This is a genomic window from Pseudolactococcus piscium (assembly GCF_002441695.1).
In the GTDB taxonomy this organism is placed as follows: Bacteria; Bacillota; Bacilli; order Lactobacillales; family Streptococcaceae; genus Pseudolactococcus; species Pseudolactococcus piscium.
Genome location: NZ_JXJW01000003.1, coordinates 57,672 through 115,342, shown reverse-complemented (window position 1 = coordinate 115,342; position 57,671 = coordinate 57,672). Strand labels below are relative to the sequence as shown.

Below are 57,671 nucleotides of genomic sequence, written 5' to 3'. Positions count from 1 at the left end.
CTCCGATAGATTAGATAGGGCGAGATTGGCAGCAATTTTTATCAGCTTGCCACCTACCTGATAGCTGTCATCCAACGCTTCAGTAGTGAAAACAATATCAAAATAAGCAAACATATCAGTCTCTAGCTGGCTGACTTGTACGATTTTGATTGACCTGATAAAGGGAAATTGTGTTTGAAGCTTACGCGCCAAAAACGCCATAGACACGCGTCCCCGACTGGTTACCAGAAGTGCATTCATCGGAAATACACGATTTGAACTTTCTAGCGTTGCCACAAAATGTAGGGTTACCAAAGCAATTTCTTGATTGGCAAACCTTTTCTCAAAGACAGTGACTAAGGTTTCACCGACAATCTGAAATAGGCTGGACTGCTCATCTTGAATACGAGATATCAGCTCATTTTTTTCATCAGAAAAAAGTTGCGGCACTGTAAAACTACTCCTTAGGTGGGTATTAAGTATGGCAAAAATTTTATCATCCAGACTAAAATTCAAACCACTTTTACTACCAACATCTGCTATCAGTTGTCGGACCTTATATGAAAAACTAGTATCATATTTTTCATTGAACAGAAAATTCCCACCTTTATCGAAATGCAACACATCAGCCATATTAGCTAAATAAATAATCTCAGGTAGATTAAGCCTTGCCTCATCCAAGTTTTGTACAATCCGTGTTACCAAGTCTAGGGCATCCTTTGACGGATGAAAATGATAATGATTCTCGATTAACCGTCCCTGGCTGATCCTTTCCAGTGTCACGATGAAAAATAGGCGTAGCACGCCTTGTGTTCGATCAGAAATTTGTGTCAATTTTGAGCGTTGAAAGGCTTGTGTGGTACGTTCAAAATTGGCTTGATCAAAGAGCTGGGCTATTTTATTATTGGCATAAATGTGTACATTAAACTTAAAAATATCACTTGTAGATAAGTTACTGACTAGACTCGACACCAGTAAGGTTCGCTTACTATATTCACTTGCAATAACAGCTAGTCCGCCTTCACGAACAAGACCTGCGCCAGTAAAGGCAAGATTATCTTCAATGACCCGAATATCGTTTGTAGCCGTTGGCTGGCTGATTGCAAACTTATCCATGAATGTCGTGAGTTTGCCTTGTTCAAAAATTAACAGAATTAATTCCATAAAATGGCGTTCTGTCTGACTAAATGCGTCAACAACTTGTCGATTGATTAAATGTGATAGATCACCTACCAACTGATAAAAATTATCTTTTTTTATCAAGTTTACTTGATATCTTGGTAAAAATTGTTGTAAATTCTGTAAATCGCGGTAAAGTGTCCGCCGACTCACACCAACCACATCAAGAAGTTCAGTAATACTAACTTTTCCTTTCTTGACGATTGCATTAATAATTTCTTGTTCACGTTTTGTGACTAACATACTAACTCCTTGAATGGTTAAGCAATCGCGCAATAAAACGATTGAGCGGTAAGGCTTTGTTCTCCTCCCTTGCTCGATAAAAACCCGCATTAGCGGGTTCCTATCAAATCACTCATCTTAGCGGGAATCGTGATTTTTCTCAGAAAGCTCACCAAACCCTTATCACTTCTTCATTCTCGCCACCATTTTATCATACTCATGTGTGGTGATCAAACTATCTACACTCAGATATTGGGCATTGGGTGCATAGTGTTTGGCCTTATCTAAATTACCCTGGGTGACAACAACAACGATATTGGCTGCATTATAGGCTGATAATGCCAAGAATTCAACATCTGAAACAGGAATTTTCACACCATTATTCTTGAAGATGGCGTTAATCGTTTCCTTACCCATGGTCGCACTACCAATGGCTGTCGCATCGTGTGCAAAGACAACTTCATCAATCAAATTCAAGTCAATTTCATTTGTGACGTCATCTTGGGCAGCTACAACTTGATCAGCTGTCTGACTACCAGTTAGACTAGTAATGATTGCTTCATATTTAGGTGAATTTAAGAAGTTGGATACGGCAACTCGTGTTGAACTTGGTGCCATTTGTGCTGCACGTGGCGCAAGTTCTTCTTGTGTCACAACGAGTGTATCAGCCGCATCCGTTAGATTAGCGATCGCGCGATTTGTCACATCAATCGTAAGACCTGCTTTTTTGACCTTATCGCGCAAGATAGAAGCACCCATCGCTGATGAGCCCATACCCGCATCACAGGCAAAGATGATGTGTTTAATATGAGTTGCAACAATCGCTGTATCAGTTGCAACTTGAGTTTGTCCTTTGGCAACCGCTTTATTTGAAGCAAGTTCTGCTTGAGCTGCCTCAAGTGTTGAGTCATCAACCATTGATTTATCATTTTTAAGTATTAACGCTGAGACAAAGAAAGAGACAACTGCGGCTGAAATAACACCTGCAAGAACGGCCGCAAAGCTACCAATCCCTTTTGGTGTCATCGATAGAATCGCAATGATTGACCCCGGAGAAGCTGGTGCTTTAAGGCCACTGCCTAACATGTTATTTACGAAAGTACCAGTCACACCACCAGCCATAACTGCACCAAATAAAGCTGGTTTCATCATGACATAAGGGAAGTAAATTTCGTGAATCCCACCGATAAAGTGGATGATAATCGCACCAGGTGCAGTTGCTTTTGCAGATCCTTTACCAAAGAACCAGAAAGCGAGTAGCACACCAAGACCAGGACCAGGATTCGCTTCTAGTAAGAAGAGTAGAGATTTACCTGTTTTCAAGACTTGTTCAGTCCCAAGCGGTGTTAAGATCCCATGGTTAATGGCATTATTCAGGAAGAGAATTTTTGCAGGTTCAATAAATAGGTTAGCCAGTGGGATTAAATGATTTGAAATGAGAAAATCAACCCCATGTGCCATTACTTTTGTCAAGGCTTCAATGATTGGTCCAACAACTTTATTGGCAATCAGTGCCATGGCAAACCCGATCAAACCAGCTGAAAAGTTGTTAACCAGCATTTCAAGTCCTGCCTTGACTTTAGGCTGTGCCCAAGCATCAAATTTCTTGATTACCCAAGCACCAAGTGGTCCTAAAATCATAGCTGCTAAAATCATTGGGACATCTGTCCCTCTACTTGCGACGGCATCTTTAAAGCCACTTACAAAGTTAGTACTTGATGGATCCATACCTGAAACAGTATTTAAAAATGGAATTGATCCTTGAGTCGCAACGATTGCACCCATTGTTGCAATCGCACCAACGACACCACCACGATGGTCATAGACATTTTTACCACCCGTATACCCGATCATAATCGGAATCAGATAGGCAAGCATTGGCCCAACTAGCAAGGCAAATTGTGGATTAGGTAACCACCCATCTCCAATAAATAAAGTTGTGATAACCCCCCATGCAATTAAGATAGGAATATTAGGCATCACCATGCTTGACAAAGCAGATCCGATACGTTGTACCGCTACTTTTAAGCTAAATTTAGCTTTTTCTTCGTTCATATTATTCTCCTTGTGAACATTTTTTTCAGGATAGCTTGTCCATCATGCTTATGAATAAAAAATACAGGGTGTTGATTTAAGATATCCTTACTTCACATCTCAATTGTAACCGTTTGCAAAACGAAGGTAAATAAAAACCTTGACACACTATTTTGTGTCAAGACTTTTTCCCTTGTAAAATTTGGACATGAATGGTTGCCACTTGTGGTGGATTTTGGGCAATCCTTGCCTTTTCTGAAGCAGAAACTTGCCATTCTAGTGGGCTCATGGATAAGAAAGCGTTGCGTAACTGCGGTGGCAGTTCAAACGTATATTTGACTTCTTTTTGTGTATAATCCGGAAAGTTTTCAGCAAATTTACGGATGACCTCCTGATTATCATAGTCAACTGCCATGCCAAATGCCGTCCGTAACTCTTGCAAGTAAAATTGGTCTGGAATCACTTTAATCACTTGTCCATCATCTGTCAAAACACGCTTGAATTCTCGATAATTTGACGGGGTAAAGATATTTAAGACAGTCCCCATGGCCTGATCTGAAAAAGGTAAATTGGTCAAATCAGCCAAACTAAAGAAAGCCTCTAGTTCTGTATACTCACTGGCCATATTGATCCCATCACGCGCGATATCAAAGCCAAACTTACTGCCTTCAACCTTTAATAGATTTAAAAAGCTACCTTCACCACTACCGACATCTAACAGATTACCTGAAGTTAATCTATTTTGAATTTCAGCTAAGACAGGCGCATACATCCCCGCTTGTATCAGTTGCCTACGTGGTTCAAACATGGCTCTGGTGTAATGGGTCGTATCTGGTTTAATCGTTAAGAAGTTAATACTTCCCTTTTTATTCAGGTTATAGGTATGACCATGTTGGCAGATGAGCGCATAGCCATCAAGCTTAACTGATGACTGGCAAATCGGACAGCGCAGTGAGGGACTATTTTTCGCCAAGTATCGCGCAGCTTTATCAATTTTTTTCAGCATCATTTTTCCAGTCTTGTGATTTTTTAACAGGAAACGTCAGGTGACATACTCAAAATAAAACTTGCTTACTTATCTTGTCTGCCGTTTACACTATCCTTTATTATAGCATAGGATATGGTATAATAAAAAGATAACTTAATCAAACCAAACTGGAGAAAATATGTTAATCAGAGAATTTTGTGCAGAGAATTTCACCGATATTCCTCGTGTGACAGCAGCTGGTGTTGAGCGCATCGAGCTATGTGATAACCTTGCCCAAGGTGGGACAACACCTAGCTATGGTGTAATCAAAGAAACAGCCGACTACCTTAGCGAACGTAAAACGACATTTGCGACCATGATTCGCCCACGTGGTGGTGATTTTGTTTACCATTCTATTGAAGTTCGTATCATGGAAACAGACATTTTAAAGGCGCTAGAAGCTGGTACCAATGAATTAGTCTTTGGTGCTTTAACTCCTGAAAATGAATTAGATATCGACGTCCTAGAAACCCTGATGATTGCCAGTCAAGGCCTACCAGTCACTTTCCACATGGCCTTTGATGCCATCCCTTATGACCAACAAAAAACTGCGCTTGATACCTTAGTTGACCTCGGTTTTGACAAAATCCTGATGCATGGTGACAGCCTAGATAAGCCTGTTAACACCGACCGCATCGCTGAATTAGTCAAGCACGCATCAGGTCGCATTCAAATCCTCGCAGGCGGTGGCGTTTCAGCTGAAACTGCCCAATCTGTAGCTGATTTGACTGGTAGCCAGTATGTCCATGGCACAAAAATCATTACATGTTAATCAAAAAAGCTTAGATTTCATCTGAAATCTAAGCTTTTTTTGATTACTAACTGACTAAGTCAATTTCACCAAATGTTTTTCTGAAATCGCTTTGACTTTTTCAACACGGCGAATATATTTTTCTTCTGCAAGGAAATCGGTTGTCATCCATGTGTTGACGATATCTAAGGCGATAGCAGAACCGATGATTTTACCACCTAAACAAAGGACATTACTGTCCGTATGTTGGCGCGCTAATTTCGCGCAAAATGGATCCTGGCAAACAACCGCATCGATGCCGTAGATACGGTTAGCAATCAAGGCTGATCCATACCCTACACCATCAACAAAGATACCCCGAACATTTTCTTGACTCACTTTAAGAGCTGCCGGATAAACAAAATCTGATAAATCTACTGCCGTTGTGTCGTAAGGTCCCATATCTTCAACCTCATGACCCATTTCTGTCAATAATGCTTTTATTTCTAATTTTAATGCAACGCCAGCATGGTCACTCGCCATAATAATTTTCATTTTTTGTTTTCCTACTCCTTTTTTAAGTGTGACTAGTCTTCAATTCGATAGACATCTCGGTCATTTAATTCTTGGATATTACGGTAATTACTACGCAATTTATCTTGTAATAGTTCTTTTTCGGCTGGTGAGATTTTGATTGGTTCTTCCAAAATCACCCAAGTCACTGTTTGGTTAAGTGGTGGTGTCGTCATTGACCCCTTATATGTCCAAAATGTATGATTCTTTGGCAATAATTTATTAATGTCAAACGCAACCAATTTACTTGGATTATTTAATAAGGTTTCAACGCTATTATCAGTACAAGCTTCATCAACATCTACAAAAACTGCTAAAACAAGTTGGTTGATGTCGACACTTTCAAAGGCAAAATGAATCTCAGCTGCATGTCGCTCGCCATTGATCAAATGCTCTGCACCATCATGAAAATGAAAGCGGTTGAGCATATACTCATGACCACGCCATTGTAAATCACCTTCTGCATAGATTTGAATCCCAAATGGGGCATCTTTCACGATAACTTCCTGGTCTTGAGGGAGAGAAATCATTAACGACGTATCAACTTCAGGAACCAATTGTTCTCTTTGGATATCAATCGGTGATTGAGGGATCAAGGTATTATTAGCAAGCGCCCATTTATCTTGGTGCCTGTAATCCAGATGTTTCATCATAGTGACTCCTTTACGAATGCGCGGGCTTACCGCAATGAATTTAAGAAAACAGTTAGGTGACTAGCACTCCTGTGACAGATCTTGCAGTGACGCTTCGTCTCTGCTTTTTCTATCATACCACATTTTTTTATGATTTTTTAGAGAAAAGCATTGCAACATTTTTCTTATGGTCATACAAAGTCTAATGAGTCTGTAACTGAGATTACATCGCTTCTCTCAATCCCATGATAGCCATATGCCATGCGAGTCATCTCGTTTTTAACTTTAATTTTGGATAGATAACCCCTAGAAATAAACCGCTCAAAATGAAAATACCGGCTAATCTGACATCATGAAAGGTGACTAAACTAATCACGACTTGTAACCCACTGATCAGGAGTATCAATCGTCGAATCACTGAGGCAGCCGCTACTATTTTGGCATCAGCCTTTATCGGGTAAAGTCTTGCTAGCATTTGATAGTCCTGAGATTGGCTAATCGGGAGGAGCTGAAACACGAGTAAGTAATTGAATAGTAAGGCTAAAAGCAAGCTAAACAGATCATTATCGATTGCGACCAAGGACAGGATACCTAGACCTGTCAAGCGCAACATCAACATAAAATAATCACCACTTCTCAAAAACGTACGGATGAATAAATAATCGTAGGCCTGTTTTGATTTGGGGATGAGCCGATCCAAATATTTGCGGCGTTTTGCAGTTTGCTTTAATCCCTTAACATCCGTGAACTGGCTAAAAATTTTCAGTATCTTATTTTGTCTATTTCGCTCATAATTAATTAATGGCTGCCATTGGATCAACTGGTGCGCGATGAATGACTGAGATTGCCTCAAAAGCAAGCCATATTTGATACCTATCAAGCCTGCCATCCAGACAAGCACCACCGGTAAAGGTAGGGCGACTAGTGGAGATAGGATGATGACTGTTACAAAAATGACCAGTGTTGGTAGCACCATTGATCGTTTAACCGCGGTTTTTAAATAGACTTGTACTGACTGTTCCTTTGCAAGCAAAAATTGTTGGTCTGCAGTTTCCACAAATGTCGCCAACTGTCCAACAAATAAGATCAATAGGGACACACAAATCGAAATAAGATAACCCGGTAACCAGTGTTCAGGCATTTTTTGCAGAAATGCTGCGTACTGATAGGCCAAAAAGCCAATCAAGAACATGAGGACGAGCACGAAATGGTCATTGAGGACATATCTTAAGTATTTTAGATTTTGCGTGCGCCATTTGGCTCGACGCATGGCAAATAGCGTCTCGATATCTTTAGCCATGTGCTTGCCAACTTTCAGCTGTCAAGGCAACATAGATTTCATCAAGACTCGCATCAGGTAACTTAAATTTTTCTCTTAAAGCCTTCAAATCACCATCCGCAATCACTTGTCCTTCATGTAAGACGATAAATTTATCACAGAATTTTTCTGCTGTTGATAGAATATGGGTTGACATCAAGATTGCTGCACCAGATTTTTTCATGTCTAGCATTAGGGCGATTAAATCATTAATGGCCAATGGATCGAGACCTAAAAATGGTTCATCGATAATATAAAGTGAAGGTTCTGTCAAAAAAGCACAGATGATCATCACTTTTTGTTTCATTCCCTTGGAAAAATTTGCCGGAAACCAATCCAACTTATCCGATAATCTAAAGGTCTTTAATAATTTGTCAGCACGTGCCATCGCAACATCTATCGCCACATCATAAGCTAATGCCGTCACTTCTATATGTTCACGAAGTGTCAATTCTTCATAGAGAGCCGGTTGCTCTGGAATGAAGCCTATTTTTTGACGATAAGCTTCTGCTTGTTTGGTAATTGTTAAGTCATCTAGTGAAATCTGCCCTTGGTAGGGGGTTAATAGGCCAATAATTTCTTGAATCGTTGTCGACTTACCAGCCCCATTTAAACCAATCAGGCCAACAAGTTCGCCATCATTAACTGTAAAACTAACATCTTTCAAGACGGTGTTGCCAAAGTAACCACCCGTCACATTCTCTATTTTTAATGTCATCTCATCTCTTTTCCAATCGCATATCCTGTAGCTAATAGCCTAATTATACCATTTTTTCATGCGCCAACTAAATTTGGAGGTTACCTTACCTGTTGAATATCTGTGACTAACCTAATACTGCACGACAACTATCTTGCATTATCAATCCAAAATCGTTTCACCCAGACTTGATGTTCAGGATCAAAGACGCGATTCTCTAGTCGACCATTGTTGCTAATAATCACTTGTTCAGAGCCGATGTTTGTTTCATCGCAGGTAACTAAGACACGCGATATGCCAATTCTTTTTGCCTCAATTAACGTCTTTTCGAGTAGCAACTTACCATACCCTCTCCCTCTCTCAGATGGACAGATTGAGTAGCCGATATGACCGTCAAAACTTAACAAGGCATCATTTAATCCCGTTCTCAAATGAGACATGCCCAGTATTTTATGGTCACCTGTTCTAACCAAGATAAATTGGTAGCCAGAGACATACTTCTTGTTAGGCAAGGTTGCTTGATCTTCGTACAGGGATAAGTTAGTTAGCCACTCTGTAATCGTTGCTGCAGTGTGTAGCATTCTTGCCCCATTAATGAGTTGATCCGACTCACCAAATTCAGATTTATAGGCCAATATTGCTTTTTCAAATGCTAGACTTGGTCTTAATAAGTTAATTTCTGTCATCTTATCCCTTTTCTATTCTTTCTTCAGTATAGTCGTTTATCTGTATCGTCTGACAACCTACTTCTCAGTCATAAAATGTTATACTAGTATTATAGCAATAATTAAGAAGGGGAGTGGTAACATCATGACAGATTGCATTTTTTGCAAAATTATCGCCGGAGAGATTCCTGCTTATAAAATTTATGAAGACGATGATATCTTAGCATTTTTAGACATCACACAAACAACCAAGGGACATACCTTAGTGATTCCAAAAAACCACGTACGAAACGTACTTGACATGACAGAGGACCAAGCAAAGACTTTATTTGCTAAACTCCCTAGCATTGCAGCTAACATCACACGTAAATTAGGGGCAAGTGGTTTGAATATGCTACAAAATAATGAAGCGATTGCCGGTCAAACGGTCTTTCATGCCCATGTCCACTTGATTCCGCGCTATAGCTCGGACGATGGCTTTAAAGCAAGTTTTACAGAACACACGTTAGACCTGAAAGCTATCCAGGATAGTTTAATTTAAACCCAACCTCTTGTTAACACGCGAAAAATTAAGGAGATACTATGGGACTTATCAATTATTTCAAAGATCTGCATGCCATCGGTAAAGAATTCGTCTCTGAAAGCCAGGACGTCAAAAAACACCTAGACGACGTTAAAATCGAATTAGCCTATGCTGAATTAGTTGCACTTGATATCCAAAAAGACATCAAAACCTACCAGTTTCAAGTCCAACTGAGAATAGAGGCAATTCAAACGCTTTCGGATAAGATAAACAAAGAGATCTCAACCTGATTGAGGTCTTTTTTGATGTTTAATAAAGGGTCAGATATAAAAAGAGAGACAGGTTGGTGCGCATCAAGCTTCATCATCCAAAATTTTATAGATTATGGGTCACATCAAAATTTTATTTGTCTAAACTATTAGTTAATTATTAATGTTATAATAGATTGCTATATAAAACTGATACTAACACCTAAACTTGAGGAGACGACACATGTTAAAAACCTTAAAACGAGAAGTAATTACACCTAAACCAGCTCATAGAAAATGGCAATTACTAGGTATGATGTCTATCATACTTGTATCATTCGCCCTCTCATCAGAGCACGCTGGTGCCAAGACTAAATCTAAACCTAGTAAGCCTGCAACTGTCGTTCAAATTGTCGCTAAGGAAGAGATACTACCAAAGCTGATAACCTATACAACAGAGAAGTCACCCGGCCCAACTGAGAACTATTATTGGGAAAATGGTCCTGCTCAATTATCTGACTTTGAGACATTAAAGACAGGAGAAAGCAAGTTTTCAGCTGATGCTAAGGGCCGATCTAGTAGCGCACGCGCCATTTTAACTTATGAGCAGTATCAAGCTTCAAAAGGTGCGCGTCAAGGAAAACCTTTGGATCCTCCAAATTGGCCGGCTGTAAACCCAAAAGTTGCGATTAGATTTTCATTAACTGGTAAAACCTATCATGGTTACCAGTTCAATCGCAGTCATTCCATCGCCGATAGCTTGCTTGGCAAAGCAGCTTACACCTCAAACTATAATTTTACGACTGGTACAAGAACTCAAAATGTTGGCGCAAATCAAGATGGTGGCATGAGATATGCTGAAGCACTTGTAGAGAAGTATTGGCGTTCTCATAAAAAAACAAAGGCAACTGTCAGCTATCAAACGACGCCAATATATCAAGAAAGCGAAACGGTACCTCGTGGATCTGTCGTTGATATCAAGTCATCTGATGGTAAACTGGATACTGAGATTGTTGTGATTAATAGCGCTGAAGGATTAAGTATCGACTATCAAGCTACTAGTTCAGTTGCAGCAGTAACAGCCCCTGAAGCTCCTAGCCAGGCAAATGCCCAACCTGATCCTACGCCACAACCTACGCCTGCACCTGCGCCCGAACCAGTTGCACCAGCTGCTGTTCCTGATACAGCTTATACAGTGAATGGGAAATGGTCTCTCGCTGCTCCTGGTATGGTCTTTATATCAAATACGAATAAATACTACAGTCAAGTAACTATTCCAGCTAACTATCGGTATGTTAGCCAATCAGAAGCTGATGCTTCTGGCGCCTCTCGTGCACCTCACGGTAATCAATATGCAAGGCCTTAATGGCTTGTAGCTATGCTATCCACTTAATTTTATTTTTTACACTTACTTTTTAAAATGTAACTGCTTTTAAAGCGCTAGGCCATATTGAATATATGGTGCCGATTCAAAAGTCAAAAGATAGGCAGTGTGACAAGTCTCATCATTTAATACAGAAAACCCGACTGAGTTTAATTTCAAATTCATCCGGGTTTTTTTATTGTCAAACTATCTGTCATTATTTTATGACGTATAACTAGTAGACGACATAAACGATCGTGACTGATATATGTCGCGCTATCACCTAATATCATCGTAAGCACCTTCAAAAATCCTATTTTTTTCTAAATCCAGATCATATCCTGTACTCTATCACGCAATTGAAAATCCATACTTAAAGAACTCTCAAGACATTTCAAAGGCAAAAGAAGCGATCGTCCTCATTATCCAATCTGTTCTAAAAGTTTACAAGTTTACAATTGAAAAAGAAATAAAAATAATCAGAGTGTTAAGAAGTTATTTACATGGATTCGCTTTTTTATATATAGCAGATTTATTTAATATCAAGACAGTAGATGTGGCCGAAAGTTTTGATTTAGGCCTTGATGCACTCTTATCAGGACTTGGACTTGATTGACTTAAGTCATTAGGATAACCTTCATTACCGGACACTCATATCATCAGATCTCACTCTAGCCGAAATTTACAGTGATTATATAAAAAAAATATAGCTTGATTTAAATTCAATCACGCTATATTTTTATACGTTTTCTTCTCAACATCAGTCAAAATAAATCACTATCATTTTTCAATAGTAGAGCAAAAATAGCCCCTGTTTTTATACCGTATTCTCCCGCTAAATCAAGGTAATAAGCAGATAATCTCCTATCATCAGGTCGCTTCAAACGAATTTAGTATACTGGTCATCATATCGCTATTTTTCTCAAAAAATGATGGTAATGCCATACTGACAACAACTACATAATCCGTTTCTGTTTCTAAGAAATAGTATCTAGAACTAACTTTGACACCTTCAGAAACAAGTGGTACGATGTATGTTTCGCCTTGATAACGTGTCGTTTGAAAAGGGTTCTTTTCAATTTCCTCTGTTTTAACAGTGATGTCATCTGAAGACATAAACTCACTGCTAACTAAGTTTTTAAAAACAGAAAAATTTTCCAGATTTATTTTCTTTACGCCAAAAACCATCAGGTTCTCTGATTCATCCTCGCTCCCAACACACAAAGAAACCCCCTCCTCAAGTGTCATATCCTGCCATGCCTTTAACGTATTTATTTTATACTTATTCCCATCAATTTCAAAATTTTTTTCAACCAATTCGACCTTTTTGGGAGCAGAGGACTCTGGAGTTTTTACAGGGTCTTTCTTTTTGGATGATTGCACCTTCTCGGTCTTTTGAGGACTTTTCGATTTTTCTACCTTGTCCTTAGGATTTGCTGTACAACCGGATAACACTAAAAGCAAACCAAACACCATTACTATTTTTTTCATAAATACTCCTAAAAAAATCTTCTACATCATACGAAGATTTATAATTAAACTTAACGACAATTTAATTATACCACAAAAACAAACAGCTGTTATGATATGAGGTGTTTTTATAGTCTGATTCCCAATCCAAATTCTAGCTTTTTATCCGATTCTTTTCAATACATCGTCATCATCGGATTATTAGCGACCATTTTCTCTAATCTGTCATTGCAACGACTTGCTTAAATCATAAGCACACGATACGTTACTTACAGAAAATATCTGCTAAATTTGATATAATAAAGTCATCGGAGGGTCCACATGAAAAAAATTTTAAGCGTATCTGTCGCAGTTTTAAGCATTGCACTTCTCAGTGCCTGCTCAAATGCAAATCAGAACAAAAAGAAAAGTGTTTCTAGTTCATCATCAAAAATAGCGCGTAAATCTATCCCATCTAATTCTGAGAACCTAAGTTCCTCTAAAGTGGAAACTGGTAAGTCAGAAGAAACTAGTAAAACAGAAGAGATTAGCAAAACAGAGGAACAAAAAACGGCTTCACCTTTATCCGGTTATAGCGATGAACAAGTCGAGTATGCACGTGTAACCGAGACAATTATTGATTATTATAAATACAATTATCAACCAGTTACGATTAGCGTGACTAAACACGGTGCAAATCATCAGGTATTTCCTTATGAAGGTTCTGTAGTCGTGCCACAGGACACTGTTACTTTGACATTTAGTTCTAATAATACAATGGCTGGAACAACAAATATTACTTACAGTTCTAATCATGATGGGACTATCAACTTTTATAGAGACCCTAATCATTATCAAGATGAAAGATATCTCACAGATCCTACTTGGGTTAAAGAGGAATCTAAAAAATTACTCGATAGTGTCAAAACACTCCCAATCCCTATTTCGTTTGATAGTCAAGCTGCACAAATTATCTCTAAAATTCAAATTAAATAAAGTAGCGGACTAAATTTGCGATAAGTTATGACTTTGGACATCTCTATTTTTGTAATGAATCATTTGATGCCTTCTATTATTAAGTCCCATCACAAATATGATTTTTATATCTTCGAATCTTACACTAAGGTTAACCATAGTTTGTCATCAATCGTGTTGCAGAGAAACTTTCTATTACGTTGTTTTTTTAAAGGGCACAATATTGTGTCCTTTTTTGTGTCCTATCCTTTTATTCTTAGGTCTCACAGGAGCCAAAAACGATATGAAGATATTGTAAAAAGCCCTAAATATTGAGATTTTAGCAACTTATAAGACGTTATAGATAGGATTAGTGGAGTCGAGAAACATAACCAACTGTATTTCAATATATACTAATTGACAAAAAGAGCATTTAATAAAGTTCTTTACATTCAATAAGTAGACTACATTTCTTGTATTTTTTAAAAACGCCCGCCACGATCATAAAATCATGAAGGGATTTACTACATTATCAAAATTTCAACACTTGACCAACTTGAATAAAGTCAGGATTAGTAATTCCATTCGCTGATACAAGACGTTCTACCGTCGTGCCAAATTGTGCTGCAATCCCGCTTAAGTTTTCGCCGTATTGTACAACGTGAGTTTGACCAGTATTCACAACTGGTGCACTAGTAGATGCATCTAATGTCTCAACATCATATACGCTGATCCAGCTCATGATACCGTCAAGCAGCACCTTATCGCCTGACTTCTCGATGATTTTGTAAGAAGTCCCCTTAACCCAATCAGGAATAGTCTCGCCAGTCGCATAGACACTAGAGCTAAAGTTGACTTTGACCGTCATGCCCACTTCTTTAGCGTTGCCCTTTACTTGGTCAGCTTCTTTACCTGCTTCAATTGCTGGCGTTTCTGTTTTGGGCTTTTCGGGATTACCTCCGATATAGCCATTATCCGTCACACCTGATAAGTCGATATTACCATCTAGACCTCCAGCCAAATAGGTTGACGTGAATTGGAACACTTGAATATTGTCCCACGATGGAAAATAGGTGTAGTTCGGAATAGGCGTGACATTGTAATCTGGATATTGGGCCATCCACAAGCCAAACTGGTTTGATATTCTAGTTAGGTCGAAGTTATCTACAAGATAGCTCTTATAGCCATACAAAAGAGGTGTGTAGCCACGGTCTTTTATGTACTGTAGAGACCATAATGTGACATCTGTGTTTTGGTAGCCTGACTCAGCATCTAAAGCTACAATAGAGCCTTTAGGCGTCTGAACTTGAGCAAGCATCGTATCGAGTACATACTTGGCTGTACTGTAGTCTGCTACATTTTGCCACCAGATGTATGTGTGTGCACGTTTTCCTTGTGCAATTGATGACTGCACCTGTGATGCATACGTTGATTGCCAGTAGATACCTGAGCCATTATAGCCACCAATCTGCGAGATGGAAAACTTATCATGTGCATAGCCAAATTGGCCTTGTCCACCTTGGTAAACTGCCCAGTCTACACCTTGGTCACCCACCGCTGCAAACGCTGGTGATATGCTAGCAAAAAGCCCTAGCGCGACCGCTAAGACTGCTACTGATTTTTTTAATTTCCTCATTTTTCTTTATCCTCCATATCAACACCTTTTGATTTTAGGTATTGTATTAGCTCTTGAATCATCGGATTTACTTGGCAAATCAACTGAATCATTCTGGCAAAAAAGAAAAATAGCGAGGTATTAATCACAAATACTATTTCATTTTTGTATGTCGTTGATCCTGACTTATCCAGAAATTCAAACACGGCCCAAAAAATACCGATTGTGACACTATCAATTACGACCCTTTTCTTTAGCGGTGGGTTCATTTTCTCGCCTTCCTTAAGCCACGTCAAGCCCAAAATAATTAAAATCAGGCAAGAAATGCCAATTAGTTTATATTCCATATTTCTCCTTTTTAAACGCATGTTTGTATTGAGTATTAGCATACCCATTTGTAGTATTAATTAGTCATTCTTTGCTGTCAGCAATACCACATATTATTCTCCTATTCATCATAAGATCGCATCAAAATGATATAAAAAACAAAACCCGATCGCTCAGAAGCTGCCTTTTCTTTATGTCATAATAATATAACACGTTTTCATTGTCAGTTTTGCTCCAAAACAAGACCCACGGCTCGCCATGACTTGATTAATTATAACTAACAAAGCCTGAATCGAACAGAAATCATTAAGTGCGTTATCCTAAAACTAAACCATTATTATCAACATTATAAAAGCATATCAGTAAATATTTAAACTTCGAATTTGTAAGCTTTTACAAATAGTTTATATTGTGAATCAGTTAGAGTACCTAATTCAACAGCCGTTCCATTCTTTGTAGCAATGCCAGTAATCGCACCCCAAGCTTTAGGGTCTGAAAAAGCGATCATAACGCCATCTATTGCAGAGTATCCTGTTCCTTTATAATTAAATATAATTGTCATTTTCTTTTCTCCTTTTTGATTATCATTAGTATTGCCTTTTAGCAATTCAAGCCAATAACGTGCTTGAATTCCCCTTGCTGGTTGATTAGGATTAAACGGACGTTCATAATATCGTATGAAAATATCCGCTAATACTTCGGGAGATTGTGTACTCTTAGTAAACTGTGCAAAAGTCATGTTTGGATTGTAAAATTGTTGACTATTTGCGACTTCCCATTCTAATCTCTTGCATTGGCTAATAACATCTTGATAGACTAAACCATTACTTTGTGCCCAATTGATATACTTGGTTGCTGGGGTCCATTGAACAAGACCATAGCCGCCACTCATGTTACCAATCCGGTCGCTTTCCCAACGGTCTGCAATGATCCCGCTTTCGCTCTGCATATTGCCTAACAGAGCTGAAACAGACTGTTTGGTCCAGCCACGAGATGTAAGGTAATTCCAAATTTGTTCTGCTACTTGTTGTTGTGCCAACATAGCACCTCCTCATATATTTTCTTGTAAGACTTGTATTTGATAATTTTCAATCTATATCTGCCTATATATCCGCAAGCCTTATACTGTAATTTTATCAGCTATTTTCATCTATTTATCCGACGTTTATCCGATAACCACATAAAAGTAATATCAAAAAGACAACGCCTGATCGCTCAGAAGCTGCCTTTGTCTTTATTTCAATAATGTTAATATAACACGTTTTTATTGTCAACTATAGAAAAGCTTATCAGTAAATATTTAAAGTTCGAAATTGTAAGCTTTTGTAAATAGTTTATATTGAGAATCAGATAGTGTACCTAATTCAACATGAGTATCATTTTTTCTTGCACCTTGTTTTATCCATTCCCAAACTTGTCCGTCTGAAAAAGCAATCATAGTGCCATCTACTGCTGAGTATCCAGTTCCTTTGTAAACAAATGAAAGTGTCATTTTCTTTTCTCCTTTTTTCTTATCTGTATTTGTATTTGTATTTGTAAGCTCATCAACTAAATAATTAGTTAAGTTGACGAACGTAACTCCTGTTGAACTATTAAACGTACTCAATGCATGTGTCCTAACAACCGTCCCATTATTAGGATATGATGCATCAAGACCTCCATAAGGAGCCCCATAGTTAGCTTCTCCTGTAATTACTGTATCGCCATCAATACCTAATACAATTCCAGTATGTCCAGCACCATAAGTGCCGTAATTACCATTATTAGGTGAGATTGAAAATAAAGAGAATGCTTGCGGCGTACCGCTTTTTGAAAATTTACCGCCATTAGCACCTATAAATTTATCAACCATTTCAAACCCATTACCACTAGGCATCGCTAATTGTACATCGTCTCTTGTATAGTTTTTCAAAAACCATTGACTAAACAATGTACAGTTTGAATGTGCTGCTGGTGAACCTCCCAAAGTACCATACCAAACCCCTGGATCAGAAGGTAGTGAAGTTGATAGATACTTATTCATTAAGTCTTTTGATTTGTTTCTTGTTAATCCTGAAACCATTTGTCCCCTTTCTTAAAATAAAACATACAGTGCGCACTATATAGTTCTTTAATCATAAGACTTGTGTTCGATACTTTTCAATCTATATTTGCCTATCTATCCACAAGCCTTATAATGTCATTTTATCAACTATTTCCGTTTATTTATCCGACGTTTATCCGATAGTCATATCAGACCATATGCAGATGCAAACTGTAGTAAAGAACTATTTAGATAGTCACTATACCTGCTAATAGAATAGCCTGACATTTCAGCTAATTTCCATTGAGGATAAGTTGTTTCATCTAAATATTTTTTTCGCAGTATGCTACTTTGTAGTAATTCACATCTTGCAACACTTTTTTCTATCTGTTCAAGCTGACTGATCACCTCTATATAATCACTTAAATGTGAATCAATTGTCCCTTTGCCTCCTCTTGGTATATCTGAAAAAGTAGGAGATTTGAGGTTGGGAAATTTTATTTTTTTGAGTGCCTTCAATTGTCGATAGTTTTTTAAGAGTTTACGACTTTCAACAATTGCTTCACGTACTTGTTCCTGACTATATAATCGTTCTAATCCTTCCATTCCTCTTCCCTTCTAACATTATGGGCTTTTTTCAACTTAACTAAGCGAGGATAATTTTGAACCAGTATGTCGGCAACCTCCTGACCTCTCATATTAGGTAGTCATTATCATACCTACAAGATAGCTATATCATTAAATTAAGATTTAATATAAGAGAAATTAGTTTTTTTGTATATAAGCACTTGACACAAATGCATAAATATCCTACAATGTAGACATAGTTAAAACACCTAACAAAAGCGAATTAAACATTCTCTCAGAGCGTTATAAGGGCTTTTTATAGGCTATTTATATACTGCTTTACTTACTTATCTTACAAAAACTATTGTATGATATCCGTACACATTTGTCAAGTTTATTTGTACGTTTTTAATACACTTTTTTCTTATATTACGGAGAGGTTTATAAACATGGACTTGTACGAGAAAATTAAAGGTCTCGCATCATCACAAAAAATATCAATCCGGCAATTAGAGGAAAAGCTAGATATCGCTAATGGTACCATAAGACGTTGGAGTAAATCGAATCCCTCAACTAGTGCCGTAACCAAAGTTGCTGACTACTTTCATGTCTCAGTTGACTATCTTCTCGGACGTGAAGCACTTTCTACCACAAGAGAACCAATTGACCTCGCGGATCTAGTAGATGAAAGCAAGATAAACTGGGATGAGTGGGTGTCATTTGATGGTAAACCTCTTACCGATGAAGTTAAGACTGCCATGAAGTTGATACTTGGCAAACGTTTAGAAGACTGATGAGGTAAAAATATATGGATAAACAGGATCTTATATATTTCCTCATCAGTGAAATTAAAAAACAAGGGTTTGATGTCGTTGCTAACAATTTATTTCCACTAGCTGCTGTGGTCAATATCAATAAGAAAGTTCTGATATATAACCCGACGACTATTACGCCATTTAAGCTGGCGCATGAGTTAAGCCATATCATCAATAAAGATTGCCATAGGACTAATGACTATGATGCACTGAGTGTTCACGAGATCCGTGCTAATCGTGAAGCAATACTAATGCTATGGCAAGTGTTTGAACAAAATGGTGGTAATTATAGCTATTTCAGTTTCTTTGCTGATTTAACAGAAAGTCCATTTGAATTGGCTTATACAATTATCAGTAATGAGTATCACGACATGCTTGAGGCAATAACTGAAATTTATGAAGATGATCTATCAGTAGATATAGAAAAAAGCCAGTTGCACAAATATGTACTTGACTATATTAGTAGTTGTAATGAATTGGAATCAATTAACCTCTATAGCTTCCTTGATTCATACCATCTTGATTATGATCTCTATGATCTAGCCAAGAAAGAATTCTCTAAGTTGTTGGGTGTGGCATAAGGATAGGTCACTCAGATTTGCAGACAACCATGAACGTCTATACACATATCACTCAAAAGGCTATCGATGATATTGGTGAAAAATTTTCTAAATACGTGAATTTTTAAAAGGACGCAAAACGTTGTGTCCTTTTTTGTGTCCTTTTCTTCGAAAACTATATAAAGTTACAGATAAGAAGAAAACAAAAAAGCCCTAAACAATGGGCTTTTAGCAACTTATAAGAAGTTATAGATAATATTATATGGAGCCGAGGGGAGTCGAACCCCTGTCCAAATGCCTTGCTATATCAGCGTCTACAATCATAGGGACTGTCTAAATTTAACAAGCTAACGAGACAAATCCTCGAACAAAGTCAGCTTGCGATTCTCTTAATCTCTTCTTTGATGTCAAGACACCATCAAATCGTATCCTACTAAATTAGGCCATCAAGTCGTCATAGGCGAACGAAAGTCAGGCACGCAGGCTGTGGTTTAGGCAGCTAAAGCGTAAGTTTGTGTATTTTTAGCAGTTATATTTTTCTGCGACGGTTTATAGTGACGTCTCACTAATCGCAGCTCATACGCGACAACACCTGTCGAATCCAGAACGACCCCAAATGCTGATGTGATCAAGTTGCCACAGCAAATGTTCAAAAGGTCTAGCAAGCGACCTCTTGAAGCTCCATTATAACATCAAAGATCGACTTCTACAAGTTTTTTGTCACCCTCGGTAAGTGTTAATTGCCCATGGAACTGGTCTGTTAGTCCTGCCATCAAAGTGGTCATCCGGTCTGTGTCACAAAAACATATCAAGCTGACCTTATCGGTAAATACTGGATCCGAGATGGTGAGCCCCTCAGAACTCAAATATCTAGAGACATTATCAAATAAGCTATAGTCCATCTCTAACATCATCTGGGTTTGCTCAACAATCTGCACAAGACCGACCGCATCTATGGCATGATTCACACTGCCAGCATAAGCACGTATTAACCCGCCTGCGCCAAGTTTAATGCCGCCAAAATAACGGGTGACAACTGCAACCACGTTGATGATTTCTCTTTTCTTTAAGATATCAAGCATTGGCATACCTGCTGTACCTGATGGTTCACCATCATCCGATGTGCGCTGTATCTCTTGCTGTTCACCAACCGTAAAGGCCGATACATTATGATTAGCTTTATGATGCTGTTTTTTAACAGATGTGATAAACTCACGCGCTTCTGCTTCACTATAGACACGCTTTAGTTGGCAAATAAAACGCGATTTTTTAATCTCTTCTTCAAAGATAAAATCTGATTTAATCGTTATATTCATCTCAGGGGTTTCTTTCTCTCATTTTTTAACTAGACGATTGCCTTCTCTTTATTGTAACATTTCTGAGAAAATGTCGTATATAGCAGTATGGAAAACTTATTTGGCCGACTACTCACCCAGCAAGAACTGGGTCCTGACATGTCCCTTTTACCACAGGATGTCATCCGGTTAGCTGGTATGGCAATAACAGGAAAAAACGTCATCTGTAAGCGATGTGGTACGACATCATCTTGCCAAGCAGTCCGACTTGAAATTTCGGCCTATTTTTGTCCTGAATGTCTGCAACTAGGTCGCGTTAGATCTGATGAATTTCTCTATCACTTACCGCAACAGCCCTTTAAAGGGATAGACGCCTTACTTTGGACTGGCACACTGACGCCTTATCAGGCAGACATCTCTAAGCAACTCGTACAGGCAGTGGATCAAAAAAAGCAAATTTTGGTCCATGCGGTAACAGGTGCTGGTAAAACAGAGATGATTTATGCAGCGATTAGCAGCAGTATTGCTAGTGGTGGTGCTGTTTGTATCGCAACCCCTAGAACTGACGTCGCTCGCGAACTCTATACGCGTTTGTCTAACGATTTTTCTGTCCCTATCTCACTCCTGCATGCCGATAGTCCCCCATACTTTCGCACACCACTTGTCATTTCGACAACACACCAGCTTCTCCGATTTAGAGAGGCATTTGATTTACTGATCATCGACGAAGTAGATGCCTTTCCTTTCGCTGATAACCCTGCACTTTACTATGCAGCTGAGCATGCACAAAAAGCAGCAGCTACTCTGGTTTATCTGACAGCTACTTCTACTGATACCCTAGACAAACGCGTCAGCTCAGGCCTATTAAAACGGATTACCTTATCCCGTCGCTTTCACGGCCACCCACTCGTAGTTCCCAAACCAATTTTTAGCTATCCGGAAAAAATCATCTACTGGCATATCCAAAAACAGCGGAAAACCGGCTTTCCCTTATTACTATTTGCACCTGTCATTCGGTTTGGGCAATCATTTACGGCCCAGTTAAGCAAGCTTTTCCCCCACGAGAAGATAGGGTTTGTTGCATCCACTACTGAAAATCGCTCTGAGATCATCTCCCAGTTTCGCAAAGGTGAGTTAACGATTCTAGTTTCTACCACCATATTAGAACGCGGGGTCACGTTTCCAAAAGTTGATGTCTTTGTACTCGAAAGTCAGCACAGACTCTTTACAGCCTCTAGTCTGATACAGATTGCTGGACGGGCTGGACGTAGTATTGAGCGGCCGACTGGTCTTGTCTATTTTTTTCATAATGGCCTAACAAAGCAGATGACCCGTGCTATTTCTGATATTCGCAAGATGAATCGACTTGGTGGCTTCTCATGAACAGCTGTCTTTTATGTGCCACACCCATTCGGATTAGGCATTCTTTTTCAGATGTTTTTTTATCTAGGCAGACCCAACAAGTGATTTGTCAATCCTGTTTTATGCAGTTTGAGTCCATCTCTGATAGACATTGTGAGATCTGCTACAAGCCAGACATATCAGGAGTTTGCAAGGATTGCAAGCTCATTAAAAACCCAGTCATGCATCGTGCCATTTTTCATTATAATGACTTTGCTAAAACTTATTTCAAACAATACAAATTCAATGGCGACTTTAGGTTAAGAGCAGCTTTTAACCAGATACTACGCCTTAACCTAAAAGGACAACAAATTATCCCTATACCAGTGTCAGCAGAAAGGTTACAGAGTCGGGGATTTAATCAAGTCACAGGCTTTTTATCCAGCGCCAACCTACCCTATCTAGCCTTACTAAGTAAAAGAGAAACCGAGCATCAGTCACATAAGACAAGAGTAGCTCGTCTATCCACGGATAATCCCTTCAGACTTAACACGTTATCGAAGTTACCAGACAGTGTCTTGATTTTTGATGATATTTACACGACAGGTACGACACTTAAACATGCCATAGCTATCATAAAAAACGCAGGTTGCCCCCGCGTTTCTACCTTTTCATTATTTCGTTAACCTTAAAAAATCAAAGCCCAGATTTTAGGCAAAAAGATGAATAGGCCGACAATCACAGCAAAACAAGAAATAAATAGCACTGCACCAGCTGCCATATCCTTGGCATTTTTTGCTAACATCGAGAAATGATACTCACTAGCTAAATCCACAACATTTTCAATCGCAGAATTGATGATTTCTGCAAAAATAACTAAAAAGATAGCCAGTAGTAAAAATAGCCAGTCTACTTTAGAAATGCGAAAAACAGCACCTAAACTCATCGCGACTAGCGCACTCACTGCATGCTTACGTAGGTTACGTTCCTCACGGAAGGCTGTGATAATACCAGTTAAGGCAAACTCGAGCGATGCATAGACAGTCTGGTTTTTCCATTTTTTTTCGGGTTGTTTATCTCGTAAGGCCATAAGCAGTCAAAATCTCTTCCTGGAGAGCGAACATCACTTTTTCCTCTTCTTCAATCATGTGATCATACCCATTGATATGAAGAAAACCATGTACTGCTAGAAAACCCATTTCTCTTTCATAACTGTGACCATAGTTATCTGCCTGCTCTTGTGCCTTTTCTATCGAAATAAACAGCTCGCCAATAAAACTATCGAACTCTTCTAGCTCTGCTTGTAGTGCTTCAGGCATGTCAAAATCAGCATCAAAGCTAATCGTCTCTGGTTCATACTCTAAACTGACCACATCTGTCGGTGCATCTTTGCCCCGATAGTCTTGGTTTATTTTTTGAATTTCATCGTTCAAGACATAAGTAATCGCCATTTCCTTATGCTCAGGTAAATGGATGAAATTTGCTGCAAAATTCAAGAGCTTTATCGTCTCTTGTTGCATGTCATCAGAAACTTTTCCCGTGTTATCAGTCATTTCAATATACATGATTAGACGTTACCTTTCAATCATTTGTACTTGTTGTGCTTGTGTCAAGGCTATCAAGCTGGTCTCTATTTTTATGGATACCTACCAGGTCATAAGCTTCATAGGCTTGTATAATTTCAGCTACGACTGGATGTCTCACGACATCTTTGGCAGAGAAATAAACAAAGGAAACTTGTTTAATTTTAGCCAGTTTATCCTTAGCATCAATCAAGCCTGACTTGGTTTTTCGTGGTAGGTCAATCTGACTAATATCGCCATTGATCACCATTTTTGAGTTGAAACCAAGCCTTGTTAAGAACATTTTCATCTGCATGGTGGTTGTATTTTGTGCTTCGTCCAAGATGACAAATGCATCATCTAACGTACGACCACGCATATAAGCGAGCGGCGCGATTTCGATTGTTCCTCGTTCAAGCATCCGCTCCACTGTCACTTTACCCAACACTTGGTGTAAGGCATCATAAATAGGTCTTAGATAGGGATCTACTTTTTCTTGTAGATCACCTGGTAAAAAGCCTAGACTTTCGCCAGCCTCGACTGCCGGTCTGGTCACAATAATTCGCTTGACTTGACCACGACGTAAAGCAGTTGTCGCTAGAACAACTGCTAAATAGGTCTTGCCTGTGCCAGCAGGGCCAATACCAAAAGTAATATCATGATGCAAAATGTCGTCAACATAGATTTTTTGACCTAAGGTTTTAACACGAATTGGCTTACCATTACTATCCTTGGTAATCTCTTCTTCGTACAGTGCGATAAATTTATTAATCTCACCATTTTTCGCCATCGTGAAGGCAGTTACGACATCCGGTGTATTAATCGTCTGCCCTCGACTGATGAGTACTAATAATGCTTGTAAAATAAGTCTCGTCAGCTCATTTTTCTCATCTGAATCGGAAACAACTTGAACTAGCTCACTACGAAAATGGATAGTAATGCCTAGCGCATCTTCCAGGTATTTCAGATGCTTTTCCTGTGTACCAAAAAGATTGGTACCATCATCAGGGTGATTTAATTTGATATCAAGCGTATTCAAATAAGGTCATCTTCTTTCTTATCATCTTTTGCTACTGCATCAAGTGCTGCCTTTTCGCGTGCCAATCTCAATTTACGATTGGGATTAAACTTATCAAATAAAGCCGCAATTTTTTCAGGTGGCCATGCATCAGCAGATGCGATAAACTCACCTTCTTCACTTCGATTACCAATAATTTTAAATCCCATTAATCACTCCAATCATCAAAAAACAACTGAATAGCTTACTTATCAAGTATTTACTACTGTTTAGTCTACAAACTCAAATTCAAATTTACCGATGCGAACAATATCACCATCTCTGGCACCACGGCTACGAAGATCTTCATCAATGCCCATACCACGTAACTGTCTAGCAAATTTAAAGACAGAGTCATCATGATCAAGATTTGTCATCATAAAGAGTTTCTCTAATTTTTCACCAGATAGTGTCCATGAGGCATCATCTTCACGTGAAATTTCATAGTCACGTGCACCTTCATCAAAGCCATAGTAAGCTTCTTGATCTTGACCAGCGAAATCTGCATCCTCATAAAGTGGAAATTCAGGTGTTTCACCAAGTAACTCATTCGTTGCTTCTAGTAGATTCTGTAACCCTTGTCTTGATACCCCTGATACTGGGAAGACTTGCGGTTTATCTTCAAACTCATCATAATTCGCAGCTAATTTAGCCTGAAACTCAGCTAAGTTTTCTGCTGCATCTGGCATATCCATTTTGTTAGCCACGATAATCTGTGGTCGCTCCATCAAACGTAGGTTATACCCTTCTAACTCATCGTTAATGGCAACGTAATCATCATAAGGATCGCGACCTTCCATACCACTCATATCAATGACATGAAGGAGCACACGTGTCCGCTCAATGTGGCGTAAGAACTGTGTCCCTAACCCAATACCTTGACTAGCACCCTCGATTAGGCCTGGCATATCAGCAACAACAAAGCTATCGCCATCGCCAACTCTTACCATCCCGATATTAGGGACAAGCGTTGTAAAATGATAAGCGCCAATCTTAGGACGTGCATTAGAAATAACACTTAATAACGTTGATTTCCCAACTGATGGAAACCCTACGAGACCAACGTCTGCTAGTACACGAAGCTCCAACACTAAGGTTCTCTCTTCACCTGGTTCACCATTTTCGGCAACCTCTGGTGCAGGGTTTCTAGGTGTTGCAAAACGGATGTTACCACGGCCACCTCGGCCGCCTTTTGCGACAGTAAAGGTTTGACCCGGTGCTAATAAATCGACTAAAATCTTATCTGTTTCAAATTCTTTAACTGTTGTTCCTTGGGGAACCTTTACAATCAAATCCTCTGATCCACGACCGTGCATCCCTTTATTCATCCCTTTTTCGCCTGGTTTCGCCTTGAAATGGCGATTATAGCGGAAGTCCATAAGCGTACGTAAGCCTTCGTCGACGATGAAAATCACATCACCACCTCGACCACCATCACCACCTGCAGGTCCACCATCTGGTACATATTTTTCACGACGGAAGGACACGGCACCATCGCCACCTTTTCCGGCCTTTACTTCAATTCGCGCTGTATCTAAAAACATTGACATCTTGTCACCTTGATTTTCTTTAAATTTATCTATAGTTACTTCTATTATAACAAAAAACGTGGGCTTTCGCTCACGACTTCGATTATTAGTTAAACAATAATAATGAGGCAGGTCAATGTGCATAGAAAGCACTGATAAATCCTTGATGGCTAAAGGAGTGTATAAGAAAACAGGCTTACGCCTGTAGACTTTTTTATGCTTTATAGACTTTTGCTTCGGCAGTATTTGCCCAAACAAAATGACCTGGTTTAATTTCTTGGAAACTTGGTTTATCTGTCTCATAGTCATGCATTGTATCATCATAAACAATGAGTTGCTTTTCTCTTTCAAGTGCTGGATCAGGGATTGGCACAGCAGACAACAAAGATTTTGTGTAAGGATGGATTGGATGATTAAATAATTCTTCCGTTTCTGCCATCTCAACAATGTCGCCACGATAGATAACTGCTATCCGATCACTAATAAAGTGAACAACAGAGAGATCATGAGCAATAAAGAGATAAGTCAGCCCTTTTTCTTCTTGCAACCGTTGTAACAAATTCAGTACTTGTGCTCTAATCGAGACATCTAAGGCTGAGATAGGTTCGTCAGCAATGACCAGACGTGGCTCCATGACAAGGGCACGAGCAATCCCAATACGTTGACGTTGTCCACCAGAGAACTCATGAGGATAACGTGATAGATGTTCAGGTAAGAGGCCAACTTCTTTAAGCATGGCTTCGACCTTAGCTTTACGCTCAGCCTCATCCTTATACATCTTAAAGTTATGTAGCCCTTCTGAAATCACGTAATCAACCGTTGCGCGTTCATTAAGTGAGGCTGCTGGATCCTGAAAAATCATTTGAATATCTTTAATCAACGCTTCTTTTTCTGAGTTCGCTAATTTTTTATTAATTTTCTTACCATCAAAAATGATATCTCCATTTTCGATCGTGTTTAACCCCATAACTGCACGACCAATTGTCGTTTTACCGGATCCAGATTCACCTACTAAGGCAAAAGTTTCCCCTTTATAGATGTCAAAGTTGGCATTTTTTACGGCAATATTTTTATTTTTACCTTCACCAAATGAAATCGAGAGGTCTTTTATTTCTAGTAATTTCTCAGCCAAGGTTTACCCCTCCTGCTTTATCATAAATTTTGAGCATCTTAGCATGTAGGTCTTGAATGCCTTCAGGCTTACTCAACTTTGGTGCACGATTGTCAAGCAACCACGTTTTGGCCCAATGCGTATCACTGATTGGGAATTTTGGTGGAATTTCAACAAAATCAACAGCCATCGGACTCGGGTTACGAGGGGCAAAAGCATCCCCTTTAATCTCCGAGTATAAAGACGGTGGCGTCCCTGCAATCGAGTAAAGCTTTTCTGTTGTCGCAAGCTGCGGCAAACTTGATAACAAAGCCCAAGTATAGGGGTGACGGCTATCATAGAAAATATCTTCAACCGTTCCATATTCAATAATCTCACCAGAATACATAACCGCTACTTTATCAGCAATTGATGCAACAACACCTAAATCATGCGTGATAAAAATCATGGCAAACCCATATTCTGCTTTTAATTCTTTTAAAAGTGCAATAATTTGTGCTTGAATCGTCACATCTAGCGCAGTTGTTGGTTCATCACAAATCAATACTTTTGGACGAGAAGAGAGCGCGATTGCGATCACGATACGTTGGCGCATGCCCCCAGAATACTGGAATGGATACTCATCATAGCGTTTGGCTGCTTCGGGAATCCCAACTCGATCCATTAGATCGATTGCGATTACTTTTGCTTCTTCTTTTGTCTTACCTTGATGCTTAATGATTGTTTCTGAAATTTGACTGCCGATTGTTTTTATCGGATTAAGTGACGTCATCGGATCTTGGAAGATTGTCGAGATTTCAGCGCCTCGAATTTTTTCCCATTGTGAGTTTGTTGTTAACTTTGTTAATTCAGTGCCTTTATAGAAGACTTGACCAGTAGAAACAGAGCCATTTGACTCTAACATCCCTGTAAAAACTTTAGTAAAAACTGATTTTCCAGAACCAGATTCTCCTACAAGTGCCAAGGTTTCGCCATCATGTAAGTCTACTGATATATTACGAATGGCACGAAGTGTCCGTTTTCGTACTTCAAATTCAACACTGACATCCTTTGCAGAAAGGATTACATTTTCGTTTGACATGAGCTATCCTTTCCTATTAATGCGTACGTGGATCACTAGCATCAGCAAGTGTTTGACCAACGATGAAGAGTGAGACGGTTACCATACCTAATACTAAGACAGGTATCCAAAATAGATACGCATGACTTGTGATATTGTCCGTGTAGTTAGCAATAATACGACCAAGGGAAGGCGTATCCGCAGATAAACCAACACCTAAGAAGCCTAGGAATACTTCATAAGAAATAAACATCGGTAGTTGTTCACTAACAATCGTCACAATAACGGAAATCAGATAAGGTAAGATGTTCTTATTAATCATCGTGCTTGCTTTTGTACCTAAGGTACGTGACGCAATATTGTACTCACGATCACGATACATCATCACCTGCACACGGATTTTATAGGCAACCGAAATCCAGGATGTGATACACATAGCAAGGAGTAAATTCCAGAAACCTGACCCAAAGGCATAAGAGAAGACTAACAAAATCAAGATTAAAGGAATATTACTTATAATATTGTAAACCTCAATCATGACTCTATCAACACTTTTTGATAGTCCCCATATAGCACCTACGATTACGCCGATAAATGTTGTAATCACTGTCGCTAGCAAGGCAATCGAAATCGATGTTTTAGCACCAGCCCATACTGCATTAAATAAAGATTGGCCTGTTGAGTCTGTCCCGAACCAATTTTTGAAATTTGGGTAGTTATAGCGTAGGCTAAAGTCGTCTATCTTACCAGAGTCAATCACTGTATACCCTGAAAATAAGGGTTGGATAAAACTCATGAGTAACAAACCAACGAGTAAAACCAACATCGCGACAGCAAATTTAGATGAGAAAAATTTTCTCATCACACTTCTCCAATAAGAATAAAGGGGTGCTGAAATTTTTTCTGACTCATCGCCATGAGCTGCTACAAATTTAAATAATTCATTTTCTGCCATTTCATTTACCTCCTTTACTTGATAATTGAATTCGTGGATCAATAATTTGCATTAAAATATCCCCAACAAGTACCGCGATAACGGCTAAGCTGGTTAAAATGAAGGTAATCCCGATTACCATCGGGTTATTATGCGCCGAAATGGCATCCGGCAGCATTTTACCCATCCCTGGAATCAAGAAAATTGTTTCTGTCATCGTTGCACCAGCGATTGTTGCGATAATAGCGGTTGGAATCCCATTTGAGATTGGGATCATCGCATTCTTGAAGATATGTTTTCTAGAGATTTCAGTTTCAGACAAACCTTTAGCCCGTGCAAACTTAATATAGTCGGAAGACTGTTGGTCTATCATATATCGTCGTACCCACATCGTTAAACTTGGCACTTGAAGCAAGGCAAGGATAATAGTAGGCAGTACATAAGAAGATAGACTGGCTGCGCCATTGGTTGTAAATGAATCTGGTAATCCTGTCAAAGAACCAACAAAGCGGTCTGTGTAGATAATCGCCAAACTTGGCAAGGCAATCAATGCAGTGATAAAAATCAAGCCAAATCGGTCAATTAGACCACCTGCATGACGACTTAGGAATACTGCTAATGGAATTGAAATCAGATATGCCAGAATGACACCAACGATCCCAATTCTTGCTGAGTTGCCTAACATTGATGGATCTTTATAGATATTTTTAACATTTGTATAGTCGTCTTTAAAAACACGTTTCATCCGGCTACTTTGATTTTTAGGACTTTGGTAAGTTGCTGTATGAATATCCATCGAGGTATTCATGGTATTACCATTTGACAACGTAATTTCACGTGTGACTGTTTCACCTTGACCACTTGTCAAGACTTCAGTAACTGACCGACCACTAAAGGTTGGATAAGAATCCCCAAGGTTTAACGTGATAATCTTTTGGTGAATAAAGGGAAACTTACCATCTACATAGGCTAAATACTTATGTTGTGTACCAGAGCCTATCAAAGCAGGGCCGTTTCCTTTTTCCCATGTCAACTTAACAAAACGCTTCAAATCTGGGTTAGTCTTATCTTGAATTTTCCAAGGATGGTCTATCTGGATCAGATTAGCATAAAACTTGACTACACGGCGCCAAATCGAAATTTCTTGCGTTGCATAAATTGTCTTAGATACTGGTAATTGTTCAATTTTCCAGTTTCCAGAGGCAGACTTAGCCCATTTTTTAGCAGCAGCTACATTTGACTTACTATCAGTGCCATCAAAACTCGCATCGCTTTTGCTAACTTTAGCAATTAAGTCTTTTTGATTCAAGTAGTTGATGTAACCTTGGCGCTGAAAGACAGCATTCTCATACTGGCTTCTTTCATCAGCCTTCCCAGCCACCCTAGCATACTGTTCGTCAGATGTGAAAATTTGGCGACGTGGGATTAGGCTAAAGACAAGCGCATAGATAATGGTTGTCACAACAACTATCGATACTAGTGCCCGTAGCACTCTAAATAAGATATATTTCTTCATATATTTCAAACCATTCTATAATTAAGATATTTACTAAAATTCAAGCTATAGAGCTTTAGCATTCGCTTTAATCAAGTACTTGAAGCGATAGGCTCTATAACGCAAAATTGAGACCAGAAATTCTAGTCTCATTTTTGCTTCATCTCATACTTACTTGTTAATAAGTATAAAACCAAACCACTTTCGGCTATTTACCGTCAACCTAACAGATAGGTATTCCCAAGAGATCGCCTCTTTGACCCACTATTACCCTGACTTTAACGAAAACGACTTCAAAATTGCCTCGTCACATGTTTGTGTGACAGGTGCGTTATTCGCGATATTTATCTTTTATCAGCTGATTTAGATTTTTCTTCAACTTTAGCTTCCCAACCTTTAAATGCTTTTTCGTATGCTTTTGCAGAGACAGGTTTGTCAGTCGTTTTAGCATATTTGTAAGAATAGACAGTTGACCCTACACTATTAGAATCTATTCTTGAGAATGGCACTTCATTTTGAACCATTGGTACTGCACCAAGTGAATATACTGGTACGATGATACCATTATCAATCAACCATGCTTCTGCTTTAGCAAATGCTTGGTAACGTGCAGTCGTGTCAGTACCGATGCCATTAGCAGTATCTAACAGTTTTTGGAAGTCATCCATGCCAACTGCTGCTTTAGCGGCAAGCCCTTTATCTTCACCCTCAACTTTTACAGTTGGTTCTAAACCAAGTTTCGTCGTGATATCACCTTGTTTTGGCGACAAGATATTCAGGTATGTCGCTGGGTCAGCATAGTCTGGTCCCCATCCGCTAATATTAAAGTCATAATCCGCATCTGCAGCGACTTTAAACGAGAAGACTGCTTGGAGATATGGATCCTGAGGTAATTTAATTGAATTTAACTTAACTTGACCATCAAATGCTTTGTCAATTGAGTTAGCTAATGACGCATATGCAGCAATATTAACTGTGCTCGTATCCAGAACAGGCGCGTCAAGTACGATCGGATTTTCTTTAGAAATGTCAACACCTTGCGCTGCAAGTGCAGTCTTCGCTTTAGCAAAAGCTGCCTTAGCCAAGTCTACATTATAAGTTGAATTCTCACCCTGTTTAACTGATACTTTAGACCAAGAATCGCTATTCATCGCTTGTAAATCAGATTGGACTGTATCACCATAAGGTTTACCCGCAATCGTTACAAAGTCATACGGCGTAAGCGTGTTACGAACTGCTTTTGCTGCGCCTTCTTCACCAACACGTTGAGCATTGTATTTTGCTTTATCAAAAGCAAAACCAATCGCCTGACGGAAATCCTTGTTTAAAATAGCCTGTTTAGTCGCGGCTTTCTTAGGATCGGTATCATGGGCTGTATGGTTATAGTTTTGACGGTTTAAGTTGAACATACCAAAGTAAGTAGACGCTTCTTGTTTCGTCCATACAACGTTTGATTTATCAACTGACTTGTAATAAGGCATTGTTGGATAAAGTTGTGCTTTATTATATTTACCATCGCTAAAGCCTTTATACAAGTCTTCAGGTTTTTTGCCATCATAGAATGATAATTTGACATTATCAATATGGACATTTTTCTTATCCCAGTAAGTTTTATTGGCTTTATACTCGATAGCTGATTTATTATCAAATTTTGTAGCGATAAATGCACCATTGTAGAGGATACCATCTGTCGATACTTTACCAAAGTTTTTGCCTTTTTCTTTAAGGAATTCAGCATTAATTGGGTATAGGATACCGTAAGTTGCTTTAGAATTCCAATATGTTTCAGGTTGATTCAAGGTATAAGTCAAAGTCCCTTTTTTGTCATCAGCTTTAATGCCGACTTTTGAAAAGTCTTTATCTTTACCACTAGCATAGTCAGCAAGACCGGTCACAGAATCAGCCACTAGATAAAGTGTTTCTGAGTTTGTATCTGCTGCATGTTTGAGACCAGTCACCCAGTCAGATGGTTTAACAGTTGCGTATTCATTGCCATCAGCATCTACCCAAGGCACATCTTTACGGATATGGTAGGTATATGTTTTACCGTCTTCAGACACCTCCCATGATTTGGCTAGTGCAGGAACGATTTGACGGTATTGGTCATATGAAACTAACCCATCTACAAAATTGGCTGTGTTTTCAGCTGTATAACGTTGCCCAGAAAATGTATAATCCAACGTCTCTGGATCATACTGATAGTAATATGAATAATCCTTGTTGTCTGATTTGCTAGACTCCGTTTTATTACCACATGCGCCTAAAAAACCTAAAGCTGCAACAGATAATAAACCAGCACCAATAATTTTTGTTCTTTTGTTCATATGCTTTCTCCTAATGAAATATTAAATTTTTTAAAAAGAATTTACTTTCTTAGTTTACTTAAATTTTTCTTAAATGTCAAGGAATTCAGACACTTTTTTCAAAAGTAATGTCACAACTTATGACACACGATGTTATAAAAGCGCTAAATAGCTGATATGTTGCGTTTACGAGCATTGAAATTTAAAAGCGACAACCCATTATTTAGCCAAGAACTCCTATATCATTTACAGTTATTCAGATTTTTCAGTCTGACTTGTACTATCCTTAGCATCTGAGCTATCAGTCGATGATTTATCAGACTTCTTATCTTTATCAGCTTGGTCATCTAATTCTTTTTGGTAGGCAGCTTTTGGCTTGGCATAAATACCTGCCTCCATATCGACGACACTTGCCTCCGTTATGCTCTGAGCAACCGTTTTGTAGTAAGGTAGCTTATCTGCCATCTGGCTGAGTGGTACGCGTACTTGATTGCCATCTTTCATATCAATTGCTATAAAATCAGTTGTGGCTTTAGTTGGTACTTTAGTGACCGTTGTCATCTGAGCCTTAGTATCTGATGTCAGTGTTTCATAGGCTTTCACAAACTGTTCAACTTCTTTTTGATTGAAGCCTTCAAGAACCGGCATCGCATTCAATTTTTGCGGGTCAACCGCCTCGCTAGTTAATAGCGTGCCATCTGACAACGCTATTTGATAAGTCGCACCTGTTTTAAGATAGATACTCTCACCGTATTCCGTAATTTTAGCGGTAAAATGATTGGGTAACTGCAAGCTAATGCTAGCTGACTTAACTCTCGGAAAAGCTTTAGTTATCTGTGATGAAATCGTTTGTTTAGCTTTAACAATTTTCCAGACATGATCCCCCGTCTTGATGCTTGTGGCTGCAGCAATTTGTTTGGTTGATTCATGAACGTTACCCGTTGTCTTAAAACTACCGATTTTACTCAGTGGTGAAACAACATAGCCACTACCCAATAAGATTAGGATAAATACTAAAAGAAAGGGCCACATTTTACCTAAGACGTCAAGCATAGGTTTTGATTCATTTGGTTTCAATCCTGCTTTAAATTTCGCTAGTAGAGATTGTTTAGGTGGTTTATCTGGCGTTGTCACAGCTATCGCATCATATTTTTCGACGACGGATACCACCTTAATTGGCTGTTTCTGTCGCCTCTCCTCACGCGCCTGCTTAGCTGCTTCTGCAGCTTTCTTTTTCTCGAATGCTGCATGCTGTTTTTGCCAAGGGGTCAACTCTGCTTGCTTGTCCTTATCTTTATCTGCCATGCAACACATCCTTGACTAACTGGTACAAGCGCCGACTTGCGTCAGGTACACCTTCACGAAGCGCATTTTCTGCCATCTGTCTATATGTGACATCATCCAGCAACAGGCTATCGATTGCATTGACAATACGCTCACCTGTCAGCGTATCATTTTTAATCCGAATCGCCGCACCTGCATTTTCAAGCGCTTCAGCATTCTTTGTTTGGTGATCTGCCGTCACATAAGGACTTGGCACTAAAATAGAGGGTAAGCCAAGTGCTGTTATTTCGGCTAATGTGGTTGCACCAGCACGAGATAAAATAAGATCGGCGTCATTTAATACTTCCACCATATTTTTAATATAAGGTACTATCTTTATATTTTTCTCTTTGTTATACGTCTCAAACATCTCAGAAAACTCAGGATCATTAAAATAGATTTCTCCTGACGCATAGAGAATTTGATAGGATTTTTTAGCCAATTCTGGTAGCGCCTCTATCACTGCAGTATTGATTTTAAGTGCACCACGACTCCCACCAAATATCACGATAGTTTTTTTATTTGTCGCTAACCCATAATCACTGAGTACATTACCAGATTCTGTTAAATCAGCAACTTCTTGCGCTCGAGGATTACCAGTGAAACTCGTTTTTTTAGGCGGAAAAAATTCTCCTGCTTCCTGGAATGCTAATGCCACACGTGTCGCATATCGACTCAAAAATTTATTGGTAATGCCTGGAATAGAATTCTGCTCATGCACAATCGTTGGAATTTTTAGTTTTGCAGCTGCATAGACAACCGGTCCTGCCACATACCCACCAGTCCCAATCACGATATCTGGTTTAAACTCCTTAATCATTTTCTTAGCATCTGAAACTGACTTCATAAACTTATAGACCGTTTTTACGTTTTCAGGTGATAAAGATCTTTTGAATCCTTGGACATCAACCGTTTTAAACGGAATGCCATTTTCTGGTACAATCGTTGATTCCAATCCTTTTTCTGTACCAATATAAAGAACAGAAAGATTTGGCTCAACTGTCTTTAAAAACTTGATGAAACTTAATGCTGGATAGATATGCCCACCAGTTCCACCGCCACTTACAATAATTTTCATAGTCATTTTTCTTCCAATTTACTAAAGGCATCGATAAACAAATCCCCACGTTGCTCAAAGGTCTTATATTGATCCCAGCTTGCATTTGCAGGACTGAGTAAGATTGTGTCACCAGGTATCGCCTGTTCATACGCAAGTTGAGCGGCAGTCGCAACAGTCTCACTTTCAAACACCGGGATATTGAGTTCCTCTGCTAATCGACGTAACTTGGGTGCAGTTTCTCCAAAGACAACCATGCCCTTTAAGCCTGCAATATCTGAACTTAGCGCCTCAAAGCCGTTACCACGATCAAGCCCCCCTGCCAAAAGCCAAAGTTTCTGATTATCAAAACCTGACAAAGCTTTTTGTGTTGCCAAAATATTGGTCGCTTTACTATCATTATAAAATTTGATTGCTGATTTTTGACCTAGGTATTGTAAGCGATGTTTGACGCCTGAAAACGTCGTCAAAATACTAACGATAGCCTCAGTAGAGACATTTGATAGTTTTGCCACACAAATTGCTGCTAGTGCATTCTCTAGATTATGCTCGCCAGGTAAGGATAAATCCGCTACTGACATGATTCGCTCATCTTTAAAGTAAATTTGCCCATCAGCAACGTATGCCCCATTCTTGGTTTCATCTGATGTAGAAAAGGGCACAATTTTCGCTAGTGTCTGTCCCGCTTTATGTCGCAATTTTTCTTGATTAAAGTTTAAGACCAGGTAGTCATCAGCTGTCATATTTTCTTGGATACGCCACTTGGCAGCTTCATAACCGACCTGCGACCCATGATAATCTAAATGTGCTGAGAAGACATTTGTGATGACCGCTATATGAGGTCGAAACGTCTCAATCCCCATTAGCTGAAAACTAGATAATTCCATGATGAGTCGTTCATCTGAGGTTGAGCTTGCAGCAACATCTGATGCTGGAAAGCCAATGTTCCCAGATAATTTAGCAACTTGGCCATCTGCGTTAAGGATTTCTGCAATCATCGTGGTCGTCGTCGTCTTACCATTTGTTCCTGTGATGCCAACGATTGGCGATTCAGAGATGAGATAGGCTAACTCAACCTCAGTGATCACTGGAATCCCTAATGCTAATGCTCGAACGACCATCGGATTATCATAAGGAATACCAGGGTTTTTAACCATCACTTCAAACGCTTCTTCCAAGAGGCCTAATGGGTGTTCACCCGTAATTACTTTGATACCTTCAGCTAACAAGCTTTGTGCTGCTGGATTTTCATCAAAAGGCTTACCATCATTTACTGTGACGATTGCACCTAGTGCTTTTAGCACGCGCGCAGCAGACTCACCAGATTTGGCCAAACCTAAGACTAATACTTTTTTATTTTTAAAATTTGAATTTTTTTTCATCATTACTTCCCTTTAGGTCAACCACACAGACCAGTGTGTAACGCTTGCATTTATATCCTCTAATTTTACCGTTTTTAGCGTTTTTTTTCAACAGGAAGCATTAGCCGATTAACAAATCAAAAAAAATATCTAGCAGGTTATCTTCTAGTTTCCCTAAAGAAGATTCCCTGCTAAATATGAGTTATTTTTTAAAAATCAGATCGCATCGCCATCTTTTTCGCCTGTTCGAATACGAATGACACTTTCAACAGGCAGTACAAATATCTTGCCATCCCCGACTTCACCAGTCTGGGTTGTTTCTTGAATGACGTCAATCAATTTTGCAACCCGTTCTTCAACGGTAACAATTTCAATTTTTATCTTTGCAAGTAAGGTTGTATTTAACTTTTGACCACGAACATATTCAACAAACCCTTTTTGATTCCCGTATCCCAACACTTGCGTTACAGTCATCCCTTTTGCTAGATCATGTTTTACCAATGCATCTTTCAAATCTTCTAATTTTTCAGTGCGAATAATCGCTTCTACTTTTTTCATCACTCAACTCTCCTTTACCTGTCCGATTATAACACGATTAGCTATCAAGTCCCATAAATGTTGGGTAGGCGGTTTCATCATGTTCACTATCATCAAGTCCAACTGCTTCTGCACGGTCACTGACACGAATTTCTGTGAATAAGGCAATCACTTTGATAATGATAAACGTGACAACAGCACTAAAGACGATCGTGAACGCGATTGCCTCGATTTGCGCAATCAATAACTTAGCAGAGCCGTAAATGGCACCGGAATAGCCTTTTTCTAAAGCCAGTGCTGGCATGGTGAAGAGACCTGTCATAATCCCACCAAATATACCACCAATGCCATGTGCACCAAATGCATCTAAAGCATCATCGTAACCAAATTTATGCTTAACAACTGAAATAAAGTAGTATGAAATTGGTGAAACAAGTGCACCAATTAAGATAGACGACCACAGTGATACAAAACCAGCACCTGGTGTTATCGCCACAAGTCCAATGACCATACCAGTTGAAGCGCCGACAACTGTTGGTTTACCAATCATTATCTTCTCAACAAGGAGCCAAGATAACATGGCAGCTGCGGCTGCGGTATTTGTCGTCATGAGTGCATGAACGGCAAGGCCATTTGCTGCAAGAGCTGATCCTGCATTGAACCCAAACCAACCAAACCAAAGCAAACCGGCACCTAGGAGTACAAACGGTATGTTATGCGGTCGATATTCAAGACGTGCATAATCACGACGACGTCCTAAGACAATTGCTAACACGAGTGCACTGACGCCTGATGAAATATGGACAACATTACCACCAGCAAAATCAATTGAGTGAATTTTAGCAAGGAAACCTCCACCCCAAACCATATGCGCTAATGGATAATAAACTAAAACTAACCAGAAAGCCATGAAGATAACGAGTGGTGTAAAGCGCATACGACCAACAACTGAACCTGTTAATAAGGCAACAGTTATAATCGAGAACATCATCTGGAAGCCACCAAATAAACCATCTGGTATTTCAAGACCATGTAGACTGTTTTTAGACATGCTCACACCATTAAAGAAGGCATGACCAAAGTTACCAATCCAACTGCCATCTCCAGAAAATGATAGCGTATAGCCAATAGCTACCCAAAGAATAGAGGCAACACCTAGTGGGATAACGGCCATAAGCATTGTATTAAGGACGTTCTTGCGTCGCTCCAAGCCACCGTAGAAAAATGCTAACGCTGGTGTCATGAGAAAGACCAGAGCCGCACACATAATGATAAAAGCAATACTTCCTGAGTTCATAAAATCTCCTAAAATAATGTCAGAGTGAGCTTACGCTCAAATGCGGATGTTAGAAGTTCTAACATAAGTTATATTCCATATTCTAACATAGAAATTAGCACTTGTAAATAGTGAATATTCTAAAAATTCAAACTAATTTTTTACTGTATAAAAAAAGTCATCCGAAGACAACGTTTTTAGGTGCTATTAAGCACATTTGAAGATTGCTCACCCCTAGCTTTAACAAATCGAAAACCTGTTATTTTGCTTAGTTTAAGGCGATTACAACTTCGTTAATTTAGCTTTAGGAATTTTCATGGTAAATATTGAGCCTTTACCAATCTCAGAGTCAACAGCAATCGAGCCCTTGTATATTTTTACAATATTTTCAATAATCGAAAGCCCTAGCCCAGTACCCCCAATTTCTCGATTTCTAGCCTTATCCGCTCGGAAAAATCGCTCAAATATAAAGGCTTGATCTGCTTCACCTATGCCTAGACCATGATCCGACACTTCCGAAACAATCATATCTTCCTCTGCAAAGAGAGAAACTTTGATGTAGGTCTCTTTTTCACCTGAATATTTAACTGCATTATCCATCAAAATCGTCAACGCTTGTATATAATGGTTTTTATAAATTTGGGCCCAAACTTCAGAAGAGATACGCGTTTCAAATTCGATCGTGAAGTTCTGATGAACCATCCTGAAATTATTAACGAGGTCAGATACACATGACACAACTTGCGTCTGTTCCATCTCATTACCGCTATCTTGCTTCAAACGTGCTATATCGAGCATATCTTGGATCATACTAGACATTTTCTGTATTTCTTGCCGTGACGCCTCTAGTGACTCATTTAGCTGCTTAGGATCATCCTTCCCCCAACGGAGTAAAAGATTGATGTGCCCATCAAGTACCGCAAGTGGCGTCCGCAATTCATGACTCACATCAGATACAAATCGCTCTTGTCCTTCCAAATAGTCCTGTTTTTTCTGCATCATACCATTAAATACATCTGCCAGCTCTTCAATCTCATCTCCGGAATTAATCTTAATTTCTTCAAATTCTCCTGATGGTAACTTGGTGATTCGCTTCATGGCTAAATGTAGTTTGGATAGCGGTTTTAAGAGATGACTTGATACAAAATAACCAATGAAATTGGCCCATAGCATGGCAACAACCTCAAGAGCAATGAGTATAAATAAGAGTTTATTTCGAATCACATAATAAAAGTTCAATTCATTAAATGATTGCAAGTAACCAACTACTTTACCTGTGTTTTTAGATCTGATCCGTCGCGTGATAATAAATCCTGTTTTATTGCCCATCTTGACAATAACAGGTTTAGTAGACCTTGTACTATAAAGTGAGATATTAGCAGATTTGGCAGCGAAAATGATTTGCTCATCCTTATCGTAAACCTGAAAATATCGCCAGTCTACACGAGGAATGCCTATCTCCCTAGCTGATTTTATTTCATGACCAGCTTTATCGTAGAAAGTTTCAAGCACGCCCTCCTCTCGATAACCTAAATACTTATAAATGTTTTGAGGTGTCAAATTATCATTAGCTTTTTCCAAATGTTCAGAAACAGAGTTAACAACTTTGACTAGATCTTCTTTTTCACCTTCCAAGAAATACATAATCGACGTCTGATATGAAATGGTTGCAAAAATTGTAAAAACCAAAAAACAAAAAAGCATATTAGCAAAAGACCATTTGACTTTGATACTGCGTTTTTTAACTTGCTTTTCCTGAGATGGTCGGATTCCCATCAAATTCTCCTAAATTGTGACAGCACCTGTTTACGATGACTTCAGCAAGATAATAGCTAAGTCAGTCTATTAAACAAAATGCAACGTTAATGTTTAATAACGACCATCCAGATAGATGATCGCTATTAATGATCGTTATGAATCAGTTTTACCATATCCTAGCATACCGCACTATAAATCTACGGGCTAATCGCATCAGATGACTGACTTATATGTTAGCAACCTACATCTTTGCAGGTGCAACTTGACTTATGATGGGATCAATCAGTTATTTTCACGTAACATGTAGCCTAAACCACGAACTGTTTGAATATAAGAATCTTTACCATCTTGGTCCAATTTGTTACGTAGGTAACGAATATAAACATCAACAACGTTTGTCTCTGTTCCTTCATCATATCCCCATACATTTTGAACAAGTTGTTCACGCGTCACAACATCGTTGACATTTTTCATCAGTGTCGTCAATAAATCATACTCACGTTTTGTCAAGTCGATCACTTCTCCACCACGTTCTACTTGACGATTCTTTTTATTGATCGTCAAATCACGGAAAGTTGTCCCATCAGTTTTTTTACGCTTTTGAATTTCACGATCTTGACGACGGAAATTAGCACGTAAACGCGCCAGTAATTCTTCAATGGCAAACGGTTTTGTAATATAGTCATCTGCACCAATGTCAAGACCAGCTACTTTATCCATGGTACTATCACGCGCAGTCATCATCGTAATCGGTGTTTGTTTCTCATTACGTAAACGACGGGCAACTTCAAATCCGTCTAACTCAGGTAACATCAAATCTAAGAGGATCATATCCCAATCTTGAGCCATTGCTGCTTCAAGACCACTACGACCATCATGACGTACAACAACACTGTACCCCTCATGTTCTAGTTCAAGTGACACAAATCGTGCTAATTGTTTTTCATCTTCAATAATAAGAATTTTCTTTACCATTTTTAATATCTCTTTCTATTGAGTTTAAGCTATACATCACGTATAACACAACTCTTAAGTATGCCACTGAGCTAATCAGTAGTCAGAATTTTTACGATTTATTTTTAAAAACACAACTCTACCAGACACTATCGGATACTGCCTCTTACGTTAGGATAGGGACAAACGATGACACTTACTCTTTTTATTTCTCATCATACCAAGAGTAGTGGAAGATACCAGGTTTATCTTTACGTTCGTAGGTATGCGCACCAAAGTAATCCCGTTGTGCCTGAATTAGATTTGCAGGTAAATTCTCTGAACGGTAACTATCAAAGTAGGCGATAGCACTTGAGAATGTCGGAACCGGCACGCCTGCTTGAACAGCAATGGCTACAACCTCACGAACAGCATGCTGATATTTTGCTGTGATATCGATGAAGTATTCATCCAGCAAAAGATTTGCTAGATCTTCATCGCGACCATAAGCATCTGTAATTTTTTGTAGGAAACGTGCACGGATGATACATCCAGCACGCCAGATAGCAGCAATTTCACCAAAAGGTAAGTCCCAATCGTTATCCTTAGATGCAACACGTAATTGGGCAAACCCTTGGGCATAAGACATGATTTTAGAGAAGTAAAGCGCTTGACGAATTTTTTCAATCAACTCAGCTTTGTCACCTTCAAACTTAAAGTCAGGTGCTTTCAAAACTTTACTTGCCGCGACACGCTCTTCTTTGTATGTCGAAATATAACGGGCAAATACTGACTCTGTAATCAAAGGTAATGGGACACCTGAATCAAGCGCTGATTGGCTTGTCCATTTACCAGTCCCTTTATTTCCAGCAGCATCTAAGATATAATCAACAACTGGGCCTTCTTGACCTTGATCATCTTGATGCGTCAAAATATCTGTTGTAATTTCAATCAGATAGCTATCAAGCTCGCCCTTATTCCACTCCGCAAAAACAGCTTGCATATCAGATGCATTAAGACCAAGTAAGCGTTGCATCAGATCATATGACTCTGCAATTAATTGCATATCGCCATACTCGATGCCATTATGCACCATTTTGACATAGTGACCGGCGCCAGCAGGGCCGATATAAGTCACACAAGGCTTGCCATCTTCTGGTGCTTTAGCCGAAATTTCTTCTAAAACATCTTTAACAAGTTCGTAGGCTTCTTTTTGACCGCCAGGCATGATAGAAGGTCCTTCTAGCGCACCTTTTTCACCACCAGAAACACCTGTACCAATAAAATTAATACCTGAATCAGCTAGTTCAGCATTACGACGCTCAGTATCTTTATAGAATGTATTCCCACCATCGATCAAAATATCGCCTTTATCCAAATGTGGTAAAAGATTTTGAATGGTTGCATCTGTCCCCGGACCTGCTTGAACCATCAACATGATCCGACGCGGTTTTTCAATAGAATTCACAAATGAAGTAATATCATAACTCGGCACAAACTGTTTATCCGGATGCGAAGCAATCACATCTTCCGTTTTTTCTCTAGACCGATTAAAAATTGCGACCTTATAACCACGTGATTCAATGTTAAGCGCCAGATTACGACCCATCACTGCCATACCAACTACACCAAAATTTGCTTGCGTCATTGCCTATTCTCCTATTTAGTCTTATATTTTTATACTTTATAAGAATTAATTATAATATATTTTTAATCATTTTTCAAGTCTAAAAGGCTAAAAAGTTAATTTTTTTGTCAATATCATAAAAAATCGTTTAAAATCTATATTTTTATATCAAAAAACACCTCTACCTTCATTCATTATCAGATATTTTGGGTGTTTATTGTGCTTTATTTTTTGAATTGATTGTCTAACTAACGACACTTTTAACCTCATAGCCTATTTTTAATCAAACAGGCCATCTAATTTAGAAAAAGGTGTCTCTTTATCCGTTACGATTTCTTCTGCTTGTAATCTGGCATAATCTGCTTCTGATAAAACCTGCCAAGATGACCCTGTCGGTAATATATCTGACGTTTTTTCTTCATCTGTAAGCACACGCAAAGGTAAATCTAATAAGATATTATCAGAGACTGCCTCTTCTAAATCAATCACGTCTTTTTCTAAAACAAAGAGCATATCTGCATCGAGATTTTCTTGATTCTCCTCAAAAAACGCGGCATTTGTAAATAGCTCCGATATGGTCATCTCCATCGGCAAGATAACTGGCGTCAAGCTACGGCTTGATGGCATCGTCAAATCAAATTTAGCTGTGAAATTTAAAGCGTATACACCACCATCTGCATCCAGGCGGCCTTGAACTGCTATCTTAGATACGTCCAAAATTTCTGAGTCTCGTGACATCAAATTTTGTTTCAAATCAAGATCATCTTCAAATGTAACTGACTTCTTTTTATTTAATTCTTGTAAAGACCATTTCATCTTATTAATCTCCTTAATGCTATTGTATAATATTTAAAATTAGAATGATAGGGGCTAAATTCAAAAAATAGGTGAACATAAGGCCACTTGCTGTAGCTTTTATACGCACCTATTTACATGATGATAGCTGAGTAAATTTAAGGCAGCTATCGAAAACTATTATTTGCTAAATGACTCGGTTAATTGTGGGACTACTTGTTTTTTACGTGAGACTGCACCAGCCAAGAAAGCATGATTATCTTTTAGCTCAAAGTTAAACGCAGCTTCAACCTTGTCACTATTTTGGCCTAGGGCTAAAATTTCAGAGTTTGAATTGACGATGTCTGTAATCATAAAGACAAAATCGGAGTAGGCATTAGCTTGCATTGCTGTTTTAATTGCTGTTTCAATTTCAGACTGACGCGCTAGCACTTCAGGAATATCAACGGTATTGACCTGTGCAACACGCACACTGTGACCATTTAATTCAAAAGTCTTGGCATCGATGTCAATCAGTACGTCGGCTGGTTTTGTCGCCAAATTAGTCCCTGCTTTGAGTAGGGCAAGGCCATAGGTTTCAAGGTCTACACCTGCGATTTTAGCCAAGTCCTCAGCAACTTTTACATCTGTTTCATGCGTTGTTGGTGATTTTAGAAGTAAAGTATCTGAAATCAAGCCAGACAAGAGCAAACCCGCTGTTGCTTTAGGAATCTCACGACCATCAGCTTTGAACTGACGATAAACGATAGATGATGCCGAACCAACTGGTTCCAAAATCATAAATAATGGTGCTTGCGTTTCAAAGTTCGCGACACGGTGATGGTCTACAACACCTAAAATCGTCACATCGCGAATATCTGAGATAGACTGTTGGAATTCATTATGGTCTGTCAAAATCACCTGATCAGCACCTTCTGCTTTGGCAGAAGTAACAACACGTGGTGCTGGTACGCCAAAGTAATCTAGTGCAAAGGCAGTTTCTTCATTTACATCACCAAGCGCAACGACTTCAGCCGTCTCAAGGCCACGCAAGCGCGAAAGCTCTGCAAAGGCATAAGATGACCCAATCGCATCTGTATCCGGATTTTGGTGACCAAAAACTAAAATTTTAGACATGTATTACTTCCTCTTGATTTCTTTTTAAGAATTTACTTTCAGTAGTCATTATATCAAATTTGCCCTCTATAATAAAGATTTAGGCACTTTTTTGATAAATCCTTTTGGCAACTTGTAGCACGATCAGATACCCGATAATAATGAACGGGAAGATTAGCCAATAATTTACTGGGAGATGCTTTAAATCAAAGAAATGACCGAGAGACGTCATGCTTAATAACCCACCTGCGATGAATACACCACCTGTTGTGACAAAGACTGGTAGACTTGCTCGGCTCTTGATAAAAGGCAATTTCTTAGTACGTAAGATGTGAAGTGCAAGTGTTTGCGTAATCAAGCCAACCGCAAACCAGCCACTTTGGAAGGCACCTTGACTAGCGACCGTGTTATAGTGAAAGCCAAAATAAAGAATGATAAAGGTCAAGACATCAAAAATTGAGCTGACTGGACCAATTAAGACCGTGAAATGAACTAAATTTTTCATGTTCCAAGTCACTGGCTTTTCGATTTCTTCCGGATCGACGTTATCCCATGGAATGGCTAACTGGGCAACATCATAGATTAGATTTTGCACTAAAAGTTGCATGGATAGCATCGCTAAGAAGGGTAAGAAGGCGCTAGCAATCAGAATAGAGAAGACGTTCCCGAAATTTGAACTGAGGGTTATCTTGATATACTTCATCATGTTGACAAAGACACGGCGTCCTTCTTGCACACCTACTTCTAAGACTTCTAGACTTTTTTCTAGCAGGATGATTGTACTGGCATCTTTGGTAATATCTGCAGCAGTATCTACTGAAATCCCGACATCTGCCGTTCTTAAAGAAGGGGCATCATTGATGCCATCTCCCATGAAACCGACTGTATGACCATTTTGCTTAAGTAACTTGATCACGCGCTCTTTTTGCATCGGATTTAACTTAGCAAATAAGTGAACACGCTCAGCTTGATCTAGCAATACTGCATCACTCATTTGATCGATATCAGTCCCTAAAAGATAGTGTTCCGCATTAATGCCAACATCCACACAGACTTTTTGTGCAACGATTGCATTATCTCCAGTTAGTACTTTTACGGTGACACCATGTGCCTGTAATGATGAAATTGCTGTGATAGCTGATGCTTTTGCTGGATCTAAAAATCCAATAAAGCCTAGAATTGTCAACTCTTTTTCATCTGAGATGTTAATCGTATCACTTTGAATTGATTTTTGTGCGACTGTGATGACACGCATGCCATCTTGATTCATTTTAATATTCACAGCCTTCATCTGCTCAATAAGCTCCGGTGTTAAGGCTATTTTTTCACCATTGATGAGTACTGAATCACAAACCTCAGCCATTTCTTCAACGGCCCCTTTAGTAATCATCACTTTTTCAGCCGCTATAGACAAGGCTACAGATAAGCGACGACGTGAAAAATCAAAAGGAATTTCATCGATTTTACTGATATTCTCAAAAGGGAGTTGTTTTTTTTCTCTTGAAAAATAATCCAGCACAGCCACATCCATCAGGTTCCGCCAGCCTGTTTGATATTTAGAATTAAGATAAGCATAATTCAGTACTGCTTCATTTTCATTGCCAAAAGGATCAACATAGTGCATGAGGACAACACGGTCTTCTGTAATCGTACCCGTCTTATCCGTACACAGAATATCCATCGCACCTAGATTTTGAATCGCTGACAATTTTTTGACGATGACTTTTTCTTTAGCCAGTCTTTGCGCACCTTTTGCCAAGTTTGAGTTGACAATCATCGGTAGCATCTCAGGTGTTAGCCCTACCGCTACAGCAATCGCAAAGAAAAAGGCATTACTCACATCATGTTTTGTAAACACATTCAGAACAAAAACAACCGGAAATAAAATCGCAATCATTTTTAAGAGTAGCGCACTGACTTTTTTCAGTCCAACTTCAAATGCCGTATCAGCCTTGCTACCTGTCGCGCTTTGCGCAATATCACCGAAGAAGGTTGCTTGTCCAGTTTTTAAGATGAGAATCAAGCCTTGCCCACTAAGGACATCTGTTCCCATGAATAAAAGATTGGGTAAATCAACAGCTGATTTCTTAGAGAAGGCATCTTGATTATTCTCTATGAGTGGCAATTTTTCGACTGGTAGAGACTCACCTGTTAATGAGCTTTGGTTGATGAATAAGTCATTTGATGTTAATAAAACGCCATCTGCTGGGATCATATCCCCTGTATGCAACTTAACGATATCTCCAGGTACAACCTCATCCATAGGGATTTCTTGTTGCTGACCATCACGGATTACTGCTGCCGTGTTTTCAATCATCTCACGCAAGTTGATGCTAGTCTTTTGACTCGCGTATTCTTGATAAAAACTGATAGATACGGAACAAATGACCATCAAGCTCATGACAAGAGCAGCTTCGTAATCATTGGTTATAACAGATACAAATGCCAATAGCAATAAGACGATAACAAAGGGATCTTTTAGCGCATTCAGCCAAATTTTCCAAGCAGGTATCGGATTTTGAGCGGCGACAATATTCATACCAAAGTTTTCCAAGCGAGCTTTGGCTTCAGAAGCTGTTAACCCGTCTGAGGACGTCGTATAAGCTTCATACAATTGCTTTGTCGATTGCAAGGCAAGTTGTTGTAATTCAAATGCTTTTGTCTTTTTTTCCATTTTAGACCTCTTAGCTGCTAACTAGCCTATCCTAGACAATAATATGTGGTTCTCTGTCAAAACAAGACAAACCACTTTTTATGCCCTAGAAAATGATGGCCGTTAGCACCTTTTTCTTTCCTTGAATCATTGTCTTAGCAGTTTAAAAATCGGCTTGGGCAACAGGCAACTTTATTTTGTATGAGGGTGTGTTCAGCTGGATCATACAATCGGCACCTCACAAGATCATCATGCAAAATAAAAGGAATCTGGGCACCAACAATAAGTTGGTGCCCAGATTCCTTGATCGTTTATCAGCGCACATTAGCCTATCGTTGAACTTTAGCACTATACGGCGTAAGAAATTCTTCTAGCTACATTGAAATAAACCTTCACGATTTATTTTGTTTGACCAGCTTGGCGTCTCTCGACATTTCGCGGCAGTAGCATATTTCCAGTATAGGAGCCTCATCTAACAATGATTATTTAATTTTTATAGGTATTACAGGCTAATTGTAACTTAAAAATTAGCATTTGTAAAGTATTCTGTGATAAAATACTAAAAATTTGACTAACAATAAAACCCCACCATATCTTCACTTAAACCTGACTAATAGCCGTATCTGATATTGGATAAGGCAGTTATAGCTTTTAGCTGACTGGACTGCGACGTGGTTAGGACAATCCCATTTTGTGTTAGAGTTCGTGCTATATCCAAATTCATCCGACTTAAAATCATCGGTACCGATGACGCACGTTGCACTAACTCATCCCTGTAGTGGCTTAATACCTGTTTTAACGGCTCAGTAGTAGGCTGACTGGCTAAGTCACTGACTAGAGCGTCAATTATCACAACAGCCTCCTGCGACCGCTCTCCCCCACCTGAAAACCAGGATAATTTATTTGACATATGCGCCTCCTTTTTGACTAGATGATACACCTTTAAGCGTCACATGTCAAAACTTACTGTGGCTAATCTTCCTTAGCCAGCTGAATCGGATATTTATGACCAAACTTTTTAATTTCTCTCAGAATGAGGTCTAATTCTCTTCCTTTATCCGTTAGGGCATAACTTGTTTTTGGTGGCATCTCTTGTAGGATTGTTTTGACAACTAGCCCATCTTCAATCAACTCTTTTAAATCCTTGCTTAAGGTATGCGGTGTAATCCCCTTTAATAAGCGGCTTAACTCATTAAACCCTCTTTCACCTTCCAAAAGATGATTGAGCAGTAGCAACTTCCATTTGCCACCGATTATGGCGAGGGTATTAGCTGCATCACAGTGACACTTAATCATGTGTTGGTATGTTTTTCTCATGCTTCTCCTTATTTTTTATGCCACGGGGGTAGTATCTTTTTAAACAGTATTGCATCTATTATACAATAACTTTATACTAAGATTACACCATTATATAGGAGGAATATATCATGACACATAGCATACCCAATTTAACAGAACACGTTTCTGTCAGAGATTTCAAGGATATCCCATTATCAGCTGAAATCAAAGCACAACTAAGTCTCGCAGCGCGTAGCGCCTCATCTTCTCATTTTGTACAATCATTTTCAATCATAGAGATCACAGATATGACACTTAGAACGCAGTTAGCTGATATTACTGAGAGTGCAACCTACGTCAAACAAACAGGCGCATTTTACGTATTTGTAGCTGATTTATATCGCCAATCAACCTTACTCACTAAACAGGGCAGATCGTTAGATGGTCTATCAAATATGGAATCTTTGCTCGTTAGCATCGTCGATACCACAATCGCCGCCCAAAATATGGTTGTTGCAGCTGAAGCAATGGATTTGGGTATCTGCTATATCGGCGGTATTCGCAATGATGTCGAAAAAGTAGCCGACCTCCTAAACCTACCTAAGTACACACTCCCCTTATTTGGCTTAACAATCGGCATACCAAATAGCAAAAATAAGGTTAAGCCTAGATTGCTAGCTAAAAACCAAGTTAGCGAGAACAGCTATCCAACAGCACAATTTGCTGACCTAAGTGAGTATGACGACTTAAGCAAAGCCTATTATGCTGACAGAGAGACAAATCAAAAGACGAGTTCTTGGTCACAACAAAATATTGCATTTTTTCAAACGATTAGACGTCCTGAGATCGCTGATTTTCTAAAGAAACAAGGCTTTAGTTTGACTTGATTACCGCTGCTAGCTTAGTTTCAACTGATCACAAATCATAAAACCCCTAAGTTAGCTATCTGGCTAATTTAGGGGTTTTAAGTTTAAGCAACACGCTCAAATTGTGAATTATATAGATCAGCATAAAAGCCATCTTGGGCAAGCAAGGCTTTGTGGTCACCACTTTCGATGATATCCCCATCTTTCATTACCAAAATTAAATCGGCATTCTTGATGGTAGACAGTCTATGGGCGATAACAAAACTTGTTCGACCTTCCATTAACTTATCCATCGCTTTTTGAATGAGCTCTTCTGTCCGCGTATCCACTGAAGAAGTCGCTTCATCCAAAATTAACATCGGTGCATCTTTTAAGAGAGCACGCGCAATCGTTAAGAGTTGACGTTCCCCAACAGATAACTCATCCGCGTCTTTCAACATGGAATCATAGCCGTTTGGTAGGGTATTAATGAAGTGATCAATACCAACTGCTTTGGCAGCATCAACGACTTGTTTATCGCTGACATTCGCTTGGTTGTAGATCAAATTCTCTTTAACTGTACCTTCAAATAACCACGTATCTTGTAAGACCATCGAAAATTGATCATGAACAGCTTCACGCGTAATCTCTTTAATTGGCGTACCGTCGATGATGATTTGTCCAGAAGTCGTGTCATAGAATCTCATGAGCAGGTTAACCATGGTAGATTTACCAGCTCCAGTAGGGCCTACGATGGCGATTTTTTGACCCGGTTCAGCCTTAGCTGAAAAGTCGTTAATGATGACGCGATCTTCATTATAGCCAAAGTGAACATTTTGAAATTCGACAGCTCCCTTAGGATTAGGTAATACTGTTGCTTTGCCTGTTTCATCGGCTAGTTCATCTTCTGCTAAGAAGGCAAAAATACGTTCAGAGGCTGCACCTGCAGATTGCAAAGACGTCACTGCTTGGGCAATTTGCGTCAGCGGTTGTGTGAAGAGACGAATATAAATCATGAAGGCAACGATAACGCCAAATTCGATTTTACCATCGATCGCTAATACAGCACCTACTAAACAGACCGCAGCATAGCCAAAGTTACCGATAAATTGCATGATTGGCATCATCAAACCTGATAGAAACTGTGATTTCCAGACAGAGTTGTATAAGCGTTCATTAATGGCATCAAATTCATCTTGTTTTTCTTTGTCAGCATTTGATACCTTAACCATATTATGGCCTGAGAAAATTTCCTCAACAAAGCCATTGACTTCTCCCAGCCCACTTTGTTGGGCATTAAAGAATTTTTGAGATTTACTCATGATTAATATCATAAGGCCAAATCCGATGGCTGTTGTTGCGATGGCAGTCAAGCTCATCTGGATATTTGTTTTAAACATCATGATGATTGAGCCAAAGAATAGGGTAAGCGCTGAGACTAAACTACCAACTGATTGGTTAAGCGCTTGGCTAATGGCATCGACATCGTTGGTCACACGTGATAAGGTATCCCCATAAGGATGACCATCAAAATAACGCAGCGGTAGTTTGTTGATCTTTGTTGAAATATCCTGGCGTAACTTCTTAGAGGCACGCTGCGTGACTGTTGCCATGATGAAGCCTTGACTATAACTCAAAATAGCAGATCCGACATAAAAAGCAATCAGTAACATCCCAATCGACATGATTTTATCCAAGTCGATATCACCATGACCTGGATGGCCTTTAGGAATAAAACTGGCTTGTAGGCCACTGATGATTTTATTGGTTATTTCTGACAATCTATCCGGACCTATGATGGTCAGATAAGCACCACCACATGCTGCAATCGCCGCAACCAAAATACCACCATACCATGGCTTAACATATTTCAATAAATCAGATAATGCTTTTTTGATATTCTTAGGTTTTTCGCCACCGCGACCAAGACCGCGTCCGGGACCAAATCCACGACCCGCAGGCCGTCTAGACGTCTGTGTTTCAGTACTCATTAGGCTAACTCCTCCTTAGATAGTTGTGAATAAGCAATTTCTTGGTAGACTGGATTGCTTGCTAACAGTTCAGTATGTGTCCCATGACCAACTACCTTACCTTTGTCCAACACAATAATTTGATCTGCATCAATAATCGTCCCAATACGCTGTGCGACAATTAATTTTGTCGTCTCTGCAGTTTCGCGGTTCAAGGTATCCCGTAAAACACGGTCAGTCTTATAATCCAGTGCTGAGAAACTATCATCAAATACCAGAATCTCTGGTCGACGTGCTAAGGCACGCGCAATTGCAAGGCGTTGTTTTTGACCACCAGAAAGGTTGAGCCCACCTTGTGAAATTTCAGCATCCAAGCCCTTTTCATTTTTTGTGACAAATTCTTCTGCTTGTGCAAGACGGACTGCTGACATAAGGGCATCATCCGTTAAGTCACCACCTGCATTTGTCCCAAATGCCAAGTTTGATCGAATCGTCCCATTAAACATGACTGGTTTTTGCGGGATAAAGCCCATTTTATTATGTAGGGCATTTTCCGTATAGTCCTTAACATTGACACCATCAACCAATACTTGACCTGCTGTGACATCATAGTAACGCGGAATAAGATTAATTAATGTGGATTTACCAGAGCCTGTAGAGCCGATAAAGGCGACAGTTTCCCCTTTATTTGCCTTAAAAGATATGCCTTCGATGACATGTTCAGAAGCATCTGCATATTGGAAGTAGACGTTCTTAAACTCAACTGTCCCAACTTCTGTTGCAGCATCGCCATCTTTCGTACCGTTTTTGATAGATGAGTCTGTATCGATCACCTCATTAATCCGGCCAGCAGACACATTAGCACGTGGCATCATGATGAAAATCATCGTCAGCATCATGAAGGCCATCACGACTTGCATCCCATAAGACGTAAAGACGACCATATCAGAAAATAAATTAATCCGTGGAGAATTCCCTGGTGTACCAATCGCTGCATTTTTGATGATCGTCGCACCAATCAGATAAACAGCAACTGAAAGGCCTGATGAAACCATCGACATCATGGGCATCATGAAGGCCATGACGCGTTGAATAAATAAATTTGTTGATGTGATATCCGCATTCGCACGTTCAAATTTTTCTGTTTGATAGCCTTCTGCATTATAGGCACGTACAACATGAATCCCTGTCAAATTTTCTCGGGTAACCGAGTTCAATTTATCCGTTAACTTTTGGATAATCTTAAATCTTGGCATGGCAAGGGTGACGATAATACTAATGGCAACCAAGATAAATAGTACCGCAACACCTAGCGCTGTCGTCCATTCCCAAGACTTATCTGCAATCTTAAAAATGGCCCATACTGCTGTAATTGGCGCTTTTATAATGAGCTGTAAGCCCATGGCAACAAACATTTGCACTTGTGTAATATCATTTGTCGAGCGAGTTATCAAACTAGCTGTTGAAAATTGATTGATCTCCGCCATCGAGTACTCAGATACCTGATGGTAGACGTCGTGACGAAGCGTTCGTGACAGACCTGCTGCAACACGAGCCGCAAAATAGCCGACGACGATTGCTGCTGCAAGCGAGCCTAAAGCGCACAGCACCATCCATTTCCCCTGATCAAAAATCTGAGAAACAGTCGTGCCTTTTTCTTGGATTAATTTTGTGACCTTACTCATATAATCAGGTAATTTCAAGTCCAAATAGACCTGTGTGATGATAAAAATAAGGCTAATGCCAACATAGCGAAGCTCTTTTCCAGTGAGCTTTTTCAGTATTTTAAACATGTTCGCCTCCTAAATTTCTTTTTATTTTTTGAATCGTTGCAACGAACTGACGAATTTCATCTTCCGACAAATCTGCACGTAAAACTGTTTCAAACATTTTTTTGCGTTCCATCATCATCTCTTGCATGCCAAGCGCTTTATCAGTCAAAATCAACTTTTTAAGTCTGGCATCGTAGGCAACTGTTTCACGTCGGATTAAGCCGCCTTGCTCCAATTTCTTAATGAAGGTTGTTGCTGTGGGGCGTCTCATGACGAATTCCTTTTCCAAATCTCTTTGAAAGACATCTTCACCTTGATGTTTAATCAAATAATCTATCACCCAAATTTGTAAGCCATGTAGCTTACCTGGATGGTCCTGATTATCATTAGCATCGCAATCGGCCTTGTCTTTCGCTTTATTTTTTGCGACATATCGTAATAAAGAGATATTCAATTCTCGCAACTCGGTACCGATGTTTCCTGTGTTCATTTTAACTCCTTTATTCATCATGTTAGCTATATAACTGTTAGCATGATAACAATTATACGATGAACTGGCTGACTTGTCAAAAATTTAAGATACAAAACCACCAATGATATTTCTAGTACTAGTTAGCTGGTAATACGGTCATATTTTGATATAATTAAAAAATGAAAACATTATTTAAAGTGATACTCTGTCTCCTAATCGTGCTAGTTATCGGCTCAGTCGGTGCAAGCTTTTACTTCTTCAACGTTGCCCAAGTTCGAGGCAAAAAATCCTTTATTACTGTTAAGGAAACCCCAAAGTCTTCCCCGCTTTATCAAGATGAAAAGGACTTCCTGAAGCTTGAGAAAAAGACCTTAACCTTGACTAATGATGACTTGACGCTTAAATCTTGGTATGTCCCAGCTGAAACCAAGACGGATAAGACCGTCATCGTTGTGCATGGCTTTAATGCCAAGAAAGAAGAAGAAATGTCTGCTTACGGCATGCTCTTCCATAAACTCGGCTATAATGTTTTGATGCCGGATAACCGTGCACATGGCGAGTCTGAGGGTAAAATAATCGGCTATGGTGTAACAGATAGTCGTGATTTGATCAAATGGACCGATAAACTCGTCAAAAGCAATCCTCAATCTGAGATTACTTATTTCGGCGTTTCTATGGGCGCAGCGACTGTTATGATGGCTTCTGGAAAAGATATGCCAAAAAATGTCAAGGCGATTATTGAAGATTGTGGCTATACTTCTGTCTGGGATGAATTAAGCTATCAGGCAAAAGATATGTATAACCTACCAGCCTTCCCGATTTTATATGAAGTATCTGCCATATCAAAACTAAGAGCTGGCTTTACTTATGGCAGTCCAGAAGCAAGTTCTGTTGTCGCACTGTCTCATAATAAACTCCCTGCACTATTTATTCATGGGGATGCGGATGATTTCGTGCCCACAGCCATGGTAGACGAGAATTACGCAGCAACTAAAGGCCCTAAGATGCGCTGGATTGTAAAAGGTGCCAAGCATGCCCAAGCACTCAAAGTTGATAAAGCTGGCTACTATGCCAAAGTTGCTGAGTTTTTAGCAATCTATGAACCAGTTAAGTAAGCATAACACGAAAAGACTTGCCACTTGTAAAGCGGTAAGTTTTTTTATATGGCGCAACTTAATCTCCTACCAGTTTTTGTGATCTCCCCATCCTCCATGTATGCTCATTAACCCGCTCATTATAAATGCCCATTTTTGAAGATAGGTAACCAAGGTTACACAAAGCAATACGAGTAAAGTCCCAGGCATGATTTTGACGGCACTATCTACACAAAGCTACTATAATATGGTAAAATAAGAGCAATGAACTTTTGAAATGAGGATAGAATGGCTGACGATAATACAGTAGAATTAAATGACCAAATGCTGGTGAGACGCGAGAAGTTAGAAACGATTCGCGAATCTGGACTTGATCCATTTGGTAAGCGTTTTGAGCGCACTGCAAACTCTGCAACTTTAAATGACACCTATGCAGATAAATCAAAAGAAGACCTGCATGATCTTGCTGAACGTGCAACAATTGCTGGTCGGATTATGACCAAACGCGGTAAGGGTAAAGTGTCATTTGCACATATCCAAGACCGTGAAGGACAGGTCCAAATTTATGTTCGTAAAGATAACGTTGGCGATGAAGCCTATGATATCTTTAAACATGCCGACCTTGGTGATTTCTATGGTATCGAAGGTGAAGTCATGCGTACAGATATGGGTGAGTTATCGATCAAAGCTGATAAACTGACTTTCTTATCTAAAGCACTACGCCCACTACCAGAAAAATATCACGGTTTAACAGACACTGAAACTAAATATCGCAAACGTTATCTCGATTTAATTTCTAATCGTGAAAGCTTTGATCGTTTCGTGTCACGTAGCAAAATCATTTCTGAAGTCAGACGCTATTTAGATAGCCATGATTATCTTGAAGTCGAAACACCAGTATTACATAATGAAGCTGGTGGTGCTGCTGCAAGACCCTTCATGACCCATCATAATGCACAAGATATCGATATGGCACTCCGTATTGCCTTAGAACTCCATCTCAAACGCTTGATCGTTGGCGGCATGGAGAAAGTCTATGAAATCGGCCGTGTTTTCCGTAATGAAGGGATGGATACAACCCACAATCCTGAATTTACAATGCTTGAAGTCTATACAGCTTATACAGACTATATGGATGTCATGAACTTGACTGAAGGCTTGATCCAACACGTCGCTAAGGCTGCTGTTGGTAAAGATGTTGTCACTTATGATGACCAAGAAATCAACCTATCCGCTGCCTTCAAACGCGTTCATATGGTGGATGCAATCAACGAAAAAACAGGTGTTAACTTCTTTGATATCGCCGATTTAGAGGCTGCCAAAGCAGTCGCTGAAGCGCATCATATCAAAGTAGAACCACATTTCCGTTGGGGTCATATCGTCAATGAATTCTTCGAAAAATATGTTGAAGAAGCATTGATCCAACCAACATTTATCTTTGGTCATCCTGTGGATATCTCACCACTTGCTAAGAAAAACCCAGAAGACGACCGATTCACTGACCGCTTTGAACTCTTCATCGTAGGTCGTGAATTTGGTAATGCCTTTACTGAGCTAAATGATCCAATCGACCAATTAGAACGTTTTGAAAAACAAGCAAGCGATGCTGCAAATGGCGATGACGAAGCAACAGGTATCGATTATGATTTTGTCGAATCTCTTGAATACGGTATGCCGCCAACTGGTGGTCTAGGGATTGGTATCGACCGCCTTGTTATGTTACTAACAGGTGCACAGTCTATCCGTGATGTCTTATTATTCCCAACGATGAAATAAGCCTTGTGCTACTCGCACTACCTTAATAAAAAAAGATACTGTCCAAACATTGGATAGTATCTTTTTTTGCGACAGACTCAAGGTTTGCGTCGGCTAATCTGATTTGTATTTGTTAATAACCTTGTGCTAAATCGACTTGATTTTTAACAGCAGTCCCTGCTCTAAAATCTGTCAAGACATCTTTAAAAATCTGCATGGCACGGTCAAAGTAATCATCGATTTCCCCAGCCGTATGAGGGGTGATCAAGACATTTGGCATATCCCAAAATACAGACTCCTCCCCTAAAGGCTCTTGACTAAATACATCTAACCCGCAAAATGCGAGTGTTCCATCCGTCAATGCTGTGACAAGTGCCGCCTCGTCAACTGTCCCACCACGTGAGATATTGATAAACATACTGTGCTTTTTCATGGCTGAGAAAACTGACGCATTAAAGAGATGGTGTGTCTCAGGCGTTAATGGGACTAATAAGACAACGATATCAGCCATTGCAACAGCAGTGGTCAGCTCACCTGTTTGATATATCTTGTCATATAGTGTATTTGCCTTACCGCTTCTTGACACACCTGTGACACGCATACCCAGAGCTGTTGCCTTACGAGCCAGTGCATCACCAATAGAACCCGCGCCAACAATACAAAGGCTTTTCCCTTGAATGCTCGAAAACACACCCGAAGCATGAGACCAGTGATGCTGCTCCTGATTTTTTATGGCAAGCGTCAGTTGACGTGTATGGACCAACATCATAGCCAATGCATGCTCTGACATATGTTCGGCATGTAAGCCACTACTATTTGCCAAAATAATGTTGTGTGCCTCAAGATAAGCAAACGGCATCTTATTTACACCGGCTGAAACTGT

The 57,671-nt window shown here is 39.3% G+C and carries 55 protein-coding genes, 1 other RNA gene, 1 pseudogene and 1 riboswitch (2 of these 58 cut by a window edge); of the genes and pseudogenes, 14 read left to right on the top strand and 43 right to left on the bottom strand.

Features of this window, described 5'->3' with window-relative positions:
* The 3 genes from RU86_RS02405 to RU86_RS02395 all read right to left on the bottom strand — a co-directional run.
* Nucleotides 1-1,401 carry the 5' portion of a BglG family transcription antiterminator gene (locus tag RU86_RS02405; protein ID WP_179296178.1) on the bottom strand. Its footprint begins 558 nt before the window's first position, so 1,401 of the gene's 1,959 nt are visible here — the first part of the coding sequence; its start codon is at nt 1,399-1,401; the stop codon falls past the left edge of the window.
* A 162-nt stretch (nt 1,402-1,563) separates the two neighbouring features.
* A complete protein-coding gene (locus RU86_RS02400) occupies nt 1,564-3,435 on the bottom strand; it encodes a PTS mannitol transporter subunit IIBC (RefSeq protein ID WP_096813886.1) in 1,872 nt (623 codons plus the stop codon).
* A gap of 157 nt (nt 3,436-3,592) precedes the next feature.
* Entirely contained in the window at nt 3,593-4,420 is an 828-nt protein-coding gene (locus tag RU86_RS02395) for a methyltransferase domain-containing protein (protein WP_096813885.1), read from the bottom strand.
* A gap of 160 nt (nt 4,421-4,580) precedes the next feature.
* Between RU86_RS02395 and RU86_RS02390 the strand changes: the two genes are divergently transcribed.
* Nucleotides 4,581-5,213 (top strand): copper homeostasis protein CutC, encoded by a 633-nt coding sequence (locus RU86_RS02390; RefSeq protein WP_096813883.1) that lies wholly within the window; start codon nt 4,581-4,583, stop codon nt 5,211-5,213.
* 54 nt (nt 5,214-5,267) lie between these two features.
* Here the strand turns inward: RU86_RS02390 and RU86_RS02385 are convergent, their stop codons facing one another.
* The 5 genes from RU86_RS02385 to RU86_RS02365 form a co-directional block, all read right to left on the bottom strand.
* The gene (locus tag RU86_RS02385) at nt 5,268-5,726 is read right to left on the bottom strand and encodes an RpiB/LacA/LacB family sugar-phosphate isomerase (RefSeq protein ID WP_079507238.1); all 459 of its coding nucleotides are present in this window, start codon (nt 5,724-5,726) and stop codon (nt 5,268-5,270) included.
* A 32-nt stretch (nt 5,727-5,758) separates the two neighbouring features.
* Nucleotides 5,759-6,397, bottom strand: coding sequence for a carbonic anhydrase family protein (locus RU86_RS02380; RefSeq protein WP_096813882.1), 639 nt, complete (start codon nt 6,395-6,397; stop codon nt 5,759-5,761).
* Between the two features lie 247 nt (nt 6,398-6,644).
* Nucleotides 6,645-7,676 (bottom strand): ABC transporter permease, encoded by a 1,032-nt coding sequence (locus RU86_RS02375; RefSeq protein ID WP_096813881.1) that lies wholly within the window; start codon nt 7,674-7,676, stop codon nt 6,645-6,647.
* Nucleotides 7,669-8,412, bottom strand: coding sequence for an ABC transporter ATP-binding protein (locus tag RU86_RS02370; protein ID WP_096813879.1), 744 nt, complete (start codon nt 8,410-8,412; stop codon nt 7,669-7,671). The genes RU86_RS02375 and RU86_RS02370 overlap by 8 nt, the downstream gene beginning before the upstream one ends.
* 128 nt (nt 8,413-8,540) lie before the next feature.
* Nucleotides 8,541-9,077: a GNAT family N-acetyltransferase gene (locus RU86_RS02365; RefSeq protein ID WP_096813878.1), complete on the bottom strand. Its 537-nt coding sequence runs from the start codon at nt 9,075-9,077 to the stop codon at nt 8,541-8,543.
* A 124-nt stretch (nt 9,078-9,201) separates the two neighbouring features.
* Between RU86_RS02365 and RU86_RS02360 the strand changes: the two genes are divergently transcribed.
* The 4 genes from RU86_RS02360 (at nt 9,202) to RU86_RS11995 (ending at nt 11,806) form a co-directional block, all read left to right on the top strand.
* Nucleotides 9,202-9,597, top strand: coding sequence for an HIT family protein (locus RU86_RS02360; protein WP_096813876.1), 396 nt, complete (start codon nt 9,202-9,204; stop codon nt 9,595-9,597).
* 41 nt (nt 9,598-9,638) lie between these two features.
* The gene (locus RU86_RS02355; protein WP_096813874.1) at nt 9,639-9,869 is read left to right on the top strand and encodes a hypothetical protein; all 231 of its coding nucleotides are present in this window, start codon (nt 9,639-9,641) and stop codon (nt 9,867-9,869) included.
* A 202-nt stretch (nt 9,870-10,071) separates the two neighbouring features.
* Nucleotides 10,072-11,193 carry a DNA/RNA non-specific endonuclease gene (locus tag RU86_RS02350; RefSeq protein ID WP_096813872.1) on the top strand — a complete coding sequence of 374 codons (1,122 nt, stop codon included), beginning with the start codon at nt 10,072-10,074 and terminating at the stop codon, nt 11,191-11,193.
* Nucleotides 11,194-11,500: 307 nt separating this feature from the next.
* Nucleotides 11,501-11,806: a TetR-like C-terminal domain-containing protein gene (locus tag RU86_RS11995; protein WP_179296183.1), complete on the top strand. Its 306-nt coding sequence runs from the start codon at nt 11,501-11,503 to the stop codon at nt 11,804-11,806.
* A 254-nt stretch (nt 11,807-12,060) separates the two neighbouring features.
* Here the strand turns inward: RU86_RS11995 and RU86_RS02345 are convergent, their stop codons facing one another.
* Complete coding sequence (locus RU86_RS02345; RefSeq protein ID WP_096813870.1) at nt 12,061-12,681, bottom strand: membrane lipoprotein lipid attachment site-containing protein; 621 nt, start codon at nt 12,679-12,681, stop codon at nt 12,061-12,063.
* Nucleotides 12,682-12,981: 300 nt separating this feature from the next.
* Here RU86_RS02345 and RU86_RS11990 point away from each other — a divergent pair, with 300 nt between their 5' ends.
* Nucleotides 12,982-13,635, top strand: coding sequence for a hypothetical protein (locus RU86_RS11990; protein WP_179296177.1), 654 nt, complete (start codon nt 12,982-12,984; stop codon nt 13,633-13,635).
* Nucleotides 13,636-14,125: 490 nt separating this feature from the next.
* Here the strand turns inward: RU86_RS11990 and RU86_RS02330 are convergent, their stop codons facing one another.
* The 5 genes from RU86_RS02330 to RU86_RS02310 form a co-directional block, all read right to left on the bottom strand.
* Nucleotides 14,126-15,229, bottom strand: coding sequence for a GH25 family lysozyme (locus RU86_RS02330; RefSeq protein WP_096813869.1), 1,104 nt, complete (start codon nt 15,227-15,229; stop codon nt 14,126-14,128).
* Entirely contained in the window at nt 15,226-15,555 is a 330-nt protein-coding gene (locus tag RU86_RS02325; RefSeq protein WP_096813868.1) for a holin, read from the bottom strand. The genes RU86_RS02330 and RU86_RS02325 overlap by 4 nt, the downstream gene beginning before the upstream one ends.
* A 350-nt stretch (nt 15,556-15,905) precedes the next feature.
* Nucleotides 15,906-16,577 (bottom strand): phage tail tip lysozyme, encoded by a 672-nt coding sequence (locus RU86_RS02320; RefSeq protein WP_245810456.1) that lies wholly within the window; start codon nt 16,575-16,577, stop codon nt 15,906-15,908.
* Between the two features lie 258 nt (nt 16,578-16,835).
* A complete protein-coding gene (locus RU86_RS02315) occupies nt 16,836-17,597 on the bottom strand; it encodes a CHAP domain-containing protein (RefSeq protein ID WP_096813866.1) in 762 nt (253 codons plus the stop codon).
* 165 nt (nt 17,598-17,762) lie between these two features.
* Nucleotides 17,763-18,164 (bottom strand): ArpU family phage packaging/lysis transcriptional regulator, encoded by a 402-nt coding sequence (locus RU86_RS02310; RefSeq protein ID WP_096813865.1) that lies wholly within the window; start codon nt 18,162-18,164, stop codon nt 17,763-17,765.
* 410 nt (nt 18,165-18,574) lie between these two features.
* Between RU86_RS02310 and RU86_RS02305 the strand changes: the two genes are divergently transcribed.
* The 3 genes and pseudogenes from RU86_RS02305 to RU86_RS12295 all read left to right on the top strand — a co-directional run.
* A complete protein-coding gene (locus tag RU86_RS02305) occupies nt 18,575-18,919 on the top strand; it encodes a helix-turn-helix domain-containing protein (protein WP_096813864.1) in 345 nt (114 codons plus the stop codon).
* A gap of 14 nt (nt 18,920-18,933) precedes the next feature.
* Nucleotides 18,934-19,521, top strand: a complete 588-nt coding sequence (locus RU86_RS02300) for a hypothetical protein (protein ID WP_096813862.1) — start codon at nt 18,934-18,936, stop codon at nt 19,519-19,521.
* Nucleotides 19,521-19,628 (top strand): annotated as a pseudogene (locus tag RU86_RS12295) (integrase); the annotation flags it as partial. The gene RU86_RS02300 and the pseudogene RU86_RS12295, both read left to right, overlap by 1 nt.
* Before the next feature lie 132 nt (nt 19,629-19,760).
* Here RU86_RS12295 and ssrA read toward each other — a convergent pair.
* Both ssrA and RU86_RS02290 read right to left on the bottom strand, forming a co-directional pair.
* Nucleotides 19,761-20,114: a transfer-messenger RNA gene (gene ssrA, locus RU86_RS02295) on the bottom strand.
* A gap of 78 nt (nt 20,115-20,192) precedes the next feature.
* A complete protein-coding gene (locus tag RU86_RS02290) occupies nt 20,193-20,816 on the bottom strand; it encodes a YigZ family protein (RefSeq protein WP_096813861.1) in 624 nt (207 codons plus the stop codon).
* An 87-nt stretch (nt 20,817-20,903) separates the two neighbouring features.
* On the opposite strand from RU86_RS02290, the gene RU86_RS02285 reads away from it, so the two are divergent.
* Both RU86_RS02285 and RU86_RS02280 read left to right on the top strand, forming a co-directional pair.
* Nucleotides 20,904-22,178 (top strand): ATP-dependent helicase ComFA, encoded by a 1,275-nt coding sequence (locus tag RU86_RS02285; RefSeq protein WP_096813858.1) that lies wholly within the window; start codon nt 20,904-20,906, stop codon nt 22,176-22,178.
* A gap of 200 nt (nt 22,179-22,378) precedes the next feature.
* The gene (locus RU86_RS02280; RefSeq protein WP_096813856.1) at nt 22,379-22,822 is read left to right on the top strand and encodes a ComF family protein; all 444 of its coding nucleotides are present in this window, start codon (nt 22,379-22,381) and stop codon (nt 22,820-22,822) included.
* A 2-nt stretch (nt 22,823-22,824) separates the two neighbouring features.
* On the opposite strand, the gene RU86_RS02275 is transcribed toward RU86_RS02280, so the two are convergent.
* The 23 genes from RU86_RS02275 to RU86_RS02165 all read right to left on the bottom strand — a co-directional run bounded on the left by RU86_RS02275 (nt 22,825) and on the right by RU86_RS02165 (nt 48,919).
* The gene (locus RU86_RS02275) at nt 22,825-23,226 is read right to left on the bottom strand and encodes a diacylglycerol kinase family protein (RefSeq protein ID WP_047916186.1); all 402 of its coding nucleotides are present in this window, start codon (nt 23,224-23,226) and stop codon (nt 22,825-22,827) included.
* Nucleotides 23,210-23,701, bottom strand: a complete 492-nt coding sequence (gene ybeY, locus RU86_RS02270) for an rRNA maturation RNase YbeY (RefSeq protein ID WP_096813854.1) — start codon at nt 23,699-23,701, stop codon at nt 23,210-23,212. Before ybeY ends, RU86_RS02275 begins: the two co-directional genes overlap by 17 nt.
* 16 nt (nt 23,702-23,717) lie before the next feature.
* Entirely contained in the window at nt 23,718-24,737 is a 1,020-nt protein-coding gene (locus RU86_RS02265; RefSeq protein ID WP_096813852.1) for a PhoH family protein, read from the bottom strand.
* Nucleotides 24,734-24,925: a hypothetical protein gene (locus RU86_RS02260; protein ID WP_079507339.1), complete on the bottom strand. Its 192-nt coding sequence runs from the start codon at nt 24,923-24,925 to the stop codon at nt 24,734-24,736. The genes RU86_RS02265 and RU86_RS02260 overlap by 4 nt, the downstream gene beginning before the upstream one ends.
* Before the next feature lie 60 nt (nt 24,926-24,985).
* Nucleotides 24,986-26,305: a GTPase ObgE gene (gene obgE, locus RU86_RS02255; RefSeq protein ID WP_079507341.1), complete on the bottom strand. Its 1,320-nt coding sequence runs from the start codon at nt 26,303-26,305 to the stop codon at nt 24,986-24,988.
* Nucleotides 26,306-26,498: 193 nt separating this feature from the next.
* On the bottom strand, nt 26,499-27,416 hold the full coding sequence (locus RU86_RS02250; RefSeq protein ID WP_096813851.1) for an ATP-binding cassette domain-containing protein: 918 nt from the start codon (nt 27,414-27,416) through the stop codon (nt 26,499-26,501).
* A complete protein-coding gene (locus RU86_RS02245; protein ID WP_047916193.1) occupies nt 27,409-28,476 on the bottom strand; it encodes an ABC transporter ATP-binding protein in 1,068 nt (355 codons plus the stop codon). The genes RU86_RS02250 and RU86_RS02245 overlap by 8 nt, the downstream gene beginning before the upstream one ends.
* A 16-nt stretch (nt 28,477-28,492) precedes the next feature.
* On the bottom strand, nt 28,493-29,410 hold the full coding sequence (gene oppC, locus RU86_RS02240) for an oligopeptide ABC transporter permease OppC (RefSeq protein WP_096813850.1): 918 nt from the start codon (nt 29,408-29,410) through the stop codon (nt 28,493-28,495).
* Nucleotide 29,411: 1 nt separating this feature from the next.
* Complete coding sequence (locus tag RU86_RS02235; protein ID WP_096813849.1) at nt 29,412-30,905, bottom strand: ABC transporter permease; 1,494 nt, start codon at nt 30,903-30,905, stop codon at nt 29,412-29,414.
* 323 nt (nt 30,906-31,228) lie between these two features.
* Nucleotides 31,229-33,208, bottom strand: coding sequence for an ABC transporter substrate-binding protein (locus tag RU86_RS02230; protein WP_096813847.1), 1,980 nt, complete (start codon nt 33,206-33,208; stop codon nt 31,229-31,231).
* 231 nt (nt 33,209-33,439) lie between these two features.
* Nucleotides 33,440-34,492, bottom strand: a complete 1,053-nt coding sequence (locus tag RU86_RS02225) for a cell division protein FtsQ/DivIB (protein WP_179296176.1) — start codon at nt 34,490-34,492, stop codon at nt 33,440-33,442.
* Complete coding sequence (murG, locus tag RU86_RS02220) at nt 34,482-35,588, bottom strand: undecaprenyldiphospho-muramoylpentapeptide beta-N-acetylglucosaminyltransferase (RefSeq protein WP_096813946.1); 1,107 nt, start codon at nt 35,586-35,588, stop codon at nt 34,482-34,484. The genes RU86_RS02225 and murG overlap by 11 nt, the downstream gene beginning before the upstream one ends.
* Before the next feature lie 2 nt (nt 35,589-35,590).
* Nucleotides 35,591-36,949 (bottom strand): UDP-N-acetylmuramoyl-L-alanine--D-glutamate ligase, encoded by a 1,359-nt coding sequence (murD, locus tag RU86_RS02215; RefSeq protein ID WP_096813845.1) that lies wholly within the window; start codon nt 36,947-36,949, stop codon nt 35,591-35,593.
* A 195-nt stretch (nt 36,950-37,144) separates the two neighbouring features.
* On the bottom strand, nt 37,145-37,486 hold the full coding sequence (locus tag RU86_RS02210) for a P-II family nitrogen regulator (protein ID WP_047916198.1): 342 nt from the start codon (nt 37,484-37,486) through the stop codon (nt 37,145-37,147).
* Nucleotides 37,487-37,523: 37 nt separating this feature from the next.
* A complete protein-coding gene (locus RU86_RS02205) occupies nt 37,524-38,762 on the bottom strand; it encodes an ammonium transporter (protein ID WP_096813844.1) in 1,239 nt (412 codons plus the stop codon).
* Nucleotides 38,763-39,023: 261 nt separating this feature from the next.
* Nucleotides 39,024-40,517: a HAMP domain-containing sensor histidine kinase gene (locus RU86_RS02200; protein WP_096813842.1), complete on the bottom strand. Its 1,494-nt coding sequence runs from the start codon at nt 40,515-40,517 to the stop codon at nt 39,024-39,026.
* 264 nt (nt 40,518-40,781) lie between these two features.
* The gene (locus tag RU86_RS02195; protein WP_047916201.1) at nt 40,782-41,474 is read right to left on the bottom strand and encodes a response regulator transcription factor; all 693 of its coding nucleotides are present in this window, start codon (nt 41,472-41,474) and stop codon (nt 40,782-40,784) included.
* A 184-nt stretch (nt 41,475-41,658) separates the two neighbouring features.
* Nucleotides 41,659-43,080 (bottom strand): NADP-dependent phosphogluconate dehydrogenase, encoded by a 1,422-nt coding sequence (gene gndA, locus RU86_RS02190; protein ID WP_096813841.1) that lies wholly within the window; start codon nt 43,078-43,080, stop codon nt 41,659-41,661.
* Between the two features lie 258 nt (nt 43,081-43,338).
* Nucleotides 43,339-43,875: a YceD family protein gene (locus RU86_RS02185; RefSeq protein WP_096813839.1), complete on the bottom strand. Its 537-nt coding sequence runs from the start codon at nt 43,873-43,875 to the stop codon at nt 43,339-43,341.
* A gap of 159 nt (nt 43,876-44,034) precedes the next feature.
* Nucleotides 44,035-44,970 carry a manganese-dependent inorganic pyrophosphatase gene (locus RU86_RS02180; RefSeq protein WP_096813837.1) on the bottom strand — a complete coding sequence of 312 codons (936 nt, stop codon included), beginning with the start codon at nt 44,968-44,970 and terminating at the stop codon, nt 44,035-44,037.
* Nucleotides 44,971-45,049: 79 nt separating this feature from the next.
* Complete coding sequence (gene mgtA / locus RU86_RS02175) at nt 45,050-47,623, bottom strand: magnesium-translocating P-type ATPase (protein WP_096813836.1); 2,574 nt, start codon at nt 47,621-47,623, stop codon at nt 45,050-45,052.
* A gap of 299 nt (nt 47,624-47,922) precedes the next feature.
* A riboswitch (M-box (ykoK) riboswitch) is annotated at nt 47,923-48,089 on the bottom strand.
* A 123-nt stretch (nt 48,090-48,212) separates the two neighbouring features.
* Nucleotides 48,213-48,512, bottom strand: coding sequence for a bacteriocin immunity family protein (locus tag RU86_RS02170; RefSeq protein WP_096813834.1), 300 nt, complete (start codon nt 48,510-48,512; stop codon nt 48,213-48,215).
* Between the two features lie 62 nt (nt 48,513-48,574).
* Nucleotides 48,575-48,919 carry a winged helix-turn-helix transcriptional regulator gene (locus RU86_RS02165; protein WP_096813833.1) on the bottom strand — a complete coding sequence of 115 codons (345 nt, stop codon included), beginning with the start codon at nt 48,917-48,919 and terminating at the stop codon, nt 48,575-48,577.
* 110 nt (nt 48,920-49,029) lie between these two features.
* Between RU86_RS02165 and RU86_RS02160 the strand changes: the two genes are divergently transcribed.
* Complete coding sequence (locus RU86_RS02160; protein WP_096813831.1) at nt 49,030-49,767, top strand: NADPH-dependent oxidoreductase; 738 nt, start codon at nt 49,030-49,032, stop codon at nt 49,765-49,767.
* An 83-nt stretch (nt 49,768-49,850) separates the two neighbouring features.
* On the opposite strand, the gene RU86_RS02155 is transcribed toward RU86_RS02160, so the two are convergent.
* From RU86_RS02155 to RU86_RS02145, 3 genes are read right to left on the bottom strand one after another with little or no spacing between them, the layout of a single operon-like run.
* A complete protein-coding gene (locus tag RU86_RS02155; RefSeq protein WP_096813830.1) occupies nt 49,851-51,716 on the bottom strand; it encodes an ABC transporter ATP-binding protein in 1,866 nt (621 codons plus the stop codon).
* Nucleotides 51,716-53,488, bottom strand: a complete 1,773-nt coding sequence (locus tag RU86_RS02150) for an ABC transporter ATP-binding protein (protein WP_096813829.1) — start codon at nt 53,486-53,488, stop codon at nt 51,716-51,718. Before RU86_RS02150 ends, RU86_RS02155 begins: the two co-directional genes overlap by 1 nt.
* Complete coding sequence (locus tag RU86_RS02145) at nt 53,481-53,957, bottom strand: MarR family winged helix-turn-helix transcriptional regulator (RefSeq protein ID WP_179296175.1); 477 nt, start codon at nt 53,955-53,957, stop codon at nt 53,481-53,483. The genes RU86_RS02150 and RU86_RS02145 overlap by 8 nt, the downstream gene beginning before the upstream one ends.
* A gap of 161 nt (nt 53,958-54,118) precedes the next feature.
* Between RU86_RS02145 and RU86_RS02140 the strand changes: the two genes are divergently transcribed.
* Together RU86_RS02140 and lysS are read left to right on the top strand one after the other, a co-directional pair.
* A complete protein-coding gene (locus RU86_RS02140) occupies nt 54,119-55,054 on the top strand; it encodes an alpha/beta hydrolase (RefSeq protein WP_096813827.1) in 936 nt (311 codons plus the stop codon).
* Between the two features lie 267 nt (nt 55,055-55,321).
* Nucleotides 55,322-56,809, top strand: coding sequence for a lysine--tRNA ligase (gene lysS, locus RU86_RS02135; protein WP_096813826.1), 1,488 nt, complete (start codon nt 55,322-55,324; stop codon nt 56,807-56,809).
* Between the two features lie 112 nt (nt 56,810-56,921).
* Here the strand turns inward: lysS and RU86_RS02130 are convergent, their stop codons facing one another.
* A protein-coding gene (locus RU86_RS02130; RefSeq protein ID WP_096813825.1) for a D-2-hydroxyacid dehydrogenase crosses the window boundary here: on the bottom strand, nt 56,922-57,671 show its 3' portion. Its footprint extends 186 nt past the window's final position; the window shows 750 of its 936 coding nt (coding positions 187-936); its start codon lies off the right edge, out of view — the gene reads right to left on this strand; it ends in the stop codon at nt 56,922-56,924.

What these genes read in the sequence shown, in the direction of transcription:
- RU86_RS02320 (WP_245810456.1), bottom strand. Translation starts at nt 16,577, where the DNA reads ATGTTGGCACAACAACAAGTAGCAGAACAAATTTGGAATTACCTTACA.
- RU86_RS02370 (WP_096813879.1), bottom strand. Translation starts at nt 8,412, where the DNA reads ATGACATTAAAAATAGAGAATGTGACGGGTGGTTACTTTGGCAACACC.
- RU86_RS02160 (WP_096813831.1), top strand. Translation starts at nt 49,030, where the DNA reads ATGACACATAGCATACCCAATTTAACAGAACACGTTTCTGTCAGAGAT.
- RU86_RS02170 (WP_096813834.1), bottom strand. Translation starts at nt 48,512, where the DNA reads ATGTCAAATAAATTATCCTGGTTTTCAGGTGGGGGAGAGCGGTCGCAG.
- ybeY (WP_096813854.1), bottom strand. Translation starts at nt 23,701, where the DNA reads ATGTATATTGAAATGACTGATAACACGGGAAAAGTTTCTGATGACATG.
- lysS (WP_096813826.1), top strand. Translation starts at nt 55,322, where the DNA reads ATGGCTGACGATAATACAGTAGAATTAAATGACCAAATGCTGGTGAGA.
- RU86_RS02225 (WP_179296176.1), bottom strand. Translation starts at nt 34,492, where the DNA reads ATGGCAGATAAAGATAAGGACAAGCAAGCAGAGTTGACCCCTTGGCAA.
- murG (WP_096813946.1), bottom strand. Translation starts at nt 35,588, where the DNA reads ATGAAAATTATTGTAAGTGGCGGTGGAACTGGTGGGCATATCTATCCA.
- oppC (WP_096813850.1), bottom strand. Translation starts at nt 29,410, where the DNA reads ATGGCAGAAAATGAATTATTTAAATTTGTAGCAGCTCATGGCGATGAG.
- RU86_RS02205 (WP_096813844.1), bottom strand. Translation starts at nt 38,762, where the DNA reads ATGAACTCAGGAAGTATTGCTTTTATCATTATGTGTGCGGCTCTGGTC.
- RU86_RS02330 (WP_096813869.1), bottom strand. Translation starts at nt 15,229, where the DNA reads ATGAGGAAATTAAAAAAATCAGTAGCAGTCTTAGCGGTCGCGCTAGGG.
- RU86_RS02385 (WP_079507238.1), bottom strand. Translation starts at nt 5,726, where the DNA reads ATGAAAATTATTATGGCGAGTGACCATGCTGGCGTTGCATTAAAATTA.
- RU86_RS02285 (WP_096813858.1), top strand. Translation starts at nt 20,904, where the DNA reads ATGGAAAACTTATTTGGCCGACTACTCACCCAGCAAGAACTGGGTCCT.
- RU86_RS02395 (WP_096813885.1), bottom strand. Translation starts at nt 4,420, where the DNA reads ATGCTGAAAAAAATTGATAAAGCTGCGCGATACTTGGCGAAAAATAGT.
- RU86_RS02375 (WP_096813881.1), bottom strand. Translation starts at nt 7,676, where the DNA reads ATGGCTAAAGATATCGAGACGCTATTTGCCATGCGTCGAGCCAAATGG.
- RU86_RS02345 (WP_096813870.1), bottom strand. Translation starts at nt 12,681, where the DNA reads ATGAAAAAAATAGTAATGGTGTTTGGTTTGCTTTTAGTGTTATCCGGT.
- RU86_RS02305 (WP_096813864.1), top strand. Translation starts at nt 18,575, where the DNA reads ATGGACTTGTACGAGAAAATTAAAGGTCTCGCATCATCACAAAAAATA.
- RU86_RS02300 (WP_096813862.1), top strand. Translation starts at nt 18,934, where the DNA reads ATGGATAAACAGGATCTTATATATTTCCTCATCAGTGAAATTAAAAAA.
- RU86_RS02180 (WP_096813837.1), bottom strand. Translation starts at nt 44,970, where the DNA reads ATGTCTAAAATTTTAGTTTTTGGTCACCAAAATCCGGATACAGATGCG.
- RU86_RS02360 (WP_096813876.1), top strand. Translation starts at nt 9,202, where the DNA reads ATGACAGATTGCATTTTTTGCAAAATTATCGCCGGAGAGATTCCTGCT.
- RU86_RS02275 (WP_047916186.1), bottom strand. Translation starts at nt 23,226, where the DNA reads ATGGCCTTACGAGATAAACAACCCGAAAAAAAATGGAAAAACCAGACT.
- RU86_RS02400 (WP_096813886.1), bottom strand. Translation starts at nt 3,435, where the DNA reads ATGAACGAAGAAAAAGCTAAATTTAGCTTAAAAGTAGCGGTACAACGT.
- RU86_RS02185 (WP_096813839.1), bottom strand. Translation starts at nt 43,875, where the DNA reads ATGAAATGGTCTTTACAAGAATTAAATAAAAAGAAGTCAGTTACATTT.
- RU86_RS11990 (WP_179296177.1), top strand. Translation starts at nt 12,982, where the DNA reads ATGAAAAAAATTTTAAGCGTATCTGTCGCAGTTTTAAGCATTGCACTT.
- RU86_RS02155 (WP_096813830.1), bottom strand. Translation starts at nt 51,716, where the DNA reads ATGAGTACTGAAACACAGACGTCTAGACGGCCTGCGGGTCGTGGATTT.
- RU86_RS02150 (WP_096813829.1), bottom strand. Translation starts at nt 53,488, where the DNA reads ATGTTTAAAATACTGAAAAAGCTCACTGGAAAAGAGCTTCGCTATGTT.
- gndA (WP_096813841.1), bottom strand. Translation starts at nt 43,080, where the DNA reads ATGACGCAAGCAAATTTTGGTGTAGTTGGTATGGCAGTGATGGGTCGT.
- RU86_RS02355 (WP_096813874.1), top strand. Translation starts at nt 9,639, where the DNA reads ATGGGACTTATCAATTATTTCAAAGATCTGCATGCCATCGGTAAAGAA.
- RU86_RS02290 (WP_096813861.1), bottom strand. Translation starts at nt 20,816, where the DNA reads ATGAATATAACGATTAAATCAGATTTTATCTTTGAAGAAGAGATTAAA.
- RU86_RS02235 (WP_096813849.1), bottom strand. Translation starts at nt 30,905, where the DNA reads ATGAAGAAATATATCTTATTTAGAGTGCTACGGGCACTAGTATCGATA.
- RU86_RS02310 (WP_096813865.1), bottom strand. Translation starts at nt 18,164, where the DNA reads ATGGAAGGATTAGAACGATTATATAGTCAGGAACAAGTACGTGAAGCA.
- RU86_RS02245 (WP_047916193.1), bottom strand. Translation starts at nt 28,476, where the DNA reads ATGTCAAACGAAAATGTAATCCTTTCTGCAAAGGATGTCAGTGTTGAA.
- RU86_RS02195 (WP_047916201.1), bottom strand. Translation starts at nt 41,474, where the DNA reads ATGGTAAAGAAAATTCTTATTATTGAAGATGAAAAACAATTAGCACGA.
- RU86_RS02315 (WP_096813866.1), bottom strand. Translation starts at nt 17,597, where the DNA reads ATGGTTTCAGGATTAACAAGAAACAAATCAAAAGACTTAATGAATAAG.
- obgE (WP_079507341.1), bottom strand. Translation starts at nt 26,305, where the DNA reads ATGTCAATGTTTTTAGATACAGCGCGAATTGAAGTAAAGGCCGGAAAA.
- RU86_RS02210 (WP_047916198.1), bottom strand. Translation starts at nt 37,486, where the DNA reads ATGAAAAAAGTAGAAGCGATTATTCGCACTGAAAAATTAGAAGATTTG.
- RU86_RS02325 (WP_096813868.1), bottom strand. Translation starts at nt 15,555, where the DNA reads ATGGAATATAAACTAATTGGCATTTCTTGCCTGATTTTAATTATTTTG.
- RU86_RS02380 (WP_096813882.1), bottom strand. Translation starts at nt 6,397, where the DNA reads ATGATGAAACATCTGGATTACAGGCACCAAGATAAATGGGCGCTTGCT.
- RU86_RS02365 (WP_096813878.1), bottom strand. Translation starts at nt 9,077, where the DNA reads ATGACAGAAATTAACTTATTAAGACCAAGTCTAGCATTTGAAAAAGCA.
- RU86_RS02200 (WP_096813842.1), bottom strand. Translation starts at nt 40,517, where the DNA reads ATGGGAATCCGACCATCTCAGGAAAAGCAAGTTAAAAAACGCAGTATC.
- RU86_RS02390 (WP_096813883.1), top strand. Translation starts at nt 4,581, where the DNA reads ATGTTAATCAGAGAATTTTGTGCAGAGAATTTCACCGATATTCCTCGT.
- murD (WP_096813845.1), bottom strand. Translation starts at nt 36,949, where the DNA reads ATGAAAAAAAATTCAAATTTTAAAAATAAAAAAGTATTAGTCTTAGGT.
- RU86_RS02165 (WP_096813833.1), bottom strand. Translation starts at nt 48,919, where the DNA reads ATGAGAAAAACATACCAACACATGATTAAGTGTCACTGTGATGCAGCT.
- RU86_RS02280 (WP_096813856.1), top strand. Translation starts at nt 22,379, where the DNA reads ATGCATCGTGCCATTTTTCATTATAATGACTTTGCTAAAACTTATTTC.
- RU86_RS02145 (WP_179296175.1), bottom strand. Translation starts at nt 53,957, where the DNA reads ATGAACACAGGAAACATCGGTACCGAGTTGCGAGAATTGAATATCTCT.
- RU86_RS02140 (WP_096813827.1), top strand. Translation starts at nt 54,119, where the DNA reads ATGAAAACATTATTTAAAGTGATACTCTGTCTCCTAATCGTGCTAGTT.
- RU86_RS02230 (WP_096813847.1), bottom strand. Translation starts at nt 33,208, where the DNA reads ATGAACAAAAGAACAAAAATTATTGGTGCTGGTTTATTATCTGTTGCA.
- RU86_RS02260 (WP_079507339.1), bottom strand. Translation starts at nt 24,925, where the DNA reads ATGGGATTTAAAATTATTGGTAATCGAAGTGAAGAAGGTGAGTTTATC.
- mgtA (WP_096813836.1), bottom strand. Translation starts at nt 47,623, where the DNA reads ATGGAAAAAAAGACAAAAGCATTTGAATTACAACAACTTGCCTTGCAA.
- RU86_RS02350 (WP_096813872.1), top strand. Translation starts at nt 10,072, where the DNA reads ATGTTAAAAACCTTAAAACGAGAAGTAATTACACCTAAACCAGCTCAT.